Annotated in this window: 47 protein-coding genes and 1 tRNA gene (2 of these 48 cut by a window edge); 17 read left to right on the top strand and 31 right to left on the bottom strand. The window is 53.3% G+C overall.

Annotated elements, in window-relative coordinates:
• Window positions 1-3,262: the 5' portion of a DUF5979 domain-containing protein gene (locus CKV68_RS11405; protein ID WP_231910436.1), read on the bottom strand. It extends 650 nt beyond the left edge of the window; only the first 3,262 of its 3,912 coding nucleotides appear in the window; its start codon is at window positions 3,260-3,262; its stop codon lies off the left edge, out of view.
• A gap of 888 nt (window positions 3,263-4,150) precedes the next feature.
• On the opposite strand from CKV68_RS11405, the gene CKV68_RS09650 reads away from it, so the two are divergent.
• From CKV68_RS09650 to CKV68_RS09640, 3 genes are read left to right on the top strand one after another with little or no spacing between them, the layout of a single operon-like run.
• Window positions 4,151-8,155, top strand: a complete 4,005-nt coding sequence (locus tag CKV68_RS09650; RefSeq protein WP_095076103.1) for a Pls/PosA family non-ribosomal peptide synthetase — start codon at window positions 4,151-4,153, stop codon at window positions 8,153-8,155.
• Window positions 8,156-8,188: 33 nt separating this feature from the next.
• Window positions 8,189-9,556 carry a heparan-alpha-glucosaminide N-acetyltransferase domain-containing protein gene (locus CKV68_RS09645; RefSeq protein WP_014525454.1) on the top strand — a complete coding sequence of 456 codons (1,368 nt, stop codon included), beginning with the start codon at window positions 8,189-8,191 and terminating at the stop codon, window positions 9,554-9,556.
• A 17-nt stretch (window positions 9,557-9,573) separates the two neighbouring features.
• Window positions 9,574-10,416: a hypothetical protein gene (locus CKV68_RS09640; protein WP_231910435.1), complete on the top strand. Its 843-nt coding sequence runs from the start codon at window positions 9,574-9,576 to the stop codon at window positions 10,414-10,416.
• Window positions 10,417-10,511: 95 nt separating this feature from the next.
• Here the strand turns inward: CKV68_RS09640 and CKV68_RS09635 are convergent, their stop codons facing one another.
• The 3 genes from CKV68_RS09635 to CKV68_RS09625 all read right to left on the bottom strand — a co-directional run bounded on the left by CKV68_RS09635 (window position 10,512) and on the right by CKV68_RS09625 (window position 14,262).
• The gene (locus CKV68_RS09635) at window positions 10,512-10,847 is read right to left on the bottom strand and encodes a PH domain-containing protein (protein WP_095076102.1); all 336 of its coding nucleotides are present in this window, start codon (window positions 10,845-10,847) and stop codon (window positions 10,512-10,514) included.
• Between the two features lie 248 nt (window positions 10,848-11,095).
• Window positions 11,096-11,169 (bottom strand) — tRNA-Met (locus tag CKV68_RS09630).
• A gap of 126 nt (window positions 11,170-11,295) precedes the next feature.
• Window positions 11,296-14,262 (bottom strand): UPF0182 family protein, encoded by a 2,967-nt coding sequence (locus CKV68_RS09625; RefSeq protein ID WP_095076101.1) that lies wholly within the window; start codon window positions 14,260-14,262, stop codon window positions 11,296-11,298.
• Window positions 14,263-14,403: 141 nt separating this feature from the next.
• Between CKV68_RS09625 and CKV68_RS09620 the strand changes: the two genes are divergently transcribed.
• Window positions 14,404-14,907, top strand: a complete 504-nt coding sequence (locus tag CKV68_RS09620) for a PPA1309 family protein (protein WP_013910986.1) — start codon at window positions 14,404-14,406, stop codon at window positions 14,905-14,907.
• A 68-nt stretch (window positions 14,908-14,975) separates the two neighbouring features.
• A complete protein-coding gene (locus CKV68_RS09615; RefSeq protein ID WP_095076275.1) occupies window positions 14,976-15,626 on the top strand; it encodes a hypothetical protein in 651 nt (216 codons plus the stop codon).
• Between the two features lie 4 nt (window positions 15,627-15,630).
• Here the strand turns inward: CKV68_RS09615 and CKV68_RS09610 are convergent, their stop codons facing one another.
• Window positions 15,631-16,686, bottom strand: coding sequence for a YlbL family protein (locus CKV68_RS09610; RefSeq protein WP_023635304.1), 1,056 nt, complete (start codon window positions 16,684-16,686; stop codon window positions 15,631-15,633).
• A gap of 81 nt (window positions 16,687-16,767) precedes the next feature.
• Between CKV68_RS09610 and CKV68_RS09605 the strand changes: the two genes are divergently transcribed.
• Window positions 16,768-18,156 carry a zinc-dependent metalloprotease gene (locus CKV68_RS09605; RefSeq protein ID WP_013910983.1) on the top strand — a complete coding sequence of 463 codons (1,389 nt, stop codon included), beginning with the start codon at window positions 16,768-16,770 and terminating at the stop codon, window positions 18,154-18,156.
• Window positions 18,157-18,219: 63 nt separating this feature from the next.
• Here the strand turns inward: CKV68_RS09605 and CKV68_RS09600 are convergent, their stop codons facing one another.
• Window positions 18,220-18,735 carry a M48 metallopeptidase family protein gene (locus CKV68_RS09600; RefSeq protein ID WP_013910982.1) on the bottom strand — a complete coding sequence of 172 codons (516 nt, stop codon included), beginning with the start codon at window positions 18,733-18,735 and terminating at the stop codon, window positions 18,220-18,222.
• Between CKV68_RS09600 and CKV68_RS09595 the strand changes: the two genes are divergently transcribed.
• Window positions 18,734-19,633 carry a hypothetical protein gene (locus tag CKV68_RS09595; protein WP_095076100.1) on the top strand — a complete coding sequence of 300 codons (900 nt, stop codon included), beginning with the start codon at window positions 18,734-18,736 and terminating at the stop codon, window positions 19,631-19,633. The genes CKV68_RS09600 and CKV68_RS09595 overlap by 2 nt on opposite strands.
• On the opposite strand, the gene CKV68_RS09590 is transcribed toward CKV68_RS09595, so the two are convergent.
• From CKV68_RS09590 to CKV68_RS09555, 8 genes are read right to left on the bottom strand one after another with little or no spacing between them, the layout of a single operon-like run.
• The gene (locus CKV68_RS09590) at window positions 19,621-21,672 is read right to left on the bottom strand and encodes an ATP-dependent DNA helicase UvrD2 (RefSeq protein ID WP_095076099.1); all 2,052 of its coding nucleotides are present in this window, start codon (window positions 21,670-21,672) and stop codon (window positions 19,621-19,623) included. The genes CKV68_RS09595 and CKV68_RS09590 overlap by 13 nt on opposite strands.
• A complete protein-coding gene (locus tag CKV68_RS09585) occupies window positions 21,665-22,324 on the bottom strand; it encodes an NAD(+) diphosphatase (protein ID WP_038622711.1) in 660 nt (219 codons plus the stop codon). The genes CKV68_RS09590 and CKV68_RS09585 overlap by 8 nt, the downstream gene beginning before the upstream one ends.
• A gap of 55 nt (window positions 22,325-22,379) precedes the next feature.
• Window positions 22,380-23,459 carry a potassium channel family protein gene (locus tag CKV68_RS09580; protein ID WP_013910978.1) on the bottom strand — a complete coding sequence of 360 codons (1,080 nt, stop codon included), beginning with the start codon at window positions 23,457-23,459 and terminating at the stop codon, window positions 22,380-22,382.
• A 36-nt stretch (window positions 23,460-23,495) separates the two neighbouring features.
• Entirely contained in the window at window positions 23,496-26,720 is a 3,225-nt protein-coding gene (locus CKV68_RS09575) for an ATP-dependent helicase (RefSeq protein WP_095076098.1), read from the bottom strand.
• Window positions 26,717-29,881: an ATP-dependent helicase gene (locus tag CKV68_RS09570; RefSeq protein ID WP_095076097.1), complete on the bottom strand. Its 3,165-nt coding sequence runs from the start codon at window positions 29,879-29,881 to the stop codon at window positions 26,717-26,719. The genes CKV68_RS09575 and CKV68_RS09570 overlap by 4 nt, the downstream gene beginning before the upstream one ends.
• A gap of 3 nt (window positions 29,882-29,884) precedes the next feature.
• Window positions 29,885-30,724: a TIGR02569 family protein gene (locus tag CKV68_RS09565; protein ID WP_014525441.1), complete on the bottom strand. Its 840-nt coding sequence runs from the start codon at window positions 30,722-30,724 to the stop codon at window positions 29,885-29,887.
• Between the two features lie 54 nt (window positions 30,725-30,778).
• The gene (locus CKV68_RS09560) at window positions 30,779-31,669 is read right to left on the bottom strand and encodes a DUF3152 domain-containing protein (protein ID WP_095076096.1); all 891 of its coding nucleotides are present in this window, start codon (window positions 31,667-31,669) and stop codon (window positions 30,779-30,781) included.
• A gap of 2 nt (window positions 31,670-31,671) precedes the next feature.
• Window positions 31,672-31,899, bottom strand: a complete 228-nt coding sequence (locus tag CKV68_RS09555) for a DUF3107 domain-containing protein (protein ID WP_013910973.1) — start codon at window positions 31,897-31,899, stop codon at window positions 31,672-31,674.
• 294 nt (window positions 31,900-32,193) lie between these two features.
• Between CKV68_RS09555 and CKV68_RS09550 the strand changes: the two genes are divergently transcribed.
• The 3 genes from CKV68_RS09550 (at window position 32,194) to CKV68_RS09540 (ending at window position 35,674) form a co-directional block, all read left to right on the top strand.
• Window positions 32,194-33,519 carry a DEAD/DEAH box helicase gene (locus CKV68_RS09550; RefSeq protein WP_095076095.1) on the top strand — a complete coding sequence of 442 codons (1,326 nt, stop codon included), beginning with the start codon at window positions 32,194-32,196 and terminating at the stop codon, window positions 33,517-33,519.
• Window positions 33,516-34,721 (top strand): Rv3212 family protein, encoded by a 1,206-nt coding sequence (locus tag CKV68_RS09545; RefSeq protein WP_095076094.1) that lies wholly within the window; start codon window positions 33,516-33,518, stop codon window positions 34,719-34,721. Before CKV68_RS09550 ends, CKV68_RS09545 begins: the two co-directional genes overlap by 4 nt.
• A 92-nt stretch (window positions 34,722-34,813) precedes the next feature.
• A complete protein-coding gene (locus tag CKV68_RS09540) occupies window positions 34,814-35,674 on the top strand; it encodes a GDSL-type esterase/lipase family protein (RefSeq protein WP_013910970.1) in 861 nt (286 codons plus the stop codon).
• Window positions 35,675-35,738: 64 nt separating this feature from the next.
• Here the strand turns inward: CKV68_RS09540 and CKV68_RS09535 are convergent, their stop codons facing one another.
• Window positions 35,739-36,161: a hypothetical protein gene (locus CKV68_RS09535; protein ID WP_095076093.1), complete on the bottom strand. Its 423-nt coding sequence runs from the start codon at window positions 36,159-36,161 to the stop codon at window positions 35,739-35,741.
• 618 nt (window positions 36,162-36,779) lie between these two features.
• On the opposite strand from CKV68_RS09535, the gene CKV68_RS09530 reads away from it, so the two are divergent.
• On the top strand, window positions 36,780-37,040 hold the full coding sequence (locus CKV68_RS09530; protein WP_013241391.1) for a WhiB family transcriptional regulator: 261 nt from the start codon (window positions 36,780-36,782) through the stop codon (window positions 37,038-37,040).
• A gap of 80 nt (window positions 37,041-37,120) precedes the next feature.
• Window positions 37,121-37,195 (top strand): 50S ribosomal protein bL37, encoded by a 75-nt coding sequence (locus tag CKV68_RS11520; protein WP_014300525.1) that lies wholly within the window; start codon window positions 37,121-37,123, stop codon window positions 37,193-37,195.
• A 71-nt stretch (window positions 37,196-37,266) separates the two neighbouring features.
• Here CKV68_RS11520 and rsrA read toward each other — a convergent pair whose 3' ends face one another.
• The gene (gene rsrA, locus CKV68_RS09520; protein WP_013910968.1) at window positions 37,267-37,548 is read right to left on the bottom strand and encodes a mycothiol system anti-sigma-R factor; all 282 of its coding nucleotides are present in this window, start codon (window positions 37,546-37,548) and stop codon (window positions 37,267-37,269) included.
• Complete coding sequence (locus CKV68_RS09515) at window positions 37,548-38,216, bottom strand: sigma-70 family RNA polymerase sigma factor (RefSeq protein ID WP_095076092.1); 669 nt, start codon at window positions 38,214-38,216, stop codon at window positions 37,548-37,550. Before CKV68_RS09515 ends, rsrA begins: the two co-directional genes overlap by 1 nt.
• Window positions 38,217-38,263: 47 nt before the next feature.
• On the opposite strand from CKV68_RS09515, the gene ybaK reads away from it, so the two are divergent.
• On the top strand, window positions 38,264-38,767 hold the full coding sequence (gene ybaK, locus CKV68_RS09510) for a Cys-tRNA(Pro) deacylase (RefSeq protein WP_041479118.1): 504 nt from the start codon (window positions 38,264-38,266) through the stop codon (window positions 38,765-38,767).
• On the opposite strand, the gene CKV68_RS09505 is transcribed toward ybaK, so the two are convergent.
• The gene (locus tag CKV68_RS09505) at window positions 38,726-39,394 is read right to left on the bottom strand and encodes an SOS response-associated peptidase (protein WP_095076091.1); all 669 of its coding nucleotides are present in this window, start codon (window positions 39,392-39,394) and stop codon (window positions 38,726-38,728) included. The genes ybaK and CKV68_RS09505 overlap by 42 nt on opposite strands.
• Window positions 39,395-39,414: 20 nt before the next feature.
• Between CKV68_RS09505 and aroA the strand changes: the two genes are divergently transcribed.
• Both aroA and rsgA read left to right on the top strand, forming a co-directional pair.
• Window positions 39,415-40,689: a 3-phosphoshikimate 1-carboxyvinyltransferase gene (aroA, locus tag CKV68_RS09500; RefSeq protein ID WP_095076090.1), complete on the top strand. Its 1,275-nt coding sequence runs from the start codon at window positions 39,415-39,417 to the stop codon at window positions 40,687-40,689.
• Window positions 40,689-41,705, top strand: a complete 1,017-nt coding sequence (gene rsgA, locus CKV68_RS09495; protein WP_013910963.1) for a ribosome small subunit-dependent GTPase A — start codon at window positions 40,689-40,691, stop codon at window positions 41,703-41,705. The genes aroA and rsgA overlap by 1 nt, the downstream gene beginning before the upstream one ends.
• Before the next feature lie 9 nt (window positions 41,706-41,714).
• Here rsgA and CKV68_RS09490 read toward each other — a convergent pair whose 3' ends face one another.
• The 4 genes from CKV68_RS09490 to CKV68_RS09475 all read right to left on the bottom strand — a co-directional run bounded on the left by CKV68_RS09490 (window position 41,715) and on the right by CKV68_RS09475 (window position 45,165).
• The gene (locus CKV68_RS09490) at window positions 41,715-42,989 is read right to left on the bottom strand and encodes a fatty acid desaturase family protein (RefSeq protein ID WP_095076089.1); all 1,275 of its coding nucleotides are present in this window, start codon (window positions 42,987-42,989) and stop codon (window positions 41,715-41,717) included.
• 15 nt (window positions 42,990-43,004) lie between these two features.
• A complete protein-coding gene (locus CKV68_RS09485) occupies window positions 43,005-44,063 on the bottom strand; it encodes a ferredoxin reductase (RefSeq protein WP_013910961.1) in 1,059 nt (352 codons plus the stop codon).
• Between the two features lie 185 nt (window positions 44,064-44,248).
• Window positions 44,249-44,755 (bottom strand): DUF6912 family protein, encoded by a 507-nt coding sequence (locus tag CKV68_RS09480; RefSeq protein ID WP_095076088.1) that lies wholly within the window; start codon window positions 44,753-44,755, stop codon window positions 44,249-44,251.
• The gene (locus CKV68_RS09475) at window positions 44,755-45,165 is read right to left on the bottom strand and encodes an HAD-IA family hydrolase (RefSeq protein WP_013241381.1); all 411 of its coding nucleotides are present in this window, start codon (window positions 45,163-45,165) and stop codon (window positions 44,755-44,757) included. The genes CKV68_RS09480 and CKV68_RS09475 overlap by 1 nt, the downstream gene beginning before the upstream one ends.
• A 156-nt stretch (window positions 45,166-45,321) precedes the next feature.
• On the opposite strand from CKV68_RS09475, the gene CKV68_RS09470 reads away from it, so the two are divergent.
• Window positions 45,322-45,753, top strand: a complete 432-nt coding sequence (locus tag CKV68_RS09470; protein WP_013910959.1) for a hypothetical protein — start codon at window positions 45,322-45,324, stop codon at window positions 45,751-45,753.
• 13 nt (window positions 45,754-45,766) lie between these two features.
• Here the strand turns inward: CKV68_RS09470 and secA are convergent, their stop codons facing one another.
• From secA to CKV68_RS09425, 9 genes are all read right to left on the bottom strand, one after another.
• Window positions 45,767-48,310: a preprotein translocase subunit SecA gene (gene secA, locus CKV68_RS09465; RefSeq protein WP_042891423.1), complete on the bottom strand. Its 2,544-nt coding sequence runs from the start codon at window positions 48,308-48,310 to the stop codon at window positions 45,767-45,769.
• A 155-nt stretch (window positions 48,311-48,465) separates the two neighbouring features.
• Entirely contained in the window at window positions 48,466-49,128 is a 663-nt protein-coding gene (gene hpf, locus CKV68_RS09460) for a ribosome hibernation-promoting factor, HPF/YfiA family (RefSeq protein ID WP_014525433.1), read from the bottom strand.
• 137 nt (window positions 49,129-49,265) lie between these two features.
• Window positions 49,266-49,874 (bottom strand): ComF family protein, encoded by a 609-nt coding sequence (locus tag CKV68_RS09455; protein ID WP_013910956.1) that lies wholly within the window; start codon window positions 49,872-49,874, stop codon window positions 49,266-49,268.
• A gap of 19 nt (window positions 49,875-49,893) precedes the next feature.
• Complete coding sequence (gene lpqB, locus CKV68_RS09450) at window positions 49,894-51,630, bottom strand: MtrAB system accessory lipoprotein LpqB (RefSeq protein ID WP_095076087.1); 1,737 nt, start codon at window positions 51,628-51,630, stop codon at window positions 49,894-49,896.
• A gap of 1 nt (window position 51,631) precedes the next feature.
• Window positions 51,632-53,281 (bottom strand): MtrAB system histidine kinase MtrB, encoded by a 1,650-nt coding sequence (gene mtrB / locus CKV68_RS09445; RefSeq protein ID WP_197697114.1) that lies wholly within the window; start codon window positions 53,279-53,281, stop codon window positions 51,632-51,634.
• Between the two features lie 29 nt (window positions 53,282-53,310).
• Complete coding sequence (gene mtrA, locus CKV68_RS09440) at window positions 53,311-53,988, bottom strand: MtrAB system response regulator MtrA (protein WP_095076086.1); 678 nt, start codon at window positions 53,986-53,988, stop codon at window positions 53,311-53,313.
• A 136-nt stretch (window positions 53,989-54,124) separates the two neighbouring features.
• The gene (locus tag CKV68_RS09435; RefSeq protein ID WP_095076085.1) at window positions 54,125-54,748 is read right to left on the bottom strand and encodes a dTMP kinase; all 624 of its coding nucleotides are present in this window, start codon (window positions 54,746-54,748) and stop codon (window positions 54,125-54,127) included.
• On the bottom strand, window positions 54,748-56,187 hold the full coding sequence (ahcY, locus tag CKV68_RS09430) for an adenosylhomocysteinase (protein ID WP_013910951.1): 1,440 nt from the start codon (window positions 56,185-56,187) through the stop codon (window positions 54,748-54,750). Before ahcY ends, CKV68_RS09435 begins: the two co-directional genes overlap by 1 nt.
• Window positions 56,188-56,374: 187 nt before the next feature.
• Window positions 56,375-56,728, bottom strand: a complete 354-nt coding sequence (locus CKV68_RS09425; protein WP_013910950.1) for a DUF4259 domain-containing protein — start codon at window positions 56,726-56,728, stop codon at window positions 56,375-56,377.
• A 658-nt stretch (window positions 56,729-57,386) separates the two neighbouring features.
• Here CKV68_RS09425 and CKV68_RS09420 point away from each other — a divergent pair.
• Window positions 57,387-57,671, top strand: the 5' end (the start) of a protein-coding gene (locus CKV68_RS09420; protein WP_038617789.1) for a hypothetical protein. 492 nt of this gene lie beyond the right edge of the window; the window shows 285 of its 777 coding nt (coding positions 1-285); the start codon lies at window positions 57,387-57,389; the stop codon falls past the right edge of the window.

The raw sequence follows: 57,671 nt of genomic DNA, 5'->3' as shown, positions 1-57,671 counted from the left end.
CCCGAACAATTTCCGATTTCTTTCCAATGGTGAATCTTTGATTTTTCCACTCTGTCACTAGTTCCGTTCCAGCAACCTTGGCGTCTTTTTCAACCACCACGCAAGAAGTACCAACAGGGATCTCTTCAGAGACGTCCACGGACCCCTTGCCGTTTTCAACTGGTACTTTCACCTCACCGTTCACGTTGCCACATGTCCATGTGAAGTCAAACTTCTGAGGGGTCTTGATCCCGTCTTCAGCCGCGACAGTCTTCTCAAGAGAGAACCCGCCCTTATATTGAGTGAAAGTGTTCTTTGCTTTCAGATTGACTGAAGGCTTATTGTGATCCGCAATCCTAAACGTTGCCTTGTTTCCCTCGACTTCCACGCCTTCACCTGAAAACTCAACCAACCAGTCAACGTTCGGATAATCAGACTGAGTCTCCGTTACCTTGCACTCAGAACCAACAAGTATGTCTTTAACCGTAACGCTCTTTCCAGGAGTTGTACTGATACTGCCTTTAACTGGCTGACCATTTGGTTGCTCACAGACATAGGTAAACTCATACTGCTTTGACTTCAATGCATCGAGATCTGAAGCGTCTCCGCCTACGGTCTTGAGAATCGAGAACCCACCCTTGGAATGCTCAAAAGTATTCTTGGCATGAATATCAACGGTTTCGCCTTCTTTAATGGTGAACTTTCCACCGTTGGGGAGTGTACCTAGCCACGTCACACCGGCTGGGACATCAACCTCGGATTCCGTAATAGTGCAGTTCGTATTGATAGGAATATCTGTGGGACCATCGACGGTCTGACCTTCCTTGACTTTGAGCGAGCCTGTTTTCTCGCCGCAGACATAATCGAACTTGTACTCAATGTCTTTTGCCAACGAAGCCGCAGGGCCATCAACAAACTTGGTGAGCTTAAAACCACCGACTTTCTGGGTGTACTTATTGATCAGTTCAACCTGAATGTTTGCATTGTTGTCACGCAGGATCGACAACTCTTCCTTGTTGTCGTTTGCCCCTGACCACGTGAAACCAGGAATTTCCGTACTGTTGGTGTGTTCTTCTATGTGACATGAAGTTTCTTCTGGGTATTCAGGAGAAACGAAAGGTTCCTTCACAGAAAACTCGAACTGAGTCCAGTCTTGAGTACCGCAGCGATACTGACCCTTGAATTTACGATTCTGCACAGACTCATCTGCAAGCAAAGCAGCCGATCCCTCGATCTTCTTATTCACGGTAAACCGCCCCTTAGGAACCGGCGTGTACGTATTCGAGGCCACTACCTTTGCAGTGTTTTCTGCACTGATCTTGATCTTTCCATCAGCAGGAGTAAGCGTATGAGACCACTTTTGGTCCTTAACCTCAGTACCCGCGGTCTCTTCCTTCACCGTGCATTCGGTTCCTAGGGGATACTGCTTGCTCGATTCAAACGGCTTATTCTTAGAAACTTTTGCTGTAGCTTCAGCATCGTTGCCGCACGTGTATTTGAAGGTAAATTCGCGGTCTTCTAGCTGCTTAACGACGTCCTCCGCACCCACCAGCTGCTTCTCAATCCGGAAAGTTCCTGCAGTCTTTTCGTACTGGTTAACAGCTTCAAAGCCAACCGCGTTATCGCCTTCTGTGTCTGTGATAGTCACTTCTTCCGGAGTGACCGTCGTCTTTAACGAGTATCCCTCGATCTGCGCGCTGTCAGTTTTTTCAGTGACTTTGCACTTTGCACCAACAGGAATCTGCTGCGAGACGGGTGTCTTCTGCGCATTGCCCTTTACCTGGATTTCTCCCTTAACTTCGGCATGCCCAGCAGCTTCACATTGGTAGCTAAAGGTGAACTCTTTGCCTTTCGCTTTTTCCTCATCCCAGCCGGAAACTTTCTTAGTAATAGTGAATGTTCCAGTTTTAGGCGTGGAGTCGTACGTGTTAATTGCGATGAGGTCGATGGATTTCTCTTCCGGAGAGCGCGCTTCAAATTCAGCCTTGTCCGCAGGTTTACCATCTATTTCCCATGTTAAACGTGGCTTCGGTGCTGTGGTTTCTTGGGAAACTTCCGTAATCTCACAACGCATGCCCTTTTCAATGTCTTTGACGTGGACAAAACCGTTATTCGGAGAAACCTCAATGGTGTTCTCGAGTGTCGTCGACTCGCGCACGCACTTGTAATTAAATTTGAATGACGCTGGGATCTGAGCTCCAGCACCACCCATAACAACTTTCTTAATCGAGAAGCCGCCAGTATTGCCAGACCCCGACCCGTCTGCACCCGGAATATAGGTGAAACCTTCTACCTGTTTATCGCTGATATAAGCCGTGTTCTTCTGAGTAGAGAAAGGCTGTGGCCGCTCGGTGGTGTAAGTATAGAAATTAACGAGTGGGCCAGAATTTTGTGATACTCCATACGGAAAGCGGACTGTGAGTTGATTCGCTGAACAGTTCAGCTCAAACCCATAACCTGTGTGAAGCATTCCGTTCGCGGTTACGCCTGCGTAATACCCACCCTGATTTCTCTCATCAGCATCAATGATTCGGTCCCTTTGGTAAGCACTTTGATAAAAAGTCCCTACTTCAGTAGGTATCAATCCCCTGTTGTATTTGGAATCACAAACAAATTTGTGCCCATCAGGGGCAGTGTCTGTAACCGTGAAATCATTAATTCCATCGGTTCCTTTAGTCCTGCCATCAACGTAAACCGTCCAACGAGTAAGGTAGTAAGAAGTTCCTTCCACTACATATTCGCCATCATATTGCCCTCTTTTGGCATTTTCATGTGTATCGCCAGAAGGACCATCTTTAGGGTAGACGCCTTCAAGGCCACCGTTACCACAACCAGTAAAGTTCAGTGATCCATCAGTTTTGCTGTCATATCCGCGGTTTGTATCGATACCACTTCGATCCCATTCAAGCGATACACGGGCTTGGCCTTTCACATTGAAACGAGAATTCGCATAATCAGCAAGAGTGATCCTAAGAGTCTTGCCTTCCCAAGCGGCATCGGCAACTTTTATGCCGCTTGCATCTTTCAGCTCAAAGGAAGTTGAAATACCCGACGCAGGCTTTAGCTGATCTGGCAATTTCAACGTAAAGGTTTCTCCTGCTTTCGCAGTATCAGGAACCGACCAATCAAAGCTTGCAACAGCAAACTGGCTTACGTTCGTATAACTACCATTTTTTACCCCACTCCCCTCCTCCCACTTGAGGTTGTCCCACGTCCCTGCACATTCCCTATTTTGGGCATGGGCAGTTGGTGTTCCAGCCGCAACGCTTAAAACAGAAAACACCAGAGCAACAATGGCAGCTACACATATCCCTTGCGATATATGTACAGCTTTTATTAAACGATTCACAAGTACTCGCCAGTTACGCGAGGCTTCCCTATACATTTTTATTCCCAATTCCATTAAAGCCAGGACATCGACAATAAACTGAGATTTTCATCAATTTATTTTCCGAAATAACAAATAAGTAACTTTAACCCGCCTGTGTCAGCATATTCAAAATTCAGCATTTGGATCAATTAATTAAGAAAACCCAATTAATTAGCGTCCGACAATAACCCTTAGGTCAAAAACGCCAATTTCCCACATATACCCCGGCCAGATTCCCCAATAGGACCAAATACAGCCCCTTATTTACCCCAGCAGCTTTTTACAAACAGGAACCTTTGCATCGCAAAGCTATCCAAAACATTTGTCACGTAATCAGGAAAAACGGATCAATACAAAAAGATGTTCGCAGATAGTCCTGCTAAAAATTCCGAAATTCGCCCCCGATAGTTTCCTTCAAATAAAAATGCAGGGTTATCCAAAAGATTGATTACCTCCCCCTTGTCAAATTGCACCCTATCCCCATATTTACCCCCGCGAATGCGTCCAAACTCACATTTGGACTTTTTACAAAGTCCGCTCAGGGTTCCAGTGAAAAAGTTTCCATGACCAGCAAATTTAAGAAAATAACTATCACAACTAGTGTAAATACCAATTTTTCATCAATTTGCACACAAACTGAAGATGTTATTAGATTGAGATCCCGTTGTTCTTATCTTCTTATTCAGCAACACTGAGCATACAAGGCATACAGATTACATCTGAGGCGACAGCCCACTGACATCAGGGTCTCCAATAGCGATTTTGGAGGCAAACCCAACCCAATTGAAAGGAACTCTTTCGGTGGGAAATCCATTCCCGTCCGACGACCGTACCTGTGCAATTTACGGCGTCGATACAGTCCCCGACCCACGCACACTCGTTGATATTTTCCGCGAGACCGTACATCACTACCCCAACGCCACCGCGCTTATTGGCACAAACGAATCTCTGACTTATAGCCAATTGGCAGAGCGCATCGACGATCAAGTAGAGCGCCTTGCTCAGCTTGGTATTGGGCGTGGAGCCCGTATTGGCATTCGAGTTCCATCAGGTACCACCGATCTCTACATAGCAATTCTGGCCACGATCTGCGCGGGAGCGGCCTACGTGCCTGTTGACTGGGACGACCCGGACTCTCGTGCAAACACCGTCTGGGAAGAAGCCAATGCCACCGCAGTCTATGGTGCAGAGCTTTCCCTCGACCTCCGAGGCGACGATCTCACTCCGGTTACTCCTTGCGAGCCCACAACAGCAGATGATGCATGGATCATCTTCACTTCCGGATCTACGGGTAAGCCCAAGGGTGTAGCCGTGTCCCACCGTTCTGCAGCAGCTCTCGTCGATGCTGAAGCACGCATGTATCTAGTCAATGACCCGCTTGGTCCTCAAGATCGTGTCATGGCAGGCCTCTCCGTAGCCTTCGATGCTTCCTGTGAAGAAATGTGGCTGGCCTGGCGTTATGGCGCAGCTCTCGTCCCTGCCCCTCGGGATATTGTTCGTTCCGCGGATGCTCTTGGTGAATGGATTACAAGAAACAAAATCTCTGCTGTCTCCACGGTACCGACCCTCGCTTCCTTCTGGCCTACTGAGTCTTTGGCCGCAGTACGCCTATTGATTTTTGGCGGAGAAGCTCTTCCTGTAGAGCTTGTCAATCGACTCGCAGCCCCAGGGCGCGAGCTATGGAACACCTATGGCCCAACAGAAGCAACCATCATCTGTTCCGGTCATCTCATGAAACCGATGACGGATAAAGAACCCGTCCGAATCGGCCGACCAGTACCCGGCTGGCAATTAGCCATCGTGGATCCTGAGACCGGTGAACCCGTACGTTGGGGAGAAACTGGTGAGCTACTTGTAACAGGTGTTGGTCTAGGCCGATACCTCGATCAAGAAAAAGATGCCGAAGCCTACGCTCCTCTGGAGTCCCTAGGTTGGGAGCGCGCCTACCGAACCGGTGACCTTGTTGTGGCAGAACAAGAAGGAATCATCTTTGCAGGCCGTGCCGACGATCAAATCAAATTCGGTGGACGTCGCATGGAGCTTGGTGAAATCGATCGAGCCCTAGCCTCCGTACCTGGGGTAGCTGCTGCAGCAGCAGCTAAGCAGACGACGACCGCAGGATCCGACGTCATCATCGGTTATGTTGTCCCCGAAGAAGACAACGGCAAACCCGGCACTATCGATCTGCACAAAGCTCGCACCCATCTGTCCACTGTTCTACCTGGTGGAATCGCGCCCACATTGTGCATTGTCAATGAGCTCCCTATGAAGACCTCCGGCAAAGTTGACCGCAAGGCTCTTCCTTGGCCGCTACCGGATTCCCGTGATTCTGTTGAAGCACTGCCCCAACACCTGCGTTGGCTTGCCGATAAATGGATAGACCAGCTTGGACCTGTTCCGATCGAAGAGAACTCCAGCTTCTTCGATCTCGGCGGCTCGTCCGTGGCTATCGCAAAACTAGCCATCGCTTTGAGGGAATCTCATCCCGCGCTGGACATCGGAGCACTATACGACAATCCCACGTTGTCGATGATGGCCGACTACGTAGATACGCTCCACACTGATACCGAACAGCGGCCACTACCACAGAAAATCCCATGGTGGTCCGGTATCGTACAATTCCTGGTCGTCTGTGGCATCTACGCTGTCAACGTTGCTCGCTATGTCGTCGGAACGATTTTTGTTGTCTGGGCACTCGGATTCTTCTTCTCTGCAGCATGGGTTCCTACCGTTCCATTCTGGCCGGTGTTCATCGGTATGGTCGTGCTCTTTTCCACTCCAGGAAAAATTCTGCAGGCCGCGATTGTGGCTCGCGTCGCTACTTTCCGTATCCAACCTGGCGACTACCCACGTGGGGGCTGGACTCACCTGCGAATCTGGTCGGCCGAGCGCTTCTTGGCCTATCTGCGTCTAGACCCGCTCCTCGATACTCCGTCAATGTCGCTCTTGTTCCGACTCTTTGGCTGCACAGTAGGTAAAGGAACCACGCTGGCAACGTTCCCGCCAGTCACTGGGCTAGCAACAATCGGCGAGGGCTCAGTTTTAGAAAACGAAGTCGATATCAACGGACACTGGATCGACGGCGACACCTTTTATCTCAGGCCTATCACCGTCGGTGATCGGGTGCGCGTTGGTATGCGAACGTTCGTTTCCCCTGGATCAACCATTGGCGACGACGTAGAAATCATTCCTGGTTCCTGTGTCACCGGAGCAGTTGCCAAAGGTCGGTGCTACAGCGGAAATCCGCTAAGCGACAATGGTCCAAGCAGGACCAGTTGGCCGAGCCAAACTCCCAAGGAAGCTATCGCCGACGGCATGGTCACCGGATTGGGATTCTTCTCCCACCACCTGCTGTACATCCTCGGATTGTCGTTGCTGAACATACTGCCTGTTCTGGCAGTGCTACCAGCAACCTTCCTTGTCCTGCCCACGGTAATCAATAACTTCCAGTATCAAGAGGTCTTCCTGATCTTGGCGGCATGGACACCATTTTTCGCGATTCTCACCATCGTTTGCTGGCTAGCGTTGGTCGTCATCTTGGTTCGCCTGTGTTCACTGTTGATCCGACCAGGTTACTTCCCGATTCACTCCAGCACTGGCTGGGCTCTGTGGATGACGCACACCCTGCTACAGAAAACGCTCACTTCCACATATTTCGTGTACGCCGGTTGGCTCACCCCTGCTTTCCTTAGGCTTCTAGGGGCCCGCGTTGGCAAGGACACTGAGATCTCTACGGTCGAGACGATTCCGCATTTGACGGCCATCGGCGACCGTTGCTTCCTTGCAGATCATTCCATGTGTACATCGGCACGCTATAACAACGGCTGGGTCCACGTCGGCACGACTGTCCTCGGTGATGGTTCATTCGTGGGCAACTCCGGGATCGTCGGTCCTGACCACGATCTCCCCGCTGAGTCTTTGGTTGCGGTTCTCTCTTCGACGCCCGAGCGCCCAGGCAAAGGCACATCGTGGCTTGGTAGATCGACGAGACAAATCCCGCGCGCGCATATCGACGCCGACGTCGCACGCACCTTTAACCCTTCTACCGGTCTCAAAGTAGCCCGAGCGTTCGTCGAGTTGTTCCGACTGCTGCCAGTCATCGTCGCTGCTTATCTCGACCTCCTCATCGTCTGGCTAGGCACATTGGCATACATGTCGGGCGGACGTGGATGGGGAGGAATCCAGGCAGTTCTGCTTTGGGCTTTCCCCATCGTTCTCGGAGCAGGAATTATCGCCAGCCTCGTGCCAATCGTGTTGAAATGGCTGCTTATAGGTCGTTTTACTGCAGGGCATCGAACACTATTTTCCACCTTCGTTTGGCGCGGCGAGCTCATCGATAATATCGCTGAGCTTCTAGCGGTGCCTTCGCTCATCAGAATGTCGCTCGGCTCACCGCTCTACAACTGGTGGCTACGCCTCATGGGTACGCGCATCGGGCGTGACGTATGGTGCGAGACCTGGTGGCTCCCGGAGTTCGATCTGATCACCCTGTCAGATAGATCCACGATCAACCGAGGCACTGTCCTCCAAACCCATTTATTCCATGACCGGGTTATGGCTCTGGAAACAGTAACCATGGGAACAGGCGCCACGCTTGGCCCCAACAGTTTCATTCTTCCGGGCTCATCAATCGGCGATCGGGCGACTATCGGCCCTGGATCTTTGATCTTGCGTCAAGACGCTATCCCTAACGACAGCGTCTGGTCAGGAAACCCTGTTTCCTACGTCGAGGACCCTAAAAGCATCACCGCTTTTGATAGCACCATCCAAGATACTCACCCTAAAGAAGCCGTTCTTACCAGCTAGTGGATTGATTTCACCACATCCAAGGAATCGACAATGACATCACAGATATCTACGCAGCCTCAAACACCGGATGCTGCAACCAGGCCACAACCAGGCCCAGCACGTGTCCGTCCTATCTGGGATGGCGAAGCCGAGGTACTACCCCAGCCGTATAGCCCGCCACCAGAGCCTGAAGTTCGTCCGTCACGATGGAACAAAGAACTTGCTTTTGGCCCGTCGGCTGACCCGCGACGAATCATTGGTATCGACGCAGCCCGTGGATTCGCTCTCGTAGGAATGATCGCCGTGCATGTACTGCCGGCATATAACAAATACACTGACCAACCCACTTTGATCTGGCAGTTGTTTGGTGGGCATTCTTCTGCATTGTTTGCGCTGCTCGCGGGAGTGACTATTGCGCTTCTTACCGGCGGAAACATGCCTCATGTCGGTAGCTCGCTTCACCGTGACCGAATATCGCTGGCAGTCCGCGCACTGATCGTCTTTGTGCTCGGCCTAGCTCTCGACGAGATCAATCTGCCGGTATCCAACATCTTGCCTTACTACGGTCTGCTGTTTCTGCTTGCTGTCGCTCTTGTCTCCCTACGGATTCGTACTCTGCTTATCCTCGCAGCGGTATTCATTACGACTGGTCCCCTAGCGATTTTCGCGGTCAACTCTTGGGGCGGATACACCACTACGCTTAATCCCAGCTTCTCTTCATTGATTAGCCTGCCTGTTGACACCATCATCACGCTGTTTGTCGGTGGAACCTACCCGGTAGTCACGTGGATGGCGTACATCTGTGTAGGTATAGCTCTGGGCCGTATGAATCTACAGTGGTTAATTACCCAAACCAGGCTCATCGCTCTTGGCTCGGTTGCCGCCATCACGGGATTCCTTAGCTCGACTTTCCTAATTGACTACGCAGGTGGGTTCGCCCAGCTGTACTACCACACCGATAACTACGATGTAGAAGACATTCTCCAGGTCATTGACTTCGGCCCGGAGGTTCATATCCCCACAAATACATGGTGGTGGCTGGCTATTAATGGCCCCCACGTCAACACACCGTTCTCTTTGCTCACTTCTCTGGGCGCAGCAACCTTGGCTCTCGGTTCTTTTCTAGTGATCACCCGGATGCTTAAGAACCTCTTCATTCCACTGATCTCTGCTGGAGCAATGACGCTGACTCTGTACATCTCTCACATACTCCTGATGGCAGCGTTCAAAGAATCTACCGAGGCACTACCCACGCTCTGGTTCATTCTTCACGTTCTAGGCGCTTTACTCTTTGGCACCGCATGGCACCTTGCTATAGGTCGTGGCCCTCTAGAAGAAATCGTGTCAAAAATCTCCAAGCGGGTGGGCAAGACTCTCATCCCGACTCACCCCAAAACTGTCAGTGCTGCAGAAAACTAATTGAGAAAGAGAACACCATGTCAAAGTCGCACTGGGCTAAAACGCATTACTCATTGGGAGCCTCGGCCCTTAAGCTCTCTGCTGTCGTCACGCTTACCACTCTGATCGCAGCATGCGGAGCAGACGAACGGGCAGGATTCCACCCACATCCGTCTAACAAAGACAAGCCAACGTTGGAGAAAAAAGTCACCGCTAATAAACATAACGATGTGGTGAACAAGAAGGATCTCCCAGAACCTGCTAAGGCAAACGCAGAACAGCCTTCTGAAGAGCTCTCTGAGCAAGCAGTATTGCTCTATCCCAACGGTAAAGAAGTCAAAATGACTCCTTTTGGCACAAAACTGAAATTCGGTGAACCCGCACATGTAGTTACTGAGGACACTGAAGGCCGTTATCTCGTCTGGGCTGTCACTGCCCACGACGGCGTTCGCCTACCATCAGAGCGGGTCAGCCTCCTCAACGCCAGTGAGACCGACGAGGTGTCACATTTCATGTGCTACGCCTACGACGTTGAATTCCTAGGAGCAATCCCCAAAGGTTCTGACGATCCTCTCGCGCTCTCCGGGCTTGCCGACGCCGAGCACACGGCCGTCACCGCCCCTACCCTGATGCCAGCAACTGGCTCGGGTGACAATGCCCTTCATCTCAACGGTGGCGCAGACAACGCTTGTGGCATCCCAGCTTCCAACCGCATACCGACATCGGAGTCACAGCTGAAGGTCAACCATGTGTACGCACGCGGAAGCATCGGAGTATTCCCTAAAAATCAAGACTCGGAGAACAATAAGCAAGCGCAGTCTGTCCGCTTTGACTGGGACCAATCCGGTGAGAAGTCTCGTGAATCGCTCTATTGGAATTGATAGTCTCGCTGCATACGCACCAACAGCGGAATTGTAGAAAATCCCCACACTAGTGTGGGGATTTCTTTATCTCTATGAACCAACGGGCTCCAAAACTAATTGGAGGCGAGCAAACACGTCGCTATGAGATGGTCAAGGCGCCGCACGTCGATTTTCTTATCAAGCTTAATTGTGAGATTTCCGGCTCTTGTCCATAACTCAACCTCAGCGTTGAAGTCGAAGTGCCCTGCGTTCTCAGTGGACCACATCATGATTGATGAGTACGGGATCGAATAGATTTCCACTTTCTTGCCGGTGATGCCCTGAGCATCGCGAACGATCAGACGTTTGGACGTGAAAATCGCCGAGTCTCGCAGAGTTTTGTACGCCGCATAGGCCTGTTCCCCTTGTACAAGAACTCCGACAACGTCCTCGGGAATTGGGATTTCCATGTTCTCATTTGGTTGGTGCTTAAAGACTCAGGCACTCTATGGCCGACATCTATGCTGATGCGAGACTCACCTTGAAGGCGGTACGGATTCCTCGTGCACTATCACCGGCGTTAACCGTGAGAAATGTAGCTATGAGATGAGGATAGCGACTCAGTGCGGGATAATTCTTTTGCGGATTCACTTAGTTCAGACATTGGGCAAAAGAAAAACCTCCTGTTCTTTATCTCTAAAGAACAGGAGGATCCTAGTAGCGGGGGCAGGATTTGAACCTACGACCTCTGGGTTATGAGCCCAGCGAGCTACCGAGCTGCTCCACCCCGCGACGATTGCTTCAGAACAAGCTGTTCTGTGCAACGAGGAGTAACTCTACATAGAACTAATCAAACAGGCAAATCCCCAGTACAACGGCCATATAACCGAGCACTGGGGATCTGATTAGCTTTCCGGACTAGCCACCTGTGGTGCGGCGGTAATCTTGGACAGCTTTATCCAACTGGTCGAGAGCACGACCGTACTCCTCATTGGACTTGCCCTTAGCAGCCTCCAAGCCCTTAAGCGCATCGTTGATCTTCTGGATCGCATCTCCTGTTGCGCCGGTGCCAGAGGCAGGCGCTGATGGCTTAGGCGATTCCTTCTGATTCGATTGGTCCTTGTTGGCGTCGTCTGTCTTTGGTGTCTTGTCTAGGTTCCGAGCCTCGCCAAGATCCTGAGCAGCCTTGGGGTCAATTCCTACCTGCGATAGCGCCTCAGAAATGGTTGGGGCATAGCCAACCTTTCCTTGGTAGGAAACAAGCACGCGGAGAAGCTTGGGGAACGCCGAGGCTTGGTCTTTACGCTGGGAGTACAAAGGCTCCACGTAGAGAATCTCACCGTCACCGACCGGAAGCGTCAAAAGGTTGCCGTTGAAGAGATCATTTGTGTCTCGCCACAGTGTGCGGTCAGAAGCAATCTGATCTGAAGACATCATGGTGTCCTGAGCCTGCTTGGGGCCCTGAGTCAGGGTGTCCGTGGGCAGAACGCGCACGGTGATCTTGCCGTAGTTGTCAGGATCTGAGCTCACGGACATGTGTGCAGCTAGATACTCACGCTGAAGACCACGGAACGGGGTGATCAGCTGGAAGCTCGGCTTCTTGGTGTGAGGGTCTGCAGCGACCACGTAGTACGGAGGCTGCGCTATGTTCTGCTGACCTTCGGACGCAGATGGATCGCTTGGCACTGACCAGAAGCGGTCGTTGGTAAAGAAGTCGCGAGCATCATCGACGTGATAGCGAGCCAGCATCTTACGCTGCACCTTGAAGATGTCTTCTGGGTAGCGCAAGTGGTTCATCAGGGCCTCGGAGATCTCCGACTTTGGTTTCACGGAGTCTGGGAATACGCCCTTCCACGCCTTGAGCACAGGATCTTGCTCATCGAACTCGTAGAGATCCACACTGCCGTCGTAAGCATCTACTACGGCTTTCACAGAGTTCCTAATGTATCCCACGTTGTCGGTGACAAGGCGTTGCGCGCTGTTACCGACCTGTGCGGTGGTATCGGTAGTCGCCTCAGACATAGAGGTTCGTTCCGAATACGGCAGGGAGGAAAGCGTGGTGTATCCGTCCACGATCCACTTGATGCGTCCGTCGATGACTGCAGGATATGTAGTGGAATCCGTGGTCAACCATGGAGCCACGTTATGTACACGCTCGCGGGGGTCGCGGTTGAAGAGGAGCTTCGAGTTCTTATTAACGCGATCCGACAGAACAAGGTTGAGTTCCTGGTAGCGGACAGCAAATGCTAAACGGTTAAAGAGATTACCGATGTTAACTCCACCTTCACCCTTATACGTGTAGGTAGAAGAGTCGGTGTCATATTCCACAGGATTGCCCTGGTCAGAGCCCACCACTGCGTAATCTGCGCCGTCGCGAGCAGACGCGATCACGGGGCCGTAGTACGTGCGAGGCTCTTTGACCACAATGCCGAGTTCTTTTGCTTCAGCGTCCGTCGACTGCAAATCCGACACTGTGTACACGGGGTAACCACCACGTGCGGATCCAACGTCGCGAGCAACCTCGTCCACCTGGTTAGCCTGAGCTGCAACAATGCCATTTCCGTGGGTGTACACCGTGTGCCGGTTGATCCAGTCCTTCTGGTTTTCTTGAAGAGCATTCGGATCAAGTTCCCTGGCTGCGACAACAAAGTCGCGTAGTTCCCCGTCGATAACGTAGCGGTCCATCGCAAGTGACTTAGGGAAGCCGTAGAAGTTTCGCAACTGCTGCTGCTGGGTAAAGGTCGGGGAAATAATCTCTGGATCCAGCAGGCGGATGTTGCTCACTGTCGCAGAATCCGAGGCTACTTTCTCCGAGTTAGGTCCTTGAGCGCCCCAGTTATTCAAGTAACTTACCTGGTCATCAGTGATGCCATAGGCAAATCGAGTCGCCTGAATGTTGCGGGAGATAAATTCTGATTCTTTCTCCGCACGGTTCGGGGAAACGGAAAAACGCTCCACCATGAGCGGCCAGATACTGCCGATAGAAACCGCACTGACCACCATGAGGACGGTGGCCGCAGCCGGGATTCGGAGGTCTTTAAGCACAACAACCAAAAAGAAGCAGAGTGCTACCACTGCAGCAATAACCAGCAGCACAATCTTGGCTGGAAGAACAGCGTTGATGTCTGTGTAGCTACCACCGGTAAAGGTCTCGTGGCGGTTATTGAGCAAGTCATAGCGGTCAAACCAATAGGAAGCCACCTTCAGAAGCATCCACAACCCTGCAGTTACGGAAAGCTGAACTCGCGCATAGGAAGAAATACTTCCCCGGACCCCTGCAGCTTGGTTTCCTACTCGGATACTCCCTAGAAGGTAATGCCCAATCAAAGAAAGGAGGAACGCTACTGCGACAAGGATCGATAGCGTGCCCAGTCCCAGACGCAGCGCCGGGAGCATGAAGGCGTAGAAACCGTAGTCCATTCCGAACTGAGGGTCCGACACACCAAAGCTTTGGCGGTTAAGGAATAGCTGAACAGTTTGCCAGTTCTGCTGACCTAGGAAGCCTGCGACAAAAGCGATAACTATGGGAATAATGGTCAAGAAGCGTTTAACGCTGCGTTCAACCACCGCGCGATACTGCGGAATTGGTCCCTCTAGGTCAAAAACATCGAGTTCGTCGGGGCGCCCGCGATATGTGAGCCATCCGGAAATCCATGTGATGATTCCCGCCACCAGCGCAAACACCACAAACAACGCAATTCGAGTCAGTATGACCTTGTTAAACACCCCCCTAAAATTAACTTCACCGAACCACAGCCAATTGGTGTAGAGACCAATTGCTGTGGGGACCAGCGCACCCAAAATCACCAGAAGGACCACAATCCGGGTGAACAGCTTAGGTGGACGACCGATCGAGGGGGACGGAGGCGTAAGGCCGTTCGCCAACTCGAACTCCTTTATTTCATTCTGTGTAGGGGCACATTCGCGGAAATCAACAGGGATCCCATGCAAAAGTTTTCTACGATGGACAAGGTAATGTCCTAGTCTACGGCAGTTTCTTCACAGGTGAATGTAAAGGATTTTTTAATGAGCACTCCTGACTACCCCATCCAAGCGTTAAATAAGGCAATGCTTGAGGCAGTCGACTTCATTCACGCCGAAGGATGGGACGCCTCCCCTACACTATTTGCCCTGGTCCCAGCGGAATTAGTGGGTTCAGCCATTCCGGAAGACGACGACTCTCCCCTCGCGCTTGTGGTCCAAGATAATCTCCCGGAGCATATACAACCAGGTTCAGAAGAACTTGGGGATTACATCTCCCGCATATCTTGGCCGAGCCAAGTGATAGGCGCTGTTTTGGCCCAAGAGATCATGTTTAGGGATTCCTCTGACCCCACAGCAGGTCCTCGCCCGGCGCGCCTTTTCTCCGGTGTTCTCCAGGGCGATCATGAGTTGACTCTTTTGCAGATGCGTCCCTCGGAAGAAGAGTTGGAAGCCCGCGGTCCTTTTGCCGCCGATGAAATCGAGCTTAGAGGCGGACCAGGGGTCGCACCTGGCGTTATCGCCGCTTTGCGCATGACATTGGATTAGAATCGAGTTGTTTCTGCCCGACTTATGCCTCAGGAGCTGATTCTGTGTTTCCCTCCACTCTTCTCCGCATGCCGCTGAGTATTCGTGCTTTTCGACGCCCAGCATGTGCCCTCGCGCTGTGCGGTCTTCTAGGGGTGACAGCGTGTGGCAGCAATCAGGAGACTTCGACCCCTGAGGCATCAGAAACCTCCTCCCAGTCTGTGGCAGAAACTACGAAGACTGCTCTGCCTAGTGAGCAAGAGACCAGCGGGGTGGCGTCGACAAGCTCGGAAAAGGCCAAGAAGAACCCCAATCTGGAGAAGGCCCGCAAGCAATTTGGTGCCCTCGCACCTGAGGAATTTTTTGATCAGTTTGACTCTTGCGATGCAAACGGAGTTCAAAATTCGATGGCTTGTTCTGGGGAAAAAATTGGCCAATTCCAATTTTTTAAGTCCGATTCTAAAGCCGCATCTACAACACAGCTGCTCACGGAGCTTAGGAGCTCACGGGTGGTAGAAGATACTGGACGTCGCGTTGTTGGGTGGTCCACGCTGGGGAGCACCGCAGTTATCACGGTGGTAGACAACGATGAAGGTCTGGTTATGCAGCAAATGGTCTCTACCGATGAAAAAGATCCAGCGGAACAGATCTATGCGCTGGGCTTAGCGCAGCGTCCGCAGGCAGAAAGCTCCGCTATGGAGACTCCTGCGACTACAGAATCTGCGAAAGCTAAGCCCTAGCCATTTACTTTTTACACGTCGTGTACTCGCCGCCGGTGTTATAAGCGTCCATTTGTTTGATGGCATCGTCCAGAGAATCAACGCTCAAGACGGTCATGCCGTCATGATTTCGGCTTACGGCCTCTGAGCAGTTCTTGGCAGGGGCAAGAAATAGTTCTGCACCAGCGTCTTTAGCGGCTTGAACTTTATGCGCGATTCCACCAATAGGGCCCACGGTGCCGTCATCATCGATGGTGCCAGTACCGGCCACAAACTTTCCGCCGTTGAGGTCGCCCCCGCTGAGTTTATCCACCACAGCTAGGGAAAACATGAGTCCAGCCGAGGGGCCGCCGATGTCTTTAAGGTGATAATCGACCGTGATTCCGCCAGCGGGTTTAGCAGCCATGCTCACCCCTAAGAACGGAATTGCGGGATCGTTGGGATTCTTGCCCAGTTTCACTGTAGCTTCGTGTTTTTGTCCGTCACGTCGATACGTAATGGTGACGCTATCGTCGACCTTTTTCTTCCGAACCGTCTCGCGGACTTGCTTGGGGCCGCCAACAGCTGTTCCGTCGATGTCCATTATCACGTCGCCTTCTTGGAGAATCCCATGTGCAGCAGATTCTTCGACGATACTCGCGACCTCTGTCTCCACAGGACGACCCAGATGATTCATCGCAGCGATGGTCGCGGAGGCTTCCGATGAGGAGAAGGCAATCTGGTTTTCTTGGTTAACCTGATCCGGAGTTTTGTTCTTGGGATAGATGCGCTCCAAAGGGATAAGCGTGTCATCCGTAAACAGCCATCGGCTAAGCGCCTGAGCCAGGGTCATCCCGCTGCGGATAGATACCGTTGTCATGTTGAGGTTGCCGCGAGTCTTATCAACGTCTGCGCCACCAATCTCCACAACATCTTGCCCGTCGATCTGCCCGAGCGTGTTAAACGTAGGACCTGGGCCTTCCGCCGCATATGGCACGGTCAAATCAATATCAGTCCCGGGAACATGGTCAATGGTGACAAGGGTTCCCAAGACGACGATGGGAAGGGCTCCCAGTGTAAGAGTGCTTAGACGACGTTTCACGAGTCCTTAGGGTACATGTTCGCTCACAGCGTTGCCTCCAACATGGCACAAATAGCACAAGAATCGGTACGGTTATGAAGCATGAATACCAATGGATTCGGTTTTTCTTTCAACTTCGGCGGCAATGGCGATGATGATAACAACGGCCGCAACAACAACCCCTTTGGCGCCGGTGGTTTGGGAGACATGCTGAACCAATTCGGGCAAATGCTCTCTGGAATGGGTTCCACGATGAATTCCCCCGAGGGACAGGGCGCAGTGAACTATGCGCTCGCCGAGCGGATTGCACAGCAACAGATCGGTTCTTCTACTGCTGCGTCATCCAATGACACCGCCGCTGTAGAAGAAGCCGTCCGCCTCGTGGAAATATGGCTTGATGACGCCACCATTTTGCCAGCATCCGGCAATACCGTGGCAGCATGGGATGCTTCTTTGTGGCTAGAGAAGACTCTTCCCATGTGGAAACGACTTGTCACCCCGGTAGCCGAGAACATGGCTCAGGCTCAGGTGGACTCGCTGCCTGAAGAGGCGCGAGAGATGGTGGGCCCCATGATGCAGATCATGAATCAAATGTCCGGCATGAATTTTGGTATGCAGCTAGGTCATGCCCTAGGTGATCTTGCTACTCAGACTATTGCTGGCACAGATTTCGGACTCCCTATCGCCCCGACAGGTGTCACTGCCGTACTGCCCGCTAACCTGCGCAAAGAAACTGCTGGCCTAAAAATTGAGGACCGTGAGGTCATGGTCTATCTCAGCGCACGTGAGGCAGCTCGTCAGCGGCTGTTCAAACATGTGCCGTGGCTGCGGGAGCGTCTCGTCTCCTCTGTTGAGGAGTACGCAGCGGGCCTCGTCATCGACACGTCTCATATCGAAGAAGCCATGCGTGACTTAAACCTGGAGTCTGGCGACCCCACTGCGATTCAAAACGCTATGGAACAGCTCCAGGGTCTGGACATGAGCCCTCGCATTACCTCACGTAACTCCCACGCAGCGTCTCGGCTAGAGACTCTCCTCGCCCTGATCGAGGGCTGGGTAGAAATAGTGGTGACTGAGGCCATGGGAGACCGCATCCCGTCGACAGCCGCCCTGAACGAGGCATGGCGTCGCCGGCGCGCTACTGGCGGTTCTGCGGAGCAGGCATTTGCCAAAGTCGTGGGAATTGAGTTCGCTGCCCCCAAGGTCGCCGAAGCCCAAGAGCTGTGGCGCCGAGTGGGAGTGGCCGTGGGTACTGAGCGCCGCGACCACGTATGGGATCACCCAGACTTCTTGCCCACCGCCGAGGATCTCGAATCTTCCGCTGAGTTCATCGACGCGCTTCTCGACGACTCTTCTGGCACCGACTTTGATCCCATCGCAGAGATCGCCAAGTTGGAGGAAATGCTCGCTTCTGAGGGCGAAAATCCCGAGAGCAAGGAAAACCCCAAGCCGGAAGACGATTCCGACGATCAAGAGCCCAAGAAGCCATAGCAATCGATAAAACCCCGAGCTAGCCTCCTAGACTGCACGCTAGCTCGGGGTTTTCTCGCGCCTTTAACCGCTCACCCGCTGCATAGCCTCCAGGAACCCCTTAGCCCGCTCCGCATAAGGGGCGCGGTCTGCCCATGCCCAAAACTCTTTGCTGTGACCGTCATGGATGAACGTGTGCACGAGCTCATGGATAATCACAGAATCCACAACGTAATCGGGGACTTCTCGTAACCGATGAGAAATTCGTATTTCCCCCGTGCTTTGTGAGCACGACCCCCAGCGCCGTCGTTGATTGGTGACCCATTTGATGGAGCTTAGGTTGGCTTTCCCATCCAGGTAGCGTCGGTTGAGATACTGCGCGCGTTGAAAAAGCTCATCATTCGATTCTGCGGTGGATTGGGTTTTTCGTTTCACTTTTGCGGACATCTCAGCGATCACTCGCTGTTCATCGCTTTTGCTCATTGACTCCGGGATTCGGATCTGCACGCGCCCGTCGATAAGCCGAGCAGAAACGGTGCGTACCCGACGCTTCGAGCGGATCACTTCCACAGGAAGCTCGGGGGTGTTTTTACGGGGCATGACAAAAATGGCTCTCTGTGCTGAAATTACCGTCATGAACACGGGGGGAAACGTAGTTCTCAGTCCTAGTCACCAAGTATTAGTGCGGACTGAGGGGATTCAGTTTGGACTCGACTCAGCGCGTGCAGGAATTTTTCCAGCACCACGCGAGCTTATCGATGCACTAGTTCCGATACTTCGCAGCTTACGCGAGCCGCGGGCAAAAGGTCAGATAATTTCTGAACTTACGTCAGCGGGGCTTCATCCTGTCGCCGCGCGAGGGCTCATGGAAGACCTTCTCACCCACGGCGTCATCAGAACGCAGGGAAAACCCCATACGAGTGCGGTTATCGGCGACGATCCCCTGGCAGACGCCATATCGGATCTCCTAGAAAAAAGTGGGATGAACATACTGCGGTCAACCAATTTTCCCAGCACTGAAGAATTTATGGATCATATTCAGCGCCGAACCCTCGTGATTGTGTGCAATCCGCGTGGAATAGAGTCTGGCATCGAAGACCGAGTTAACACACATGGCTTTCTCCTCCCAGTGCGGCTTATCGACGCCCACGGGATCATCGGTCCTGTCCGATTAGAAAGAAGCGGCCCGTGTCTCGCCTGCAGCGATCTCCACCGCGCAGATTCCGATCCCGAGTGGCCTGTGCTTCGCACCCAATCAATACTTTCTGGTCGACCTTTTTCTGCGGCTCCGCATCTCATCGCAGCCACCGCTGCGCACACCAGTTTTGTAGTTCACAACCTTCTTTCACACCAAGACCACGCTTACTCCGCTAACGCGGAATCTTTTATCCCCGGCGACAGCCTCCAAGTTTCTGCCTATTCCACAGAAAAACTTCCTCGTCTTTCTGCTCACCCAGCGTGTCCGTTCTGCTGGGGCTATGAGAATCAGCGGAATTGAGCCAAAGTTTCCAGCAAGCTACTGCCGTACTTCTCTACTTTCATCTGACCGATACCGGAAATCTGTAGTAGGTCATCTGTGGTCGTTGGGCTGGCCTCGGCAATAGCGTGCAGGGTTGCGTCTGTGAAGACTATGTAAGCAGGGACACCGCCTTCTTTAGCCATGTCCAGACGCCACGCTTTCAGGGTCTCAAACACCTCCTCATCAACACCCGACGGGCAATCGACACATCTTCTCATCACAATTTCTGAGGGGGAGCCCAGGGGCGCGCCGCACACACGGCAGCGCTTTGAACGTTTACTGCGTGGGGGGACGGCGATATCGATAGGTTCTTCCACAATGCCGTCAAAGAATCGGCTTCTCTTCCGAGTCGCGCGTCCTCCCTCCTGCCGAGCTTTTGCCCACGAGCACACAAGGTACTCCCTGGCGCGAGTAACACCGACATAGAAAAGCCTGCGCTCCTCTTCAATGTGCGAGTCTCCCCCCTTAATAGCGTGGGTGATTGGGAGGGTGCCGTCGACAAGCCCTACAAGAAACACCGCATCCCACTCCAGGCCTTTAGCTGCATGTAAAGAAGCTAATGTCACTCCTTGCATCGTCGGAGGGTGTTTGGCGCTTGCCCGCTGATTGAGTTGTTCTAGAAGCCCCTGGATATCCAGATCCGGTGTAGCTCGAGTCAACTCTACTGTGAGCTCAGCGAGGGCCTCTAGAGACTGCCATCGTTCACGCGCCTGCGTGCCTTCCGGTTCTTCCGGGGTTAATCCCAGAGGCGCTAACGCCGAGCGCACCAAGATCTCCAGGGCGGAACCACGAATTGACTCTGTTCCTGCACGCTGTGCGACGCGCACCAGCTGAGACATGGCTTGACGAATCTCCGCGCGCTGGAAGAACTCACCGCCACCGCGCACCTGGTAGACGATCCCGGCATCCGCGAGGGCCTGTTCAAAAGCCGCCGACTGCGCGTTAATTCGATAAAGCACCGCGATTTCCGACGCTGCTACTCCCTTGTTCAGGAGTTCTTTAATTCTGCTCGCTACGGCGCGTGCCTCAGCAGGTTCATCGTCGAAAGTGCAAAATTCTGGTTCTGGGCCAGGCGGGCGCATTCCTTCCAACGTCAATCGAGTGCCCGCCACCCGGCCCCGTGCTTTCCCGATCACCGTATTGGCAAGGTCTGTTACTTGAGGAGTCGACCTATAATCTCGCTGTAACTTGACCACCGTTGCGTGAGGATACTTACGCGAAAATCCCAAAAGATAATTAGGAGTCGCTCCCGTAAAAGAGTAAATGGTCTGATTAGCGTCTCCCACCACGGTGATGTCATCGCGCTCCCCCAGCCATGCGTCAAGCACTCGTTGCTGCAACGGCGTAACGTCCTGGTATTCGTCAACGACAAACGTGCGGTACTGCTCCCGAAATTCCTCTGCAATCGCAGTCGAATTTTCAATGGCTCCCGCCGTGTGTAATAACAGGTCATCGAAGTCTAGAAGCATGCCCTCACTTGTTGTTTTAGCCTGCTCATATCTGCGGTATACCTCGGCGATTTTATCTGCGGCTGCGGGAATCTTACGGTCCTTCACGTGCGCCACATAACGGTCAGGCGTTATCAACGTAGCCTTTGCCCACTCGATCTCGCCTAGAAGATCTCTCACGTTTTCCGTCGTCGTTTCTATGCCCACCGAGCGCGCAGCCTTGCCCACAAGCGGAAACTTGTTATCCAACAATTTCCACGGCAGATTCCCGGCCACTTGCGGCCAAAAATACGACAACTGGCGCATCGCAGCTGAGTGGAACGTCTGCGCCTGTACGCCTCCTACGCCCATGACGCCCAGCCGGTGCCGCATTTCCCCCGCAGCACGACGTGTAAACGTCACCGCCAGTACGCGATTAGGACTAGCCATGCCACGATCAATAAGGTTGGCAATCCGATAGGTAATCGTTCGAGTCTTACCCGTTCCGGCACCCGCAAGGATGGCTACCGGCCCGCGAGGAGCACTAGCGGCAGCCCTTTGGTCGCTATCCAGATCATTGAGATCAATCATCGTTTTTGTTTACCCAATCCCACATCATGTCATGCGCAATACTGCCCGGAGCTGGAAGCTGGATGGTGCCTCGAACAATATCTTTACGTGTTACCCAGCGAATCTCTGTGAGCTCACCATCGGGTTGTACCACAGCATCCATGTCTGTTGTCCGTGCAGTCATCCCCACCATGATGGCCCCACTATAAGGCCACGATTGACTCTTTACATAGGAAACATGAGAGATACGTCTTCCAGTTTCTTCCCACACTTCTCGGGTCAGTGCTTGTTCAAACGTCTCCCCCATTCCCAAGTATCCGGCAATCAAGGAAAAGTACCCGCGGCGGTGAGTATTTTCTCCCAAAAGTACGTACTCGTCAGATTCAGAGGTAATCAGTCCAATCACAGCAGGATCAATGCGAGGAAACACGTCCTTTCCGTCGGGTGTCCGACCGACGGTAGGAGTGTTGTATTCTAGTCGTTCCCCGGATGCTGGGTCATAGACCATTACTTCACGATTACGTAGGACTGCGATAGCCGTTGTTACCCATGGGATGTGAGACCGTGTTGCTGTGCCTGTTATCGAGTCCACTACATCAGGAGCAACTCGTTGCACTAGTAGCTGATCCGTCACGTTAAAGGCAGAGATATCCGGCCTAGGAGAAGACAGCACTGGGTTGCCCTTATGGACGGGAACACGTCCAACGGGATCAACCAGTAGGCACTTCTTAATCTGAAACATCCTCACTAAAGACTCGTCGGATATACAGCAGCCGATCGCCAGGTTCCACGGTCTCTGCCTCTGGAGAATCGATCCGATACAGCTCGCCAGAGCGAACAACGCCAAGGACGATATCTGCCAAGTGCCGAGGATTAGCGCCCACCTCATCTTCTCCCACAGGGCGTTCCGCAACGGAAAAACCCTCATCGGGGGATAACAGATCTTCCATCATCTCCACCACCGAAGGCGTCACCGTGGCTAAACCAAGCATGCGGCCTGCGGTCTCAGAAGAAATCACCACTGAGTCTGCGCCAGATTGCTCCAAGAGGTGCTGGTTCTCGGATTCCCGAACACTAGCAACAACCCACGCACTCGGCGCCAGCTCTCGCACAGAAAGCGTTACGAGCACCGCGGTATCGTCGATATTGGGTGCTACGACGACAGCCTTTGCCTTGGGAACGCCGGCAAGTTTGAGCACCTCTGATTTAGTGGCAGAACCATTAACTGTCACAAGCCCCGCAGTATTCGCAGTCTCCAGCGCTACCGGATCGGTATCCACGACAACGATCTCTTTAGGAGACACACCGTCCGCCAGCAGTGCCGAAACTGCCGAACGTCCTTTAGTTCCATATCCAATGACCACGGTGTGGTTTCGCATGCGTTTCCTCCAGCGCTGGATTTTCCATGCTCGGCGCGATTCCTCTGTGAGCACCGACAACGTCGTGCCGACCAAGAGGATAACGAATGTCAACCGAAGCGGGGTGATAATGATGATGTTGAGAAGACGCGCCCCCTGCGTTACCGGTGTGATGTCGCCATAACCGGTGGTGGACAAAGAAACCGCCGAATAATAAAGCGCATCGATGAAGGTCAGATGCTCGCTGTAGCCGCCTTTGTCAAAGTAAACAATCAAGGCCACAAGGAGAATCAGCACCAACGCATAGCCAAAACGCCGAGCAATCAACCGCACTGGGCTGATCAACGGGTTTCCGGGGATACGAATAACGTTGAGCAGGGTATGCTCTGGCAACTCGGTGAGTTCCTCATCCCCGAGGTATCGACCCGCATCGCGGTTGGTCAACGGCATTATGCTCCTAGGTTCTTCTCAAAGTGCTCATCAAGATTACATGTTCAACGTAAGCATGTGAGCTAACGACGCCTCATCCGGAAGCTCGCTGGGCTGATAACTAAAATTACGCCCCACATAATGGAATAACGCTTGTACCTCTGACGGGTCAACACCCCGCAATCGAGCCCATGCTAATCGGTACACTGCCAGCTGCAGCGATACAGAACGAAGCTCCGCGGCTTCTGCCGGCGGCTGTCCTGTCTTCCAGTCAACAACAATCCATTGTCCATCTGCGTTCTTAAACACAGCGTCCATACGTCCTCGGACTATATGCTCGCCGATAGACACTTCAAACGGATGCTCCACATATTCAGGAGTTCGGTCCGCCCACTCGCTGTCCAAAAATCGGGCTTTCAAAGTCTCCAATTCTGTTCCATCCAGGGCATCATCGATACCAGGAAGCTCCTCAGCGTCCAACAAAGCCGTGGCACCAAAACGGTCTTCAAGCCATTGGTGGAAAGCAGTTCCGCGTTTGGCATAGCTATTGGGTTTGAAAGGAACTGGCCGGCGACGTCGTCTAGCAAAAGCTTGGGGGTCCTGCGAAAGGTTCACGATGTCCGAGGCCGTAAGCTCAAGGCCTAATTCCACAGGCACAACCGGAGTGCTCAGCTGCTGATGTTCCTCGATAAGCGCGGTGACCTCTTGTTCCCATCGCTCAAAAAGATCTCCATCTTTTATCAGCGCAGGAAGCTCCACCATGGCTTTCTTGACCGCATCTACTCCCTCGGGCCGCAACTCTTGGGGGAAAACTCCAGTTTCTGGAAGAGGAGGTTCGAGGGCATCATCGGTATCGCCGTCAAACCACTCCACCACGGAGTCTGGCACTTTAGTGCGCAACATTTCAAGATGTGTGTAAGGCCCCGGAGGGGAAGCCTTGGTGATATCCGTTGATGCTGTAACCAGTACGCGTTCCTCTGCACGGGTCAATGCCACATAGAACAACCGCGCATTCTCTTCTTCCTCCACAGCCCGAAATTCTGCAATGTGGGCGTCTCCCTGCTTTTTCAGATCAGCTGGGGATTCTGGGGAATCGATATACCAAACAGGAGCTCCCACCAAAGAGTCGTCTTCTCGTGCGTCTCCGCGAAGCGCCGATGGCACGGCGGACTCGTTGCTCAGCCATGTCGACGTTCTTGTCTTATAGGTGCTGGAATCTGCATGCGCAACGCTCACGATCTGCCACTCCAAGCCTTTAGCTTTATGGACAGTAAGAATCTGAACACGGTCAGAACGAACCTGCACCTCGCCGGGTTCTAGGCCGTCCTCATGGCTTCTACTGAGCTCAAGATAATCCAAAAACTGGCTCAGTGTGGCATGGGGAACCCGAGCAAAATCCGAGACGACCTCTGCAAAACGATCAAGATGTGCAGTCCCCGGGGCTCCGTCGGCATGAGGGTCTTCTCGTTGTAGCACTTCGGTACGAATCCCGAATACTCGCTCGATATCTGCAAAAAGATCCGGCAATGAGTGCCCCAAGCTATGGGTACGCAGATACCTCAATTCGGATGCCAGCAAGCGCAGCCTCCGCAGCCCCTCATCGCTATAGCGAGTTGAACTGTCCTCTTCTCTCGGCGCATCAAGGTCAGCGACGGCCTCTGCCAGTCCCACAACTGCTTCCGGCGCCTTAGGCAAAGTTTCCGCGATTATTTGTTCCAGACGCTCAAGTGGATCAGTCTTTTTCTCTTCTCTATCGTCTTTTCCTCGTCCCGCGAGGTTAGCCGCACGATTAGCCAGCGCCAGAATATCTGCTGCCCCCAGCCCCACGTGTGGACCAGCTAAGATCCGCAGTGCAGATTGTGTGTCTTGAGGTCGAATCAACATCGCCGCAACTGCGATCATGTCGGCTACCTCGGGGACGTCGATAAGCCCAGCTAAACCAACAATTTCCACGGGAACTCCCCGCGCTTGCAACTCTAAAGCGATGGGGGCAGAATGCCGTTTCTTTCGGACCAACACAGCGGCGGTAAAATTCTCTCCCCGATTTTTATAAGCCTCCGCCAACTCGTCAGCTATAAATTCTCGTTCTTTTTCCGCGCTAGGGAAAAATCCCAGGGTCACCTCCCCATGCGGAGCACCTTCACGGGAAGAGAGCGGCTGTACTGTTCGACGAGGATTATCCGGAGCACCAAGGACTTCCCTGGATACCTCATTAGCCAGCTGAAGAACTTCAGGAGGATTACGGAAGCTCACCGTCAGCTCACGTTTTTGGGCGAGCTCATCGCCCAACGCAAAATCCTCTCTAAAGCGCTCAAGATTGGCAGAAGTAGCTCCACGCCACCCGTAGATCGACTGCATCGGGTCTCCCACTGCGGTGACTGCAGCGCCACTGAAGAGACTGCGCAACAATACCCGCTGCGCGTGTCCGGTGTCCTGGTACTCGTCCAGCATCACCACAGAATATCGATCTCTCTGGGAAGCTCCTACCTGCGGATTTTCCTCAGCAAGCCTAGCGGCAAGCGACATCTGTTCCCCGAAGGTCATGAGATTATTCTGAGCCAGGTGTTGCTTGAGCATCGCAACCATGGGCAACATCTGCTTGCGAATTATCTGCCGCTGCTTCCACCCAGTAAGAGTCTGATTCAGCCCGCGTTTCGACGTCGCCTCCACGTCATCCAGCACCGATAAAAATGCATCCGTCTCTTCCACAATGTCCTGCGGCGAAACGATATGGTTGTCCATGTCAGACACCAAAGACAAGAGTTTTTCCGTCGCACTCACCGGTTGAGTCTGCGCGTCTAGGGCCCCCGAATAGTTGATAACAATGTCGTAGGCGATCTGAAAAAGCTCAGTCTCTGTGATCAACCGTGATGAGGGCTCCACGGGTAAAAGCAAACCATATTCGCTGATCAAACTGCCAGCGTAGGAGTCGTATGTAGAGACCGTTGGGGCGATAGCCTCTAACTTATGAGACAGCTCCCCGCTTGGATCAATGTCTTTCAACGCATCCATACCTGCAAGTTGTTCAAGCCTGCCTCGGATACGTTGAGAGAGCTGTTGGGCAGCTTTCCTGGTGAACGTCAGCCCTAAGATGCGATCGGGATCCACCATGTTATTGGCCACCAGCCATACCACGCGAGCAGCCATGGTTTCCGTCTTACCAGCACCCGCACCAGCTACTACCAGCATAGGTCCGAGTTCAGCGCCTATGACAGCCGATTGCTGAGGCGTAGGAGGGAATTTCTGCTTGAGTAACCGCGATAACTCAATCGGATCTATCATGCCGGGGTCATCCTTCCTTCGGGCTGCGCTGGACATATGTTTTTTATCGAGCACTGTGAACATCCATCGTTAACAATTGCTACAAGGCTGGGGCCAGTCAGACTCTGAACCAACGGCGGCAACAAGTCTGCAAATTCCTGTAGTTCCTCTGCAGTCTTTGTCGCTTGCTCGCGAGTGCTGATTGTCTTTGTTTTCGAGCCTGGGTACACCAGTACCGCTTGATCGACTTTCAGCGATTCATCACCGTTTCCGCTGATCACATCGCCGTTGTCGCTAAGCTTTCCTTTACTCAACGCAAGCTGGTATGCCGTCAATTGCTTGTGATTTGAGACATCCTTTGCGCTGAGTACGTTGGATCCCGTCTTGTAGTCGATGATCCGATAATCCCCGTCACTCGTACGCTCTAGTCTGTCTATGCGACCTCTCATGGTGATGCCTTCTGCAATCCGCGTATTTACTAAGGTTTCTACTCCCACCAGCTCATACTTCGCCGCAGATTCCGTTATCCATTTTTCTAGCCGCTCAATTATGTGCATCCATGCGGTCTCTTCAGATTCTTGCCGCCACGCAGGGGCATTAAGCAACTGAAGGAATGCTTCAGTGGTGAGCTTCTTCGCTGTCTCCGAGTCCACTCCCCGAGCAAGCGCTTCCGCGTATGCATGCGCCAAAGAACCTTTGAGCATCTGAAATGGCGTCTCTTCTTCCTCGACAACAGCATCAAGTCGAGCACGCAAAGGGCACGCCAAACCCTTCTCTATCAAGGAAGGCGAAATAGACCGCTGGTCTAATGGCCGCTCCGTAGAAGGACCGCCTTCACCCCACCATTCTTCAGGATGGGCTCCCGGAACCCCTGCTGTTGCCAGTCGCGCTAGTTGGCGAGCAGCCTGGTCTCGACGCCGCTGCGGCGAATCACTGTTGCGGACTTCTCGACGCAACTCCGCCACCATGGCGGGGACGCTCAAGAGCCGAATATAATCTTCCAAACCGGTGTCCTCGGGTGCCAAAGGCACGGAAAGATCAGTGGACGACGCTTCATTCTCCTGCACGTGTTGCTGGAAGCAGGAAGGATCGAGCTCGTTCATAAAACGCGATGGCTCGGCTACGTCGTTAGCTTCAGGAGCTTCTACAGCGGTGATATAAAGACGCTGCGTGGCTCGGCTCTTAGCCACGTGGAAGAGACGGCGTTCCTCGTCCAGGCGCTCTTTAGAACGCATAACGATGGTATTAGGGTCAATCCCTGAATCAACAAGGTCCGTCAGCTCTTCCTGCCCAAAGAGCGTCCCAGTTTCACCAAGAGAAGGCCAACTCCCTTCCTGTACTCCCGCAATTATCACCGTATGCCACTGCTGCCCGAGCGCCGCATGAGCGGTAAGAAGCTGTACCGCCTGTGTACGGATTTGCCGGCGGTCGCGTACGCCTGTGGGTAATTCTTGTTCCGCTATGTGGCGCATAAAAGACACGATGCCTGCCGTGGGCCGTCGTTCCACCCAGTCGCCCGCAGCATCAAAAAGCGCCATTGCAGCATCAAGATCACGATCCGCCTGCGAGCCTGCGGCACCGCCTCTTAGACTTACTGCTTGAAGATGATTGGCCAAACCGGTCTCATGCCAGATCGCCCACAGGACTTCTTCGACGCTACCGGGTTGAGCACCCCGCGACAGCACGTTTCTGATTCTTTCCAGAATCTGTAGTTCTCTTTCAGCAAGAACCTCCTCCGCTTCTCCCGCTAGGACAGCCTGTTCTTCTGAAGGGCGGGGGTTAATGAGGATTTTTAATAGTTCTATGGCACGCCGGGTGCCGCCGCGTCTCATCTCAACTTTACGCAGTCCGCGATACAGCCGGCGCAGCGTCACAGAATCTGCGCCACCGATGGGACCTAAGAGAAGATCTTCCATGTCACGGTTGTTGAGCTCCCCGTATATCGCTCTCACGGCAAGAATCATCGAGGAGACGATGCGCTGTTCGCTCAAAATGATGTCTGTTGGGTCAACCTGCACGGGAACCCCTGCGGCCAGAAGTGCCCGCCGAACAGGAGCGATCAGTCCCGTAGAACGCACGATCACTGCAATCTCATCCCACGGGACCTCGTCAATCAGGTGAGCCCTGCGAATTGTGTCTGCAATGTACTCAAAGTGTTGCCCTTGGTTTTCAACAATCCGCGCTGTAGTTTCAGGTAGCCGTCGAGTAGCTTCCAATACCAGCTGATGATCCACAGGATACGTAGTGAGAAACTCTGGGGTTGCGCCACGAAAATGAAACACCGACTGTTCTGGGTCTCCACCGATGATGCCAAATTCTGCGTAGCGCAGCAGCTCGCTAATAAGTTGTGCGGATTTAGGGTCAAGATGCTGGGCATCATCAACAATGATTGTCTTCCACCCCTGATCCGGAATCTGATACTCAAGCACAGTACTTACGAGCTCGGAAGCACTCAGGCTCTTCGCTCCGCCCAGGGCCATCGTTTGCTCATATTCCCGCAAGAAAGCTCCGGCAGCGCTCCACATCGGCCGACGATATGTATGTCCAAGCTTTTCCAGGTCTTCTGGGCTCAACCCTCGTTCGACTGCACGCAAAAGAAAATCTCGGAGACCACGCGCAAACCCCACAAGCCCTAACGCATCACGAGTCTCCTGTGGCCAGATATGAACTGCGTCTGGGTCCTCGTTGTGCCCTTGTAACAGCTCCCTAATCACCGCATCTTGTTCGGCACCTGTAATAAGCCTCAGTTCTTCTCCACTTAAGCTTCGTAGTAATGCAAAAGCAAGAGAGTGCACAGAGCGCACCATCGTGGTGGCAGCCGTATAGGACTCTCCTGAAAGACGCGCAGCAATCCCGGCACGCAAACGAGTAGCGCTTTCCTTTGAAGCTGCAATAACAAGAATGCTTGAAGGATCTGCTCCGCGGCGTAGACGTTCTGCGACAGTATCCATGATCAGCGTAGACACGCCCGAACCGGCAGGCCCAATAAGACGCCATAGACCGGTTTGATCCTTAAAGAGATCATTGTCCCAGTCGTGTGTCTCTACATGATGAGGGGCAGAAACGATGCGTACCTGTGGCGCAGGCGGTTGCCTAAAAGCTGCTCGTTGAGAATTCGGATAGCCCGAGGTAGCCGCTGCTTCCGGTGCCAAAGGTGTTTCCGAGGTCGCTGAGAAGTTCATGCCTCATAGTGTGACAGATACCTTTGACATCACGGCCTTGGCTACCCACTCTAAGTTCGTTCCTGTATTCGATGTGGCATCTGGATGAAGCGCGTGTACTGCTGTGCGATACGCCAAAGCACGTAAGAGTAGCTGGTCAAGATGGGGAACATGGGAAAAGCGTCCAATGATGCCCTCGTCTACTGCGCCAACGCAGAGGGCGTCGATAATGCTTAGTGCGGCCGTATAGCCATAAGGGCGAGCTACCCCCATCACATCTGTCACGGTGGGTGCCTGCACGCCGGCGTAGAGCGTCGTAGCGAACATATCGGCATGAACAACCTGGTTCGGAGCGTCTATGTCACGCAGCAAAAGTTCGACTTTGGGCATGATATTGATGGCTGTTAGATGGCGAGGGATTGAATCTTGTAAATCAATCGCCGATGTCGGGGACTCATGCCACGCTATATGGTCTGCAATGGAAAAAATGTCAGTGTCATCCACCTCTCTAAAAGAAGCGGGTACATCCACGGTGCTCAGCGCAAGGTCTAGGCGTAGTGCAGCTGCCACGGTTTCATCGACACGCCGAGTCAGTATTCCCGGTGCAAAACTCGACGCACGCCATCCTGCGTTGATAAACCTACCGTCGGTGGATTTGATCGGACGAACGATGCGTACGCCCTCTGGCTGTAATTTTTCTCTAATCCGAGAAGACCAAGCCGCACGTACGGGATGCGCGACCTGCGAAAAAACTACTGACCCGACTTTCCAACCGTAATCCCACGCTGCGCCCATGGCGCGAGCAGGTTCATCCGGCGCATGAAAAACATTGCGGACGTGAGGGGGAAGAGCCGTGAAATCCATGATTTGTAGCCTAATAGAATGCCGGGCCAACGAGGGCGTTAATCGTGATAACTCTTAACCAAAAGGATAAGGCCAAGGGTTTGCGGCACACACTGCACCGTCGTCTTTGTACACTTCCGTGGCGTCTATCTTAGATAGTTCTGTGTTAGACAGGCTTAATGTCTGCTGCATCATGATGGGCGCCAACTCACCATTGCCTCCACATGGTTCATGAGCCGCGTATCCAATCCCGTGACCAACCTCATGATTGATGAGGTATTGACGATATGCGCCTAAGTCTCCTTGGAAAGGAGTTGCTCCCCGAATCCACCGGGACTCATTAATCACTACGCGGTTGCCGTCAGAATAAAAACAGCTGGTCTCCATAGCGATATCATGTCCACACAACCCATGCGTCGTATCCACCGACGATAGCTGGATTCTGAGATCCGGTTGAGCATCCGGGCTATCTGCTACGTGCTCAAACGCGAATTTTTCATCGTGCGCCCAACTCTTGGGATTGGTCAGCGTAGCGTCAACCATAGCGGCGAAGGCATCGTCACCACCAAAGGTCTCAGCTTTAATGCCGTTTTCAATCTCAACCACGTAAGTGAACTTTTTTTCTTTCCCTTGTCCGGCTTTCGCACCTGGGGTTCCTACCACTCGATAAGTCCCCTCGCCTTTTTGTGTGAACTCGGCCCCTGCAGGCAGCTCAACTGCTGCAATCTTAGGCTGTTCTTGGTCTGCTGGATTGGGGCCTTTGAGAGGAGGCTGCCCTGTTTCCGAGGTTTGAATGGTGGACTCGGTAACCGGGTGCGCGACTGATTTTTCGTCGCTGGGGTGGGTGACAAAAACGTCGACAAGTACCCACACGGTGATTACGGCGAGTACAGGAATGGCATATGCTCTCCATCCATAATCGCGAGCGAATCGGACAAAAAAGCTTTCCTCGTGTGGGTTCTTCAACGCTAGGCTCCAGAGAAGCCTACGGTACGAGCGTTCGAGGTCCCGACCTCCACGTAGGAGATTCGAGAATTACGCACCAGGTACTGATTTCCCTTCTCATCTGTCAGCGTCAACAGGCCAGTGTCATTAGCTAATGCCTCAGATACTCGCGCCACGACCTCATCTTGGGTCTCGCGGCTAGATATAACAAGCTCGCGCGGGGAATCAGAGAACCCGATTTTAATGTCCATCTTCGCTCCTAAAGTTTATTGTTCTGATGGTCCTACCGTTGTGAGTTTGCCCTTGTACCTGAAGTACATGTCAGCTCATGTCTCTGTGCTTCCGTGCACTAGTACATACCGCAATCTCAACGGCGCCTAAATAGCTCTCCCAGCATACCGTTGTATGTTGCTTCACGTTGAATACAGAGACGATCACTGTGCCCTGCTAGTTTAACGTCTTATAGAACGTTCTTCTCCTCACACTTCACCCAGTATCAGGACCTCCTTGGCCTCTTCCTTCGTATTCCCATTAGTATCGGAGGAGTGTCAGTTTCTACTCATAAACCCACGTTCGCCGAATTAGGTGTCGCTGCTGAGATCGTCGACGCGCTTTCTGAACAGGGAATCACACATACGTTTGCGATTCAGGAGCTTACGCTTCCCATAGCCCTTGATGGTCGAGACATCATCGGTCAAGCACGCACCGGAATGGGCAAAACACTCGGATTCGGTGTCCCGCTTTTGGATAGAGTATTCGACGCTGCGGATGTCGCTGAGCTCGATGGAACCCCGCGTGCACTCGTCGTCGTGCCTACCAGGGAACTGGCGCAGCAGGTAGGCGAAGATTTAGAGCTCGCAGCTCGTCACACGCCGGTAAGAATTACCACCGTATATGGTGGGCGTCCGTATGAGGAACAGATCCACGTTCTAGATAAAGGTGTTGACGTTGTAGTGGGTACCCCCGGCCGGCTGATTGACCTGCATCAGCAAGGCCATTTGATCCTCGATCACGTCGCCATTCTTGTGCTAGATGAAGCTGACGAAATGCTGGACTTAGGGTTTTTCCCCGATATTGAGAAGCTTCTGGGGGCTCTGACTCATCAGCATCAGACGCTCTTATTTTCTGCAACGATGCCAGGGCCAGTACTCACCCTCGCCAGGACCTTTATGTTGCGCCCTATCCATATTCGGGCTGAGGAAGTCAACGCATCCCATACGCACGCGAGTATCGAACAGGTTGTTTTCCAGGCACATAGGATGGACAAGACCGCGATTACTGCGCGTGCACTTCAAGCACACGAACGTGGAAAAACTATTATTTTCACACGCACCAAGCGCACTGCCGCAGAGCTGGCAGAGGACCTTGCTGGCAGAGGCTTCCGTGTCGCAGGTGTACATGGCGACTTGGGCCAGGCAGCACGCGAATTATCGTTGAGTATGTTCCGCGATAGCCGCGTAGACATACTAGTTGCCACCGATGTTGCAGCGCGTGGTCTTGATATTGACGATGTCACTCATGTGATCAACTATCAGACTCCTGACGACCCCATGACGTATGTGCATCGCATTGGCAGGACAGGACGTGCTGGCCATACCGGCACGGCAATTACTCTTGTGGGCTACGACGAGCTCACCAAGTGGAAGATCATCAGCGATGAACTGGGACTAGACAACCCAACCCCGCCGCAATGGTTCTCCACGTCTCCAGAGCTTTTCGACGCCCTCTCGATCCCAGAAACCGCCGGGGAGTCAGTAGGTCAGCCGCTTAAAGTCGCCGGAAGTAACAGAAACGCCGTCAGTAACAGGCGCTCGGGTAGTCAGCGCTCCAACGATGCAGCATCATCCACACGGAGGCGCCGTCGCCGATGACTAAGAGCTTGCGCAGGACGCGGAAGGACCTGATCGCTGCCACGATTATCGCGGGGATCAGTATTACAGGTGTAAGTATTGTCTGGGCCACTGCTCCAATTAACAAGGTCACACATTCCCCTGCTGCCCAATCAATGCGGACCTCAGCAGTTCCGCCAGTTCCGGTGCATTCATTAACGCAGCAATGGGAAACTCCCGCCGATCAATTAACCACCAAACCCATCATCGCGGCAGGCCTGGCCATTTCTTACGACGGACGTAGCATTAACGCCATCAATCCCGCGACGGGCACTCCGGTGTGGTCTTACGCACGTCCTGAACCGTTATGCTCCTTGGGCCAAGCCTGGTCCAGTGTCGTTTTGACTTTTCACACCGGGCGAGGCTGCGGCGATGTTGTCTCCCTCGACGCAGCTTCAGGAACATATAAAGCAACGAGAAGCGCCAGCGCTAGCGATGCTGTGGTGCCACTTTCCTCCAATGACAACGTGGGTACTGTGTCTTCTGAGCGAGTGGAACTTTGGCGCTCTGACCTCGTGCGTACTGTGGAATACGGTGACGTCCCCATCAAACAAGAGGCGAACCAACAACCGCATGAAGATTGTGAAATTTCCTCAGCACTTTCCCGAAAATCGCTTTTAGGTGTAACCGAAAAATGCGAAAAGTCCTGGTGGCTGCGATTTCAGAAAACAGTTCCAGAAGACTCTCGTGTCCCAGAGATCACTCACGATATTCATATTTCTGGCGACAACGCACGCATCATTGCTATCGGACAAGAGTCCGCAGCTGTTTTTGTATCCACTCCGAAACCCCGCATCGATTCCTTTAGCAACAGCGGAGAACGCACTGCGTCTATCGAAGTACCCGCGGTAAATGACGCCGCATGGGAGCATGGCCCTGCCGTGGCAGATCTGCCACACCACATCACCTGGTTCGATGGTGAACGCCTTTATCTATTCAATCCATCATCCCTGCATGTTGAGCGTGTCATCGATAATGTTCTTGGCACAGGAGTTGCTATTAATAACAAGCTTTACGTACCCGTGCTAGATGGAATCGCAGTAATTAACTGGGATACCGGAGAAACCGAATCCGTCTTTGCTGTTGATAGAAATCGCTACACCGGCTTAGTTTCTCTCGGCCTTGCGGGTGACCATGTAATAGAAAAACGAGGCGATCACCTTGTTGGATTAGCGTTGAGCTAAGAGCCGCTTCATAGAAACGTCTCTCTCACTAGAAACCCAAAAACCTCATTTAACCTAAAAGAATACTGATAGAAATCCTGTATACTGGTGAAATGAGACACAGACTGTTCAAAGCCGGAGCCGCGATTCTTTCACTCATCGCAACAATTCCCGCAGCTATAACCCCAGCTTATGCACATACGCCAGTCCATAATGCAGTTATTTTTGGGGATTCTGTTGTGGCCAATCCAGACCTTATTCGCTATGGCGCGACATGGTTAAACATCCCTACCCCACCGCCCGCTACCGAACGGGGAGAATGCCCAACGTCTCCACACAGCTTTGGAATTGTGGCCGCCGAGCTCCTTAAACTCCGAGCAGATAATTACTCTTGCCCAGGCGCCGTAGCACTGGGGAATAAATCGCTTTTTTCCGCTAGCCGACGTTCAGTGTCTCTCCAGATAGACCAGGCAGAAAGCCAACGAACGCTCAACAAAAACACCAAGCGAGTATTCATCTCACTTGGCTTTAATGATACTTATTCACAACTCGCGCGCGGTCGCACTGATGAGCAAATCCGCCATGAGTTTGCTGCAAAGATCAGTCAGGACGCTGCACGAATCCGCAAGCTAGCACCACATGCCCGCATTCAGCTCATCGGCTACCCGCAAATTACCGATAACAATTCCGTATGTTTAGTCCACGTTGGAAATAATCTCCACGACCGCACCTTTGCGCCCGGCATTGCACATCTTGAGCAGCTTGCCCAGGACATGGGACGAGACGCAGCAGCAGCTTCCGGAGTCGAGTTTGTAGACCTCAAGGGGGCAACCAGGCACAACCACATGTGTGCTCCAGATAATCAACGTATGTGGTCAGGCATTATCGACGGCACCGCAGGCCATACAAACCTCCCTTTCCATCTCAATGACCGCGGACACAAGTACGTAGCAAGTATTTTGGCAAAGCAGTAACAAGTCTCACATAAGCGTGATGCCGGCAAGTTTCTCCTTGCCGGCATCACGCTTATCTTTATTTTTAATAGTTACGTGCAGCCCAATCCACAGCGCGCGGACTAAAGAGCATGGCTAAAGCCACAATCGCAGTTAATCCTGTTACCGCAGAGAAAAGAAGTGCACCACCGTTGAACATGTAATACGCAATGGGCAACAGCAGGATTTGGAGCATAATTACAGGGCCCCGACCCCATCGTTTACCTCGGTTCATCATAAGAGCTCCAGCTAAAACAGCTCCAAAGACGATAAGAAAGAACACCGCGGTCCCGTACCCGACCCATGTATTGGCATTATCAGATTCATAGACAATCGACGCATCACGGTGACCAGTTGCTTCCCTCACAATGAGAAGAATCGCATAGGCGATGCCAATAAGCGACTGAATAGCGGCAACCCGGCCAGCATAGAGCACTGGTCGTGGGGGGAAATGAGTGTTCATGTTCACGGCGATTGAGTGTAGCTCAACGCCGTGTCCAAATCATCAGTTTCTCCCACAATCTCGAGGGCGCCATCGGATATACAGCTTTCATCAATTCACTCTTTTAGCAAATAAAGACTTTGCTAAATTAACAAAGCGCCCCTACAGTGAAGAAAATTTCCCATGCAAAGCATTGCATTTAGCCCTCACCCAGCTTTCGCCAACCCTCCTCTAATACCTGTCAACCACCCCAATTTGACGCGAAGCCTCCCCACACACTCCCGCACAAACTATAAAAACACCAGGTGAGAAGAGTGGCAACCGTCTGCAAAGTTGCAAAACCTCAAGAGTGAGACACATCCACAACCAATATTAAAGTGTGATCCTACACATATTTTGCCCTTACCCCTAGCCAAGCGTGAGCGGACATGTCATTATTTGCAGGTACCTCAGGCGAGCAAACAATGCATTCGCCAATACTTCGGGCTACCGCGAAGGAACCACACGTCCCCACTGATACTCGAGCAGCCACACCCCCTATGGCTTGCATAAAAGACGTGTCCCTATTTTTACCGCCAGTTTTATGGTGGGTTTTCTTTGCGCGCCCCCGTTGTTCTTACACTTGTAGCACGTTAGGAGATCACCATGGATTGGCGCCACGAAGCCATTTGTCGCGACGAAGACCCCGAGCTCTTCTTCCCCGTGGGCAATTCCGGCCCAGCGCTAGCTCAGGTAGCAGCAGCTAAGGTTGTGTGCAACCGTTGTCCTGTCACCTCACAATGCCTCGCATGGGCACTAGAAACCGGTCAAGACGCTGGTGTCTGGGGCGGCATGAGTGAAGATGAGCGTCGCGCTCTCAAGCGCCGTAAAAACCGCGGACGCGGACGCGCTCGTATCTCTCTCTAATCTATCGATTTCCTGAGACCTACGGCCACCTACTAAAGTGGTCTTCTGTTATTCACAATTAGCTAGCGAAGGAGCACCACATGAGCAAGCGTGGACGTAAGCGCAAGGATCGCCGTAAGAACAAAGCAAACCACGGTAAACGACCCAACTCTTAAAGTCACGGTCTATTACTAGTCAAGGGCGCTCACCTTAAGGTGAGCGCCCTTTGCTTGTGGTCGAAACACAACTAAAGCTCGCGTTGAGTAATGATCGTAGTCCGCTCAACCTGAATGGAATAGGAAATTTTCTCTCGCAAACTCGCGGGCGCTGGCCCACAACAGCACTTCTTTAACAGTCGCCTTAGGCTTTCTTCCGCCGCAATCATTTCGGCACATCCTGGGCATTGGGCAATATGGGCATTAAGCCGTGCGCATTCGACCTCAGTAAGTTCCCGATCTAAAAGCGCATACATGTGCACATGCAGATCCTCACAGTTACAGCCGCAATCATGCGAGTCTTTTTCCGACATTATGCCTTCGCCTTTCCAACTTTATGATTCTCCGCTGCTGTATCCATGGTTCCAGAGCTGTGAGAAGCAGCCGAGTCTTCATTCACAGACGCAGTTTCGCTCACGCCAATTCCGTGGTCACGTGCCACGTCTTTCAACGCTTCTCTGAGTTGTTTTCTTCCCCGATGCAATCGGCTCATCACTGTGCCGAGGGGAGTCTCCATAATGTCAGCGATCTCCTTATAGGCGAGTCCTTCCACATCCGCGTAATAGACCACCATCCGGTAGTCTTCGCTTAATTCATTCATCGCTTGCGCAATACGCTGGTTAGGAAGGTTTTTCAGTGCCTCCACTTCAGCGGATTCCAACCCCGTGGAATCGTGTGAAGCAGTAGCTAGGAGCTGATAGTCAGTCACATCTTCCGCGGAGGATTGCACCGGCTGGCGTTTCTTTTTGCGGTAGGAGTTGATATAGGTGTTCGTCATGATTCGATAGAGCCATGCCTTGAGGTTGGTTCCCTCTTTAAAAGAAGCAAACGCTTGAAAGGCCTTGATATAGGTCTCTTGCACCAAGTCTTCGGCATCTGCGGGATTCCGTGTCATCCGCAGCGCACCACCATAGAGCTGATCGAGGAGCGGAAGGGCCTCAGCTTCAAAGCGCTTCTCTAGCTCAGTTGTTTTCGTTGCCACTGATCTCCTTAGAATTGGACACTATCAAGTCTAGTAGGAGGTACCCCGTGAGTAAGAAGAAGCATTCGGCAGCAACACCCGCGCTGGCAGTGCTGGCTTCATCCGGCGTGGACTATAAGGTCTCCAGTTTTGAAGGCGGGACCGATCATTTTGGGGATCATGCAGCAGCGGCTCTGGGGGTGGAACCTGAACGCATCTTTAAAACACTGGTTGTTGATCTCACCGCGGGGAAAGGTCCCAAGCGTCAGTTAGCGGTGGCGTGTGTTCCTGTTACCTCCCAATTAAGTCTAAAAAAGGTTGCTGCGGCTCTTGGTGCGTCCAAAGCAACGATGGCAGATCCTCATGAGGCCTCAAAATCGTCCGGATATATCCCCGGCGGTATCTCCCCCATAGGACAAAAAACAGCGCTGCCTACCGTTATCGATGAAACCGCAATCCTCTTTGACACGATCTTTGTGTCTGCAGGACGACGCGGCATGGACGTAGAGCTCAGCGCAGAGTCGCTCGCGTCACTCGTCGATGGGCAACTTGTCGACGTTCAAGCCAATTAGTTCCGGATAATCGTTTCTTATGTTCCCCACTGCCTTATCCGCAGGGCTGAGAGAAAAAGCTCCGGCATCACCAGGAGACAACAAACGAGCCGCTTGGCCCGGACTGCCCTGTAGCCACACCATGAGTTCATCCGCAGCCAAGAAGCGCGGCATTCGATGATGCACGCGGTCTAACGGCGGGAGTGAGTCCGTAGTAAGCATCGTGGCCGATAGTTGTTGGGCTCCGGTGTCCCAGAGTCCGGCTGCCCATACGACTGATCCGGTAGTGATCCAATAGGGCTGTTTGTTATGCCACTCGTAATAGCCATCCAGGGGTATAAGGCAGCGTCGAGAAGCAAAAGCAGCACGAAAGCTCGGTTTCTCTGCCACTGTTTCTGCGCGAGCGTTAAAAAGCGGAGTCCCAGAATCATCCTGTTTCCAGCTCGGAAGTAACCCCCAGCGCGCAGGCTCTATTACGGCCTCCCCCGGCGCGTCTCCAGTTCTTAGGATCGCGATCTTTTGGGTCGGAGCGATGTTGTATCTGGGTGCCGGCAAACCCATGGGAGCGTGCACCACGCTAAAGCCAGGCACCTGCAAAAGCTGTTCATCGGTGGTACACAATACGAATCGACCGCACATATACCTCATTATGGCCTTATGATGGTGGAATGTGTGTTTTGTGGGATGCTCCGACTGTTACGGGCCCGGTATCGGCAGTGGTAACAGTCCCAGGTTCTAAGTCGATGACCAACCGTGCCCTCGTGTTGGCAGCCCTCGCAGACTCACCTTCACAGATAAAAGGCGCATTACGCAGCCGGGATACTGATTTAATGACCCAGGCACTGACAGCTTTGGGCACAGATGTGCGTGTCGACGCCCCCTCATCGTTTAGTGTCACCCCAGTTCCCCTTCACGGCGGTGCTGTCGACTGCGGCCTCGCGGGAACCGTCATGCGCTTTGTTCCGCCCTTAGCCGCACTTGCTCAAGGCACCGTGGAATTCGATGGTGACCCCCAAGCGCGTACGCGCCCCATGAACCAAATACTAGATGCACTGCGTGGAATCGGTGTGGATGTCCGAGGAGACTCGCTCCCCTTTACTGTCTCTTCCACGGGGGCACCGCGTGGGGGTGTCGTCGACATCGACGCCTCTAGTTCTTCGCAGTTCGTCTCTGGGCTCCTCCTCGCCGCACCTTGTTATCGCGATGGCCTCACCGTCCGGCACATAGGCGACGCACTTCCCAGCACCCCGCACATTGAGATGACCGTGGACATGCTAAGAAGCGCAGGCGTGCAGGTCGACGACTCCGTGGGCAATCAGTGGACGGTTCATCCAGGACGTATCTCTGGTCGTACCTGGCATATCGAGCCAGATCTCTCCAACGCCACCCCCTTCCTCGCCGCAGCAGCAGTCACGGGCGGCACTGTCACCGTTCCTGGGTGGCCTCAGCAAACCACCCAGGCAGGGGACGCAATCCGCTCCATCCTGAGCCACATGGGCTGCGAGGTGTCCTTCACCACCCATGGGGGCATACCAGCCCTTCAGGTCATAGGTCCCTCCGGTGCGCTTCACGGGGTCTGCCTCGATATGGCAGATATCGGCGAACTCACCCCCACGGTCGCAGCGCTTGCCGCTTTAGCTGCAACGCCTTCTGAGCTCAGAGGTATCGCACACCTTCGAGGCCATGAAACTGACCGACTCAAAGCGCTATCAGATGAGATCAACCGTATCGGCGGACATTGCGAAGAGCTTGCCGACGGCCTCCGCATCACTCCTCGCCCTCTCCATGGTGGAACCTGGCACTCGTATGCGGACCATCGCATGGCCACTGCAGGAGCAATCATCGGGCTCGTGGTGCCAGACATACAAGTAGAAAACATCGCAACAACGGCAAAGACACTGCCCGATTTTGACACTATGTGGTCTGAGATGGTGAGTAGCTAATGGCGCGAAAGTCATCAAGGCATCGCTGGGATGAATCCGATGTACGAGTCAGGCCGGGTAAAGGGTCTCGCCCTAGGACTAAGGACCGGCCGAGCCATGACGATGCCCTTTTTGGCATGGTCGTGACTAAAGACCGAGGAAGATGGGGCGTGGTGCTGGACTCCGCGGATCCCACAGCAGAGCCCATTGTGTGTATGCGAGCCCGCGAAATGGGGCGCACTGCTGTGGAGGTGGGTGACCGTGTAGGAGTTGTCGGCGATACCTCTGGCCGTGCTGGTTCACTCGCGCGGATTGTTAAGCTGGAAGAACGCACCAGCGTTCTGAGGCGCACGGCAGACGACACTGACCCTTATGAGAGAATCGTCGTCGCTAATGCACACCGCTTGCTCATAGTGTGTGCTGTCGCCGATCCCCCACCGCGCGCGGGGTTTGTTGAGCGAGCGCTCGTCGCTGCTTTTGTGGGCAACCTTCAACCGATTCTCTGTTTGACCAAGTCTGATCTTGCAGACCCCACCGAGTTCGCGGAAGAATTCAGCTCTTTGAATGTCCCGGTGGTCGTCTGCGGTATCGACGACCCGATCGCGCCAGTTCACGAGCTTGTTACCCAATCCGTCACCGCAACCATCGGGCACTCCGGTGTGGGCAAATCAACGCTAGTTAATCGACTCGTCCCCGATGCTTTCCGCGAAACGGGCAGCGTATCAGGAGTAGGGAAAGGTCGCCACACATCAACTCAGGCAGTAGCTTTGCGACTTCCCGACGGCGGCTGGATCGTAGACACCCCCGGTATCCGATCCTTCGGCCTCGCGCATGTCGACGCAGACGCAGTCGTCGGGGTTTTTGAAGATCTGTCCGCAGCCGCTGAGAGCTGCCCGCGCGGATGCACTCATGCAGGCCCTCCTGCAGACCCCGAATGTGCGCTCGATCAGTTTGACGCAGATTCTCCCACGGGTCGGCGAGTAATCGCGGTGCGCAAGCTCTTAGCTTCGCTGCGCACCAACACCGAATGGGATTAGTGGTTTCTTCTATTTTCGTGTGGGCCTGCCGGAGTACGCCCGTATGACATCGCGGACACCAGGACGAATCCGTTTGAGCAGCTGCAGACCAGTTTTCAGCCCCACACGCTTGCCGGAGCTGTCCACTCCTAGTTGCCCCTCGATACGAGGATTGTCCGTAAATGCTCTGTTTGACCTCACTTCTGGGGCGTTGTCGGGGCTGGCCACCAAATATTTATTGGGGAGGGCAAGCTTGAGCAAAGTCTTTTGCACTTTGAACAATTGCACGGGGAAAGAGTCGATATTGTAAGGAAGATCGTATTCTTCACAGATCGCACGAACTTTCTTCCCCACCTCCGCTAGCCGGTTTGATGGCATATCAGGAAAGAGATGGTGCTCGATCTGATAATTCAGATTGCCTGACATGAGAGTCAAGAGCTTTCCGCCGCGGAAGTTGGCCGACCCTAGCATTTGGCGTAAATACCACTGATTGCGGTCTTCGTTTTTGAATTGTTCCTTGGTAAATGTTTCAGTCTCATCCGGAAAATGTCCGCAGAAAATCACAGCATACGCCCACACTGATCTGGTGAAGTTGGCTAGCGCATTGGCGGCTACGGCGCGTGGATAATTCCGACCTGCTAGTGCTGGGTATAAGAGATAGTCTCGTGATACTTGCCGGGCAGCTTTAGAGGTGGTCTCCCAGAACTTTCCTTTGGTTTCATCCCAGTCGGTCCGCTTGGAAAAGAACTTTCCAAGTTCAACATCGTAGTATCCCACGGCCCATTGGAACAGCGTGGCAAGCACAGGGTTGATCACCGGCTGGAAGGCATGCAGTGGTGTCCACTGTCGGTCACGCGTAACACGAAGAACGCCGTAGCCCACGTCATGGTCCATTCCTAACACGTTGGTGTAGGTGTGATGAACGTAATTGTGCGAGTGCATCCACTGCGAAGAAGGACACACAATGTCCCATTCCCATGTCGTCGAGTGGATCTCTGGATCATTCATCCAGTCCCACTGTCCATGCAAGACGTTGTGCCCTATCTCTAGGTTTTCCAGAATCTTTGCGGTGCTAAGAAAAGCGGTTCCGGCCCACCAACACTTCTTATTGCCGGCAAACATAAGGCTTATGCGGCCGGCAACTTCCAGCGCTCGCTGTACCCTAATAAGCCTTCTAATATAAGCGACGTCTCGTTCCCCTAAAGATTCAGTGACCTCTAGTTTGATTGCGTCGAGACGCTTTCCGATGTCCGCTATATCGTCGTCGCTGAGATGCGAGTACGCCTGAATGTTATCAATTGCCATTGTGCAAAAACTCCTTTATACGCCTATGGTGAGATCGCCAGCCGCCACACATACGCATGTTCGTACGCGACTTCCTGGCTCATGGGTTTCCCCTGTAACTAAGTTGTGAGCATGCCCCTCGAGCAACGGCCTGACGCAGGTATGGCACACCCCCATGCGGCATCCGAACGGAAGGTTAACCCCCGATTTTTCGCCAGCTTCCAAAAGGGTTGTCGCGCCATCTGCGTGAGTATTTCCACGATCCCCAAATGTGATCACCCCTCCCTGCGCGTCACTGGCGCGGTCGATAGTAAACCTCTCTGAGGTGATGGTGACGCCGTGTTCTTCTGCCCACGCGTGGGCGTCGTCAAGCATGCGCGAAGGACCGCAAGCAAAGATCGCGCGTGCCGTGATATCGGGTATAACGTGCTCATAATCCTGCGGAGTAAGCCGCCCCTCGCGAGCTGTAATACGGCGGATGACCTGAAGTTGTGGATTTTCTTGTTCTAGTCGCGTGAGCTCCTGATCAAAGAGCAGATGATCGGTGTCGTGGACGCAATACACCAAAACTGTATGACACCGCTCTAACTGTTTGCGCTCAGCCATCGTGCGCACCATAGAGATAATCGGGGTGATTCCAGTCCCGGCGGCCAAGAAAGCAATCTTGCTGGGAACCGGTTCACTCAGATGAAAATCCCCAGCTGGAGCAAGCATCCGGATTGTCGTACCCGGACGCACGGAACCCACCAAATGGGTGGAAAGCTTTCCTTTTTCCACTGCGCGAACAGTGATTTTCAACATGCGCGCTTGTGGGTCGGGAGCGTTGGTCAAAGAGTAGCTTCGCCATACAAAGCGACCATCAATTTCTACTCCAATCCCAATGTATTGGCCTGCGTGGAAATCTGTTTCCACTCCCCATCCCGGAATAATTGAGAGGTGAACAACGTCACGATCACGACGCACCTCCTGTATTTGCCCACGTAGTTCGCGGGTGCTCCATAACGGGTTAACCAGGACGGAGTAGTCATCGGGTAAAAGCGGTGTGGTGAATCTTTTGAGCACTCCCCGAAGAGATGCTAGGCGGTCACGTGCCATGGATAAACCTCAAATTGTTTCCCTAGTAAAAGTTACTTTGCAGTAGCTTACGTATCCGTAGGTTTGTTGTCCACTATTCCAGGGAAAAATAAAAAACCGTTGCGCACAGCCCTTTCAAGGACCAACGCAACGGTTGAAAACTAAAACCCGCTATATTCTCCGATATAACACGGTTTTCTCAGAGGCTAGAGCAGCTCAATCAGAGCGCCCAACTCACTGGGGTCATACCACGCAAGGAAATTATCCAGCGCGTCCCCAACGATCAATTCAGCATCCTCTACGCCCAAATCAGCCTCATCAATGACCTCAATGGCCTTAGCGGTGGCGTCCTCAGACGATTGAACGTCAACGTGGATTGCAGCTACCGAATCCAAAGACACGGCGGACGGAGACAGCTTGACCACGGACTCCCCCATCTCCGGTTCCAAGGAGACATTCTCATCCGCAATATCTGCAGAAATCACGACCCTACGGTGCGGGAATTTCTCCTCGTCCCCGACCGCGAGCAACCTGATCGAAGCCAAGGCAGCATCCTCGAACGCCGAATGTGCTATCTCGTCCTCATCGCCCGACGTATAAAATTCCCGAAGCGCAGGAGTCACCGCAAATCCGTACCCCGATCGCGCAGAGATTTCCCCTTGTTCGCTCAATTCTTTGAGGATGGAGAAAGTCGCAGGAACATAGACGCGCATCAGAAGTCACCGCTTAGGCCAAACAACCCCGAAAGCTCAACGACGGTGCGATCAAATTGCTGGTAAAAGACTCCCACAAGGCCGCACTCTACGGCTGCGCGGACGTTCAGAATCGAATCATCAACCATCACACAGTCACGCATAGGCAAACCAATTGCATCAGCAGCAGCCTGGAACGCAGCCTCTTCAGGTTTCTCTGCGCCGATCTCACCGCTGAGAATGACGGCATCGACGATTCCTTGTGTCTGAAGAACACGAATAGGGTCTGCACCAGGGCCGCCCGGATCATTCGACAGCACCGCAGTGCCGATCCCATTCGCCCGCGCAGCGGATAAGAGATTGCGCCAGCGTCGCTGGTCTTCTACCGGCCCATCAAGGACACCTACATAATCGACGATTAAGCCGCGCACAGCTTGCCTACACCTCACGTAATTATTTCTGGAAAAAAGAATTGACCTTGGCTATTGTTTCACATTAGTCAAAGAGAACGCACGCCCACGTGTCTTTTTTGGCTGCAAAACACACAGAGCCTGCCTTGGAATCGTGTTCTCTTAAGGAAAGCCTACATGCTTGTCCCGATTCCTGGACTCAGCTACCTCAAAACCTTCACAGTGGATTCATCCCAACATCCCCGCGAGTTTTCCTACGCACCAACGGATCGTAAACGCCCGCAGCTGCCCGATTACGTGCACAAAGAATCCAAGTCCCTGATCTTTATGGCGTTGAACGCTGCCTTTGGCATCCGTTCCATCACCCCGCTGTGTCACGAACAATTCGACGATCAAGTACACCGTCTCATCACCGCTCGCCGCCGCTCAATGCCAGCCGTACGCGGGCGCATCGTCTTGGAAGCGCTTCATCTGCGCCCACGCGGGCAGCTTATCGACGCCCTCGGCTCCGCCAACATAGACAACCAACACATCGGCTACCTCGCCCAGTTTGTGCCTCTCGACGCAACAACCCGCAGGCTGCGAATGCGAAGCCTGCGGGTTATCTAGAGCGTAGCGCTGTTTAAGCCTCTACGGTCTCATCTACGGCTGGCGCCTGGAACTGCTTGCGCAGCAAGAAGAGCTGGCGCACGGTTTCCTCTTTGATTCCATCCTTCATGGCGTTGAACATATCGCCACCTTCTTTTTGATACTCCACCAAAGGATCGCGCTGCGCCATAGCGCGCAAGCCGATGCCCTCTTTGAGGTAGTCCATCTCATAAAGGTGCTCGCGCCACTTCTGGTCGATAACGGGGAGAATCACCATGCGTTCGATGTTGCGCATCTGGGACTCTCCACCGATGGCAGAAACGTTTTCTTCCAGCTCGGCGTACTGCTTGTGTGCATCCTCAAGGACGGCAGCGCGCAAGTCCGCCTCGGACAGTTCGCCCGCTGCGCCGTACTCGGTGCCGTCGATAAGCTCCTGTGCCTGCATGGAAGGACCATAAAGGGACTCAAGTGCGTTCCAGAGCGCGTCAAGGTCCCAGTCTTCGACGTAGCCTTGTGCGGTTGCGCCGTCGACATAAGCACCAATAGTGTCATCGATCATTCTTTGGATGTTGTCAGCAATGTCTGCGGACTCAAGAATCTCACGACGCTCGCTGTAGATAACCTTGCGCTGCTCGTTCATCACCTCGTCGTACTTCAAGACGTTCTTACGCATCTCAAAGTTCTGGTTCTCCACGGAAGCCTGAGCACCCTTGATGGAGTTGGTGACCATCTTTGCCTCAATGGGCACATCGTCTGGAACGTTGAGACGATTCATCATGTTTTCCATGGACTGCCCGACAAAGCGAACCATCAGTTCATCGCGCATCGACAGGTAGAAACGGGTGGTCCCTGGGTCGCCCTGACGGCCAGCACGTCCGCGCAACTGGTTGTCAATACGACGAGACTCGTGGCGCTCAGTGCCTAGGACATACAGACCGCCAGCGTCGCGTACTTCTTCAGCCAGCTTCTCACCGCGGTTTTTCACCTTGGCCAGCTCTTCATCCCATGCGGCCTCGTACTCCTCCGGTGTCTCCACAGGATCGAGTCCACGCTCACGCAGATTGATGTCCGCGATGATGTCTGGGTTACCACCCAGCACGATGTCCGTTCCGCGGCCGGCCATGTTGGTAGCAACCGTGACAGCGCCTGGCAATCCGGCTTGCGCCACGATCTGAGCTTCCTGCTCATGGAACTTAGCGTTGAGCACGCTGTGTCGCACACCACGGCGCTGCAGCAGCTTGGAGAGGTACTCCGAGCGCTCCACAGACGTGGTACCCACGAGCACTGGCTGGCCCTTGGCAACGCGCTCTGCGATGTCATCCACAACGGCAGCAAACTTAGCTTCCTGAGTCTTATAGACCAGGTCTGTCATGTCTTCACGCTGATTATCCCGGTTAGTCGGAATCGGGATGACGTCCAGCTTGTAAATCTGGTGCAGCTCAGAGGCTTCCGTCTCCGCGGTACCCGTCATTCCCGCGAGCTTCTCATACAGGCGGAAGTAATTCTGCAGGGTGATCGTAGCCAGAGTCTGGTTCTCGTTTTTGATCTCCACGTTCTCTTTGGCCTCAATGGCTTGGTGCATGCCCTCGTTATAGCGGCGACCATCCAAGACACGACCGGTGAAGTCGTCCACGATGAGGACCTCGCCGTTGCGAACAATATAGTCCTTGTCGCGGGTAAATAGCTCTTGTGCCTTAATGGCGTTGTTGAGGTAGCTCACCAGCTGCGAGTGCTCAGGAGCGTAAAGGTTGTCGATTCCCAATTGGTCCTCGACATACGCCACGCCTTCTTCCTTAATGCCCACGGTGCGCTTACGCTCATCCACCTCAAAGTGAATGTCACGAGTCAGGCGCGGAGTGATCTGAGCAAAGACGCTGTACCACTGCGAAGAGCCATCGACTGGGCCGGAAATAATGAGGGGGGTACGAGCCTCATCGATGAGGATGGAGTCGACCTCGTCCACAATCGCATAATGATGCCCACGCTGTACCAACTCGTCGAGCGAACGCACCATGTTGTCACGAAGGTAATCGAAGCCCAACTCGTTATTCGTACCGTACGTAATGTCTGCGTTATAAGCCTCACGACGCTCAGTAGGCTGCATATTGGCCAGGATGACGCCGACCTCAAGGCCTAGCCACCGGTGCACGCGACCCATCCACTCAGCGTCACGCTTGGCCAAGTAATCGTTCACGGTAACAACGTGAACGCCTTTGCCCTCCAAGGCGTTGAGGTACGCGGGGAGCACACAGGTAAGAGTCTTGCCCTCACCAGTACGCATCTCGGCGACGTTGCCAAAGTGCAGTGCTGCACCGCCCATAATCTGAACTAAATAGTGCTTCTGCCCCAGAACACGCCACGACGCCTCGCGCGCAACAGCGAATGCCTCTAGCAGGAGGTCGTCGACAGTTTCACCTGCCGCGATTCGGTCCTGGAACTCTTTAGTCTTTGCCTTGAGCTCGTCGTCGGAAAGCTCAGAAAACTGAGACTCGAGATCGATAACATCTTCAGCGATTTTCTTCAGCCGCTTAACAGCGCGCCCCTCGCCAACGCGGAGCATCTTGGAAAGTCCAAACACGTGCACTAAGTCCTTAGAAATGTTTTAAATATGTGGTTTATAGCTGTAACTTCGCCATTGTAATCACAGGCGAAACAAATTAAAGAACCCGGATCACCTTTGTTAGAGGAAATCCGGGTTCTGCATTATCTCGTTTCCACAGGGAAAGCTAAGGTTTAGCTCTCTTTTGCCAAGGAGATAAGGCCGTAGTCAAATGCGTGACGACGATAGACAACCGATGGGCGACCCGTCTCCTCATTAACAAACATGTAGAAGTCATGGCCCACAAGCTCCATCTCAGAAAGAGCATCGTCGACGCTCATCGGGGTGGATGGGTGTTCCTTGTGACGAACAACTCGACCCGGCAACACTTCTTCTACTGAATCTGCATACGGATCATGATCGTATTGGGAGTCAGCGCGAGCCGTCTCCGCTTCCTGCACCAGTTCAGCAGCAGTCTCTCCGGCTCCCTTAGGCGCACGGTGCCCCGACAGGGAAATGGAGCGACGAGCCTTCACCTTACGCAGAGAACGTTCCATACGAGCCAGTGCTGTCTCCAGCGCGGCATAGAAGCTATCTTCCTTAGCCTCAGCCCGAGCAATATGTCCCTTGCCGGTAGCTGTGATCTGAATACGGTCAGACTGCTCAGAGCGACGTGGGTTAGGCTCGTGCTGCAGCTCGACGTGGAAGAAGGTGAGTGTTGGATCAAGACGAGCTATCTTGGCGAGTTTGGCATTAACACGTTCCGCGAAGTGCTCCGGAACTTCAACATTGCGGCCAGTGATCGAAACCTGGACGTCAGGGCTCAGAGTCTCGTTGTTTCCAGCAGGCGTGGTCATAATCACGTACCTTCCTGTATCAGCCGCCCGGTTTTTGATGAGTGGGATTACTCAGCTTTCCCTTATATCGGCGGGTTTCAACTTCCAAGAACCAGAGTACATCTGGTCATAACCATTTTGCCACCGGTTTTGTCCTACTACACATTCGATAGCCCCAAGGCTCCCCTAATTTTTACGTTTCCGCTGGTTAAAACAGCCACCGACTCTGCAAGGGTAGCTCCCGTTGTGATCACATCGTCAACAATAAGCACCGCAGACGAGGGGATCCTGGTCAGAAAAATGTTTCCAGAAAGATTTCTCCTACGCTGAGAAACATCTAATCCCACAGAATCAGCCACGGACGGACGGTGCCATAAGACGCGTTCAGTACGTAGACCGCTGGCCCGACAGATAAGCTCAACCGGATCACCGCCACGTTGTTGTGCAGAACGCATACGAGTCGGCGCAGGAAGCAACACGATGTCTTCCTCCACCTCCCCTAAAGCCTTAAGATGCTCGACTGCTGCGGCGACCACCGGACCAAGGTAACGCACTGCGTCTGTGCGCCCTCGTTCCTTGAGATTGATGATCGTTCGGCGTCGTACTCCGCCGAACTCACCCAGAGACCACACAGGTACGTGTGGGTCAGTCAGCGTAGTAACCCGTTGCGGAGCACGCGACCATTCGCCTGTGCACTTTCCGCACATCCGTATTCCGGGTTTTCCGCACCCCACACATGCCTGTGGAAAAAGAAATTCCCACATCATATCCCCCCCCTAGCGCTTTTTAACGCGGCACCACGATAACGGAACGCCCGCCTTCTAGTCCTTGGACCTCGCGCCAATACACCGTAGCGGAATCAGAGTTAGGGAGTTCTAGGGCCACGCGGGCATCAGTGATGTATCGAGTAGAAGAATTCGAGGCGACCGAGACCACAGGCGCAACAATATTTCCAGCAGAAAGTTTGGTCGCGATAGAACCATCCTGTGCGATGACCCACACTGGAGCCTCAGAACTCGACGTCCCCACGATCAAAGAGCCATTGCTCTCCCAATCAAGAGACACTGCCGTGTCTTGGATCGCTGGCATGACCTCATGGATATTGGTGATCTTGCGCTCTCCGGCGTTGGGGCGCGACACGATGCCGATATATACACGGCCTCCGATAATCATCGCAGCACGCACGCCACTGCGCGAGAGTTGCAGCATGGATATACCGCTTGCGGATTCCTCAAGCCCATCCATGGATACTTCCGTTTCCACGATGTCCCCGCCAGAGGAAGAACGCGCAAGACGAATAATCTTGCGTCCATCTTGCACCGTCCACAAGGATGACGCTCCTGGTTCGAATGTCGGTTTAGTCATCGTCTTGGCCGACAAAACTTCGGAATAATTTCCTCCCACGGTTCCCAGCAGCAAACTAGATTTTTTCGTGTCGCCACTCCCCACGGCGCGAACTGCTGCAGTGACCTTATCTTTGCTTGAGATCGCCACCGACTCAATATCATGCACCGTCCCATAAGAACCAGCCACTGGTGCTGCTTGGCCTCCTACGACACTACGCAAGCTGCCATTAGTCAACGCGTAGGTCTCCGTGGACACGGATGCTCCTGCTTGTGGGTTATATTCCGCGAAGTCATCCACGGTGAGTTCTTCACTATCTCGGCGTTCAGATTTAAGCGGAACCCCATCAAAGGCAAATTTGAATGGCCCTGCAGACCCCGAAAGCGCAAGCGTCCACACAAATTGCGCAGAGAGTCTCCGTATCTCATCTTGCCCCAAGCCGGACATACCAGTGAATTGATAAAAGCCATTACTCAATCCCGCAAAAGATGCACCGGAAGGCACCTCATTGACTACGCCAGGGGTGAGATTGCGCGAAGGCCCTCCGATCATCAAGGTAAGCAGCGCGCTCTCCACGCTGTTGCGCGATGCACTCGAATCCTTGAACACCCAACGTCGATCCGATACCAACGTCGATCCGCTGGTATCAAAGAAATACAGCTGCTTTGGGTCATAGTGGTTCCACAACTCATTGCGCTGCACCACAATCTGGTCGGGCAGCTCAGCTATCCGCCACTCAGAATTAACCCTTTCCAAAGTGATAGTGGTGCTGTAACTCTCGTTTTTAGAAACATACGATCCCCCTTCTTCAAGCGAACCCACAATGTTGCCCCGCACGTCAAATACTCGGCGTGACGCTGAACTGCTCGCAGAGGAATTAATATCGATCCCGTCCAGCACCAATACGCTTGTACTGGGAGACCACCGCTCAGAAGCAGCACCGGTGAGATATCCTCGTGCATGTTTATAACGCTGGGAGGGGTTCGTGCTCGCCTCGTAGAAATCGCGCAGCAGCAAGTCAGGTTCTTGCCCTGCAACTGGTGCCTGCTGCTCAGTAGAAGTGCTCACGTCAAAACCTCGGAGGGCCTGAGGATCCGAGCTACTGGGCAGAGTTGTACAAGCGCTCACCAGAGCACCGACGAACCCGACCGATAGCCCTAAGCGAACCACTCTAGCCATACTATTTCCCCAGCCTTTCCTCGGTGTCTTCGCCTTGCTGCACATCCTGGCGCAGAGGTTCTTCCGCTATCTCTTCTCTTGCGGGTGTTTCAACGTCACCGGGTGTTTCCGATTCTTCGGGTGTTAAAGAGCCCGGAGCTGCAAGTTCGATGGGGGCAGTCGTGATATCGGAACGTGGGGTGAGCGGCAGAGTAAGCAAAAACATGGTGCCCTGCCCCGGCACGCCTGCTGCTGTTAACGTACCGCCGTGCAAGACCGCATCTTCACGGGAAATCGCCAATCCCAGCCCCGTACCGCCAGAATGACGGACTCGGGATGGATCGGCACGCCAGAACCGATTAAACACCAGCTCTTCTTGACCAGGCTTAAGCCCCACACCATGGTCTACAACAGCCACGGCTACGGCGTCTTCGGTAACGGCGCAGTGAACGTCGACAGGCTTTCCATCCGCATGGTCAACGGCATTAGCCAGAAGATTACGCAATACTCTTTCTATTCTGCGTGAATCTCCCACCAGGTTTACTGGCTCGGCGGGGATGTCGAAACGCACCTCGATGCCCAGCTCTTGCGCAAGATGTTCGACCTGCTGCCACGCCGCGTTAATGCACGCGCGAATATCAAGGTTGCTTTCTGCGAGGTCTGCAACGCCTGCGTCGTGACGCGAAATCTCTAGGAGGTCCGCCAATAGCGCCTCAAAGCGATCGAGCTCTCGCACCATGAGCTCAGAGGCGCGCTTCGCACCAGGTGAGAGGTCGTCGGAACCGTCTGCAATCATGTCTGCGGCCATGCGAACCGTGGTAAGCGGGGTTCTTAGCTCGTGGGAGACATCGGAGGTGAACTGGCGTTGTAGATTTCCGTACTCTTCCAGCTGCGCGATTTGTTTGGACAGCGACTCGGCCATGGAGTTAAAGCTCATCGCCAGACGCGCCATCTCGTCTTCCCCGTCAACTACCATGCGCTCGCGTAAGTGGCCTGAGCTAAAACGCTCCGCAATACGGCTGGCAGAACGCACCGGTGTGATCACCTGCTGAGTAAGCAGCCAGGTGATGCCCACGAGCAGCACCACCAAGACAATGGCCGCACCAGAGAACAAACCGCGCAAGAGCGCCAGGGTTGCCTCGTCAGATTCCATGGACAGCACTAAATAGACTTGAGTGTTAGGAATATCGGAATTTGTGGGGGTCCCGATGATGAGGGCCTTGTAGGTTGTGCCGTTCGCGCGGTCAATGGTGGCAAATTGATAGGAAACCTGCCGTTGATCCACAAAGCTCCGAAGCCGCTCTGGGATGCGGTAGCCCTCTGGGGAAGCGATGACAGTCCCATCAGGATTGTTGACCAGGATGACTGGTTCATAGACCGCCTGATCCTCTGCTGACGCCACCTTATTGGCCAGCGCAGCACGGGCAGAGTTGAGACGAACCTGCACGCTACTGGAGGAACCGGTGGCCTTGATTTGTTGCTCCACGGACACGCGTGCACGGTCGATCTCCGAGTTTGCGATGTCCAACTTGGTGTTGATTAACCGCTGGGTGACAAAACTGACCAACACAAAGGCCAAGATCATCATGACTACCAGCGATGCCGCCAAGATAGATCCGAGAACCTTGAATTGGAGCGAGGTGCGCCATAGCTCAACAAAGCGATGCCGCAACCGTTTCAGGCCATACGCAGAAATAGAACTTACTCCTGCCCAGTCTTATATCCGACGCCTCGGACGGTGAGCACAATCTGAGGATTTTCCGGATCCTTCTCAATTTTTGCGCGCAAACGCTGCACGTGGACGTTGACCAAGCGAGTATCCGACGCGTTCCGGTATCCCCACACTTTTTGCAGTAATTCTTCACGGGTAAACACTTGACCGGGCTTACTGGCCAGCTCAAGAAGCAAATCAAACTCCAGCGGTGTGAGCTGGATAATTTCTCGACCGCGACTTACCACGTGGCCTGGGACGTCGATGGCAAGATCACTGATCTCGATAACATCCGTGGGTGCATCATCGGTACGACGCAGCCGTGCCCGCAAGCGAGCAATAAGCTCCTTGGGTTTAAAAGGCTTAGTGATGTAATCATCCGCGCCAGTTTCCAGCCCCAACACCACATCAACCGTGTCCGTTTTGGCTGTGAGCATCACTATGGGCACCGTCGAGTTCTGGCGGATCAAACGGCAAATATCGATGCCGTTCATGCCCGGAAGCATGAGGTCCAGAAGAACGAGATCGGGTTCTTCCCGATTAAAGGTGTCTACTGCTAGCGCACCATCGGTGACAGCCACGGTATTAAAACCTTCAGCTTCCAGCACGATCGTAAGCATCTCAGAGATCGCTGGATCGTCATCAACGACGAGAATCTTCTGGGGCATCTGCCTGAAGTCCTTCCTCAAACAAGCGCGGAATACCCACCGCCGTCGCCCCTATGTGCGAGCTTTGCTCACACAGGAGCGCCAGAAGAAGGTCACATCCCGCCTAGCGGGTTTCCATAATGATTTTAAAACTAACTCATTTCATCGTACCCAGGGTTTGGATAATCCTGAGCGCGACATCATCGACAGAGTCTCCCGACTGCGCCACAATCCAAGGGGAAAATCGCTCTTCCTCCGCCAATCTGGCGTACGCATCTGAGGTACGAATCTGCAGGCTGTCGTTAGTTTCATAGCAGTCCCGAGAACGATCCTCGTCCTGTTCCTCCCGCTGTGCAGCGCGCTGGGCCGCTACTTCAGGCGAGGTGTTCAGAAGCACTTGTATATCGGGGGTAGGAAGCCCAAACTCCCCAAACTCAAGGTCAGAAACCCATGTCACCAGGTTCCAGTCCTGCGCACGGGCGGCCGAATACGCAGCATTGGAGGCCACATACCTATCGAGCAAGATAATGTCTTTGCTCCCCTTATACGCCTGAAGCTCCTCCGCTATCTCCCTGCGATCCAGCGCAAAGAGCAGTGCCATAGCATAGATGGAGTCGCTAACATCGCCCATTTCCTGGTACAGGGCCTTTTGCGCGAGCTGAGCGTGAACGGAGTCTTGGTAGCGTGGAAAACCTAAAACTCGTGCATCAAGCTTTTCGACGAGGGCGCGGACCAGCGTATTCTTGCCCGCGCCGTCGATTCCTTCAATAGCAATAATCATTAGTAACGGTAGTGCTCCGGCTTATAAGGTCCCGCGACATCCACGCCTATGTATTCCGCTTGTTCTTTGGTCAACTCAGTGATACGTCCGCCCAAAGCCTCAACATGGATTCGGGCTACCTTCTCGTCCAAGATCTTGGGCAGGCGGTAGACCTCATTGCGGTAGCGGCCATCGTTGCGGAAAAGCTCTATTTGAGCAATAGTCTGGTCTGCAAAGGACGTGGACATCACAAAGCTGGGGTGCCCAGTGGCGTTGCCTAGATTCAAGAGGCGTCCTTCTGACAGCACGATGATTGCGTTGCCATTGGGCAGCGTGAACTCATCAACCTGCGGCTTAATTGTCACGCGCGAGACGTCGTTGCGGTGCAATAGCGAGGCCATGTCTATCTCATTATCAAAGTGGCCGATGTTGCCAAGAACCGCATGATCCTTCATCTTCAGCATGTGATCGAAGGAAATGATGCCCATATTCCCTGTCGCAGTGATCACGATGTCTGCTTCAGAGATGGCTTGATCCACTGTGACCACAGAGAATCCGTCCATCAGCGCCTGAAGAGCATTAATCGGATCAGCTTCTGTGACTTTTACGCGAGCGCCCTGACCAGCCATTGCCTCTGCGCAGCCTTTGCCCACGTCGCCATAGCCACAAATCAAGACATTCTTGCCGCCCATCAGCATGTCGGTGGCGCGATTGATGCCGTCGATAAGCGAATGGCGCGTGCCGTACTTGTTATCAAACTTGGACTTGGTCACGGCGTCGTTAACGTTCATTGCAGGGAAGGGCAGCACGCCTTCTTCTGCAAAGTGATACAACCTATGCACACCTGTCGTGGTTTCCTCGGTGACGCCTTTCACAGATGATGCGATAGCCGTCCACATGCCAGGATCTGATTCCAGCGTTGCCCGCAGCATTTCCAGGAACGCCTGATACTCGTCGGAGTCACCTTCCTCGCTCGGCGGCACAACGCCGGCCTGCTCATACTGGCGGCCGCGGATGACCGCCATGGTTGCGTCTCCCCCATCATCCAGGATCATATTGGGAAGCTGTTCACCCGGCCATGCAAAAATTTTGTGCACGCAATCCCAGTATTCTTGGAGTGTCTCGCCCTTCCAGGCGAAAACCGGAACACCCTGTGGGTTATCTACAGTTCCCTCGGGCCCAACCACAACTGCAGCTGCTGCCTCATCTTGTGTGGAAAAAATGTTGCACGATGCCCAGCGTACTTCCGCCCCCAGTGCCACGAGCGTCTCGATCAGCACAGCCGTCTGAACCGTCATGTGGATTGAACCGGTAATCCGTGCACCGGCGAGCGGCTGCTCTTCGCGGTATTCTTCCCGCAGCTGCATCAAACCGGGCATCTCGTGCTCTGCGAGACGGATTTGGTGGCGGCCTGCTTCCGCGAGGCTTAAATCTTTCACCTTGAAATCAAAAGAGGTCATTTAAGTATTCCTTCTCACAAGTGCCGCGCGCCTAATACATCGAAGCTCTATCAACGTATCCGACGACATTCCCAGTGGTGTTTTCCTAGAAGTCTTTCATAATGCGTGTGTAGATGGGGCGTTACGACGCCCCCTCCCCCAACAACACTTCTTATAACCGCACGCTGGCCAAAAGTGCCACCCTGGATTAGCTCAAAGCCTCTAGGAAAGCCTCAAGGTCTTCTTCTGTATCGGCCTCTTCTAGCAGCTTGCTTGCAGATTCGTGCAAAGCCTCATCGCCTTCCCCAATATATTCCCGGATAAAGGGATAGGCACCCACCAAGTCGCCGTCGCTAAAAGGTGCTCCTGCCCAAATAGCAGCAATCGTTGCCGCAGCCAGGCCGTTAAGCTGCTCGTCTTCAGAAACTCGACCTGTTCCCGTTGCTAAAACACAGGCATCGCGCACAGCTTCTACGACGTCATCGCCGTCTAGATCGTTCAGCTCGTCGAGAAAATCAACGTTAACTTCCTCAGAGAAAATCTCACTCTCCCAGGTGCTCATGGGTTATTCCTTTCACTACATTTTATTTTTAACCAAATTATCCGGCGCATCGACGAGTCATCGCTGAGCTAACTCTATTCAATGGACATTCGAGATTTTAAACCGCCCCTCCTGTCAGATTTGGCACAGCACCGCAGGGAAAGACGCCGGAGACTCCCGATACATACCAAAAGGAACATCGCAATCTTTGACAGGCATCTCAATCAAGGGTTCGCCGCAGCTTTCGATCACGTACGTACCTCTTTTATTACACCTCCACGAAGGCAGCCGCTACTGGCTCACAAAAACTTATTTTATGATTTTCCCTATAGGAATAACTGATACTCCTAATCATTACGACGTTCATCAAATAACGATCAAAAAACTTATTTTCATCTGCAAGAAGAGCTCTCATGGATACCTATGATCTTCTTTTGCTGGCGATCCTCCTGGCGCGTCCTTTTTGCAAACACCAGCACCGCCCAGATCACGCTCAGGTTACAGAGTGCTAAAAGGTATGCTACGGTCGTTTTTGTTATCAAATCGTGATTGGATTTCTCGCATCGTTCTTGAGCGGGCTGACGAAGAGCCGCCCCCCCTACTAACGAACGATATAGAGAGAACCCACACACCACGATGCCGACGTACGACATCCATTACGACGTTGAGAGGAGCCGACGTGGACAACACTTACACCCGCCGGTTTCTATTGTTCATTGCTGCCGGCACCACGCTAGCTGTTGCCATCGGTATCTTGGTTTGGAAGCTCGGAAGCCCCCAGACCATTGCATCAAATACAGTCTCTGATGCTGGCCCACAAAAATTGGAAGAAGCCGCAGTAACGTCTTCCTCCAGTGCCGTACCTCAGGCGCCAAGCAGCACCCAGGCTCCAGCAGCTTCATCGCCTCAAGACGACTCCTACGCTGTTCATACGCCCTACCCAGTAGCCCCTAACCGTGCTCCT

The sequence above is a fragment of the Corynebacterium ulcerans genome (assembly GCF_900187135.1).
GTDB lineage: Bacteria > Actinomycetota > Actinomycetes > Mycobacteriales > Mycobacteriaceae > Corynebacterium > Corynebacterium ulcerans.
Note: the sequence above shows the minus strand (reverse complement) of the source record. Positions and strands in the feature narration are given on the sequence as shown.

Excerpts from the sequence above, each read along its gene's own strand:
- CKV68_RS09570 (WP_095076097.1), bottom strand. The coding sequence starts at position 29,881 with ATGAACTTCTCAGCGACCTCGGAAACACCTTTGGCACCGGAAGCAGCG.
- CKV68_RS09470 (WP_013910959.1), top strand. The coding sequence starts at position 45,322 with ATGCTTGTCCCGATTCCTGGACTCAGCTACCTCAAAACCTTCACAGTG.
- CKV68_RS09580 (WP_013910978.1), bottom strand. The coding sequence starts at position 23,459 with ATGCCGTTGACCAACCGCGATGCGGGTCGATACCTCGGGGATGAGGAA.
- CKV68_RS09640 (WP_231910435.1), top strand. The coding sequence starts at position 9,574 with ATGTCAAAGTCGCACTGGGCTAAAACGCATTACTCATTGGGAGCCTCG.
- hpf (WP_014525433.1), bottom strand. The coding sequence starts at position 49,128 with ATGACCACGCCTGCTGGAAACAACGAGACTCTGAGCCCTGACGTCCAG.
- CKV68_RS09615 (WP_095076275.1), top strand. The coding sequence starts at position 14,976 with ATGCCGCTGAGTATTCGTGCTTTTCGACGCCCAGCATGTGCCCTCGCG.
- CKV68_RS09545 (WP_095076094.1), top strand. The coding sequence starts at position 33,516 with ATGACTAAGAGCTTGCGCAGGACGCGGAAGGACCTGATCGCTGCCACG.
- CKV68_RS09425 (WP_013910950.1), bottom strand. The coding sequence starts at position 56,728 with ATGAGCACCTGGGAGAGTGAGATTTTCTCTGAGGAAGTTAACGTTGAT.
- CKV68_RS09540 (WP_013910970.1), top strand. The coding sequence starts at position 34,814 with ATGAGACACAGACTGTTCAAAGCCGGAGCCGCGATTCTTTCACTCATC.
- CKV68_RS09490 (WP_095076089.1), bottom strand. The coding sequence starts at position 42,989 with ATGGCAATTGATAACATTCAGGCGTACTCGCATCTCAGCGACGACGAT.
- aroA (WP_095076090.1), top strand. The coding sequence starts at position 39,415 with ATGTGTGTTTTGTGGGATGCTCCGACTGTTACGGGCCCGGTATCGGCA.
- CKV68_RS09505 (WP_095076091.1), bottom strand. The coding sequence starts at position 39,394 with ATGAGGTATATGTGCGGTCGATTCGTATTGTGTACCACCGATGAACAG.
- ahcY (WP_013910951.1), bottom strand. The coding sequence starts at position 56,187 with ATGACCTCTTTTGATTTCAAGGTGAAAGATTTAAGCCTCGCGGAAGCA.
- CKV68_RS09480 (WP_095076088.1), bottom strand. The coding sequence starts at position 44,755 with ATGCGCGTCTATGTTCCTGCGACTTTCTCCATCCTCAAAGAATTGAGC.
- CKV68_RS09595 (WP_095076100.1), top strand. The coding sequence starts at position 18,734 with ATGACAAAAATGGCTCTCTGTGCTGAAATTACCGTCATGAACACGGGG.
- mtrA (WP_095076086.1), bottom strand. The coding sequence starts at position 53,988 with ATGCCCCAGAAGATTCTCGTCGTTGATGACGATCCAGCGATCTCTGAG.
- CKV68_RS09575 (WP_095076098.1), bottom strand. The coding sequence starts at position 26,720 with ATGATAGATCCGATTGAGTTATCGCGGTTACTCAAGCAGAAATTCCCT.
- CKV68_RS09530 (WP_013241391.1), top strand. The coding sequence starts at position 36,780 with ATGGATTGGCGCCACGAAGCCATTTGTCGCGACGAAGACCCCGAGCTC.
- CKV68_RS09555 (WP_013910973.1), bottom strand. The coding sequence starts at position 31,899 with ATGGACATTAAAATCGGGTTCTCTGATTCCCCGCGCGAGCTTGTTATA.
- CKV68_RS09635 (WP_095076102.1), bottom strand. The coding sequence starts at position 10,847 with ATGGAAATCCCAATTCCCGAGGACGTTGTCGGAGTTCTTGTACAAGGG.
- CKV68_RS09600 (WP_013910982.1), bottom strand. The coding sequence starts at position 18,735 with ATGCCCCGTAAAAACACCCCCGAGCTTCCTGTGGAAGTGATCCGCTCG.
- CKV68_RS09485 (WP_013910961.1), bottom strand. The coding sequence starts at position 44,063 with ATGGCACGTGACCGCCTAGCATCTCTTCGGGGAGTGCTCAAAAGATTC.
- CKV68_RS09590 (WP_095076099.1), bottom strand. The coding sequence starts at position 21,672 with ATGATTGATCTCAATGATCTGGATAGCGACCAAAGGGCTGCCGCTAGT.
- rsrA (WP_013910968.1), bottom strand. The coding sequence starts at position 37,548 with ATGTCGGAAAAAGACTCGCATGATTGCGGCTGTAACTGTGAGGATCTG.
- rsgA (WP_013910963.1), top strand. The coding sequence starts at position 40,689 with ATGGCGCGAAAGTCATCAAGGCATCGCTGGGATGAATCCGATGTACGA.
- CKV68_RS09455 (WP_013910956.1), bottom strand. The coding sequence starts at position 49,874 with ATGATGTGGGAATTTCTTTTTCCACAGGCATGTGTGGGGTGCGGAAAA.
- CKV68_RS09645 (WP_014525454.1), top strand. The coding sequence starts at position 8,189 with ATGACATCACAGATATCTACGCAGCCTCAAACACCGGATGCTGCAACC.
- CKV68_RS09605 (WP_013910983.1), top strand. The coding sequence starts at position 16,768 with ATGAATACCAATGGATTCGGTTTTTCTTTCAACTTCGGCGGCAATGGC.
- CKV68_RS09565 (WP_014525441.1), bottom strand. The coding sequence starts at position 30,724 with ATGGATTTCACGGCTCTTCCCCCTCACGTCCGCAATGTTTTTCATGCG.
- CKV68_RS09435 (WP_095076085.1), bottom strand. The coding sequence starts at position 54,748 with ATGATTATTGCTATTGAAGGAATCGACGGCGCGGGCAAGAATACGCTG.
- CKV68_RS09620 (WP_013910986.1), top strand. The coding sequence starts at position 14,404 with ATGAGCACTCCTGACTACCCCATCCAAGCGTTAAATAAGGCAATGCTT.
- lpqB (WP_095076087.1), bottom strand. The coding sequence starts at position 51,630 with ATGGCTAGAGTGGTTCGCTTAGGGCTATCGGTCGGGTTCGTCGGTGCT.